58 protein-coding genes and 2 tRNA genes (2 of these 60 only partly in view) are annotated in these 54,820 nt (G+C 68.8%); 33 read left to right on the top strand and 27 right to left on the bottom strand.

Annotation, left to right across the window (positions count from 1 at the left end; translation table 11 throughout):
* A protein-coding gene (locus ACGFIF_RS23140) for a hypothetical protein (protein WP_393157152.1) crosses the window boundary here: on the top strand, positions 1-119 show its 3' portion. It extends 526 nt beyond the left edge of the window; 119 of the gene's 645 nt are visible here — the last part of the coding sequence; its start codon lies off the left edge, out of view; the stop codon is at positions 117-119.
* Here ACGFIF_RS23140 and ACGFIF_RS23135 read toward each other — a convergent pair.
* Genes ACGFIF_RS23135 through ACGFIF_RS23120 form a run of 4 tightly spaced genes read right to left on the bottom strand, consistent with a single transcriptional unit; the run spans position 75 to position 3,545 of the window.
* Positions 75-272 carry a hypothetical protein gene (locus ACGFIF_RS23135; RefSeq protein WP_393157150.1) on the bottom strand — a complete coding sequence of 66 codons (198 nt, stop codon included), beginning with the start codon at positions 270-272 and terminating at the stop codon, positions 75-77. The two genes, ACGFIF_RS23140 and ACGFIF_RS23135, sit on opposite strands and share 45 nt — an antisense overlap.
* Positions 273-281: 9 nt before the next feature.
* Complete coding sequence (locus tag ACGFIF_RS23130; RefSeq protein ID WP_393157149.1) at positions 282-2,192, bottom strand: potassium transporter Kup; 1,911 nt, start codon at positions 2,190-2,192, stop codon at positions 282-284.
* Positions 2,193-2,208: 16 nt separating this feature from the next.
* On the bottom strand, positions 2,209-3,060 hold the full coding sequence (locus tag ACGFIF_RS23125) for a 3-methyladenine DNA glycosylase (RefSeq protein WP_393157147.1): 852 nt from the start codon (positions 3,058-3,060) through the stop codon (positions 2,209-2,211).
* Positions 3,057-3,545, bottom strand: a complete 489-nt coding sequence (locus tag ACGFIF_RS23120; protein WP_393157146.1) for a GNAT family N-acetyltransferase — start codon at positions 3,543-3,545, stop codon at positions 3,057-3,059. Before ACGFIF_RS23120 ends, ACGFIF_RS23125 begins: the two co-directional genes overlap by 4 nt.
* A 41-nt stretch (positions 3,546-3,586) precedes the next feature.
* Here ACGFIF_RS23120 and ACGFIF_RS23115 point away from each other — a divergent pair, with 41 nt between their 5' ends.
* The 5 genes from ACGFIF_RS23115 (at position 3,587) to ACGFIF_RS23095 (ending at position 7,166) form a co-directional block, all read left to right on the top strand.
* Entirely contained in the window at positions 3,587-4,375 is a 789-nt protein-coding gene (locus ACGFIF_RS23115; protein WP_393157144.1) for a fumarylacetoacetate hydrolase family protein, read from the top strand.
* Positions 4,368-5,903, top strand: coding sequence for a glutamate--tRNA ligase (gltX, locus tag ACGFIF_RS23110; RefSeq protein WP_393157142.1), 1,536 nt, complete (start codon positions 4,368-4,370; stop codon positions 5,901-5,903). The genes ACGFIF_RS23115 and gltX overlap by 8 nt, the downstream gene beginning before the upstream one ends.
* Positions 5,903-6,823, top strand: coding sequence for a CPBP family intramembrane glutamic endopeptidase (locus ACGFIF_RS23105; RefSeq protein ID WP_393157141.1), 921 nt, complete (start codon positions 5,903-5,905; stop codon positions 6,821-6,823). The genes gltX and ACGFIF_RS23105 overlap by 1 nt, the downstream gene beginning before the upstream one ends.
* A gap of 117 nt (positions 6,824-6,940) precedes the next feature.
* Positions 6,941-7,012, top strand: a tRNA-Gln gene (locus tag ACGFIF_RS23100).
* Between the two features lie 78 nt (positions 7,013-7,090).
* Positions 7,091-7,166, top strand: a tRNA-Glu gene (locus tag ACGFIF_RS23095).
* A gap of 61 nt (positions 7,167-7,227) precedes the next feature.
* Here the strand turns inward: ACGFIF_RS23095 and ACGFIF_RS23090 are convergent.
* Both ACGFIF_RS23090 and ACGFIF_RS23085 read right to left on the bottom strand, forming a co-directional pair.
* Positions 7,228-9,771: an ABC transporter permease gene (locus ACGFIF_RS23090; RefSeq protein WP_393157139.1), complete on the bottom strand. Its 2,544-nt coding sequence runs from the start codon at positions 9,769-9,771 to the stop codon at positions 7,228-7,230.
* A 2-nt stretch (positions 9,772-9,773) separates the two neighbouring features.
* Complete coding sequence (locus tag ACGFIF_RS23085) at positions 9,774-10,526, bottom strand: ABC transporter ATP-binding protein (protein ID WP_393157138.1); 753 nt, start codon at positions 10,524-10,526, stop codon at positions 9,774-9,776.
* 218 nt (positions 10,527-10,744) lie between these two features.
* Between ACGFIF_RS23085 and ACGFIF_RS23080 the strand changes: the two genes are divergently transcribed.
* On the top strand, positions 10,745-12,034 hold the full coding sequence (locus ACGFIF_RS23080; RefSeq protein WP_393157137.1) for a histidine kinase: 1,290 nt from the start codon (positions 10,745-10,747) through the stop codon (positions 12,032-12,034).
* Between the two features lies 1 nt (position 12,035).
* Positions 12,036-14,051 carry a hypothetical protein gene (locus ACGFIF_RS23075; RefSeq protein ID WP_393157136.1) on the top strand — a complete coding sequence of 672 codons (2,016 nt, stop codon included), beginning with the start codon at positions 12,036-12,038 and terminating at the stop codon, positions 14,049-14,051.
* Here ACGFIF_RS23075 and ACGFIF_RS23070 read toward each other — a convergent pair.
* The 3 genes from ACGFIF_RS23070 to ACGFIF_RS23060 all read right to left on the bottom strand — a co-directional run bounded on the left by ACGFIF_RS23070 (position 14,011) and on the right by ACGFIF_RS23060 (position 15,741).
* Entirely contained in the window at positions 14,011-14,385 is a 375-nt protein-coding gene (locus ACGFIF_RS23070; RefSeq protein ID WP_393157134.1) for a response regulator transcription factor, read from the bottom strand. The genes ACGFIF_RS23075 and ACGFIF_RS23070 overlap by 41 nt on opposite strands.
* A 92-nt stretch (positions 14,386-14,477) precedes the next feature.
* Complete coding sequence (locus tag ACGFIF_RS23065; protein WP_393157133.1) at positions 14,478-15,158, bottom strand: response regulator; 681 nt, start codon at positions 15,156-15,158, stop codon at positions 14,478-14,480.
* 13 nt (positions 15,159-15,171) lie between these two features.
* A complete protein-coding gene (locus tag ACGFIF_RS23060) occupies positions 15,172-15,741 on the bottom strand; it encodes an HdeD family acid-resistance protein (RefSeq protein ID WP_393157131.1) in 570 nt (189 codons plus the stop codon).
* 12 nt (positions 15,742-15,753) lie between these two features.
* On the opposite strand from ACGFIF_RS23060, the gene ACGFIF_RS23055 reads away from it, so the two are divergent.
* On the top strand, positions 15,754-16,323 hold the full coding sequence (locus ACGFIF_RS23055) for a 2'-5' RNA ligase family protein (protein WP_393157130.1): 570 nt from the start codon (positions 15,754-15,756) through the stop codon (positions 16,321-16,323).
* A 36-nt stretch (positions 16,324-16,359) separates the two neighbouring features.
* Here the strand turns inward: ACGFIF_RS23055 and ACGFIF_RS23050 are convergent, their stop codons facing one another.
* Complete coding sequence (locus ACGFIF_RS23050; RefSeq protein ID WP_012922430.1) at positions 16,360-17,079, bottom strand: IclR family transcriptional regulator; 720 nt, start codon at positions 17,077-17,079, stop codon at positions 16,360-16,362.
* Between the two features lie 106 nt (positions 17,080-17,185).
* Between ACGFIF_RS23050 and leuC the strand changes: the two genes are divergently transcribed.
* The 5 genes from leuC to ACGFIF_RS23025 all read left to right on the top strand — a co-directional run bounded on the left by leuC (position 17,186) and on the right by ACGFIF_RS23025 (position 21,684).
* The gene (leuC, locus tag ACGFIF_RS23045; RefSeq protein WP_393157127.1) at positions 17,186-18,616 is read left to right on the top strand and encodes a 3-isopropylmalate dehydratase large subunit; all 1,431 of its coding nucleotides are present in this window, start codon (positions 17,186-17,188) and stop codon (positions 18,614-18,616) included.
* Positions 18,617-18,627: 11 nt separating this feature from the next.
* Positions 18,628-19,227, top strand: a complete 600-nt coding sequence (gene leuD, locus ACGFIF_RS23040) for a 3-isopropylmalate dehydratase small subunit (RefSeq protein WP_393157126.1) — start codon at positions 18,628-18,630, stop codon at positions 19,225-19,227.
* Between the two features lie 289 nt (positions 19,228-19,516).
* Positions 19,517-20,665 carry a magnesium/cobalt transporter CorA gene (corA, locus tag ACGFIF_RS23035; RefSeq protein ID WP_393157124.1) on the top strand — a complete coding sequence of 383 codons (1,149 nt, stop codon included), beginning with the start codon at positions 19,517-19,519 and terminating at the stop codon, positions 20,663-20,665.
* A gap of 60 nt (positions 20,666-20,725) precedes the next feature.
* Entirely contained in the window at positions 20,726-20,911 is a 186-nt protein-coding gene (locus tag ACGFIF_RS23030) for a hypothetical protein (protein WP_393157122.1), read from the top strand.
* A 200-nt stretch (positions 20,912-21,111) separates the two neighbouring features.
* Positions 21,112-21,684 carry an HU family DNA-binding protein gene (locus ACGFIF_RS23025; RefSeq protein ID WP_393157120.1) on the top strand — a complete coding sequence of 191 codons (573 nt, stop codon included), beginning with the start codon at positions 21,112-21,114 and terminating at the stop codon, positions 21,682-21,684.
* A 141-nt stretch (positions 21,685-21,825) separates the two neighbouring features.
* Here ACGFIF_RS23025 and ACGFIF_RS23020 read toward each other — a convergent pair whose 3' ends face one another.
* Together ACGFIF_RS23020 and cofC are read right to left on the bottom strand one after the other, a co-directional pair.
* Positions 21,826-22,032, bottom strand: coding sequence for a hypothetical protein (locus ACGFIF_RS23020; RefSeq protein ID WP_393157119.1), 207 nt, complete (start codon positions 22,030-22,032; stop codon positions 21,826-21,828).
* A 1-nt stretch (position 22,033) separates the two neighbouring features.
* Positions 22,034-22,705, bottom strand: a complete 672-nt coding sequence (gene cofC, locus ACGFIF_RS23015) for a 2-phospho-L-lactate guanylyltransferase (RefSeq protein ID WP_393157117.1) — start codon at positions 22,703-22,705, stop codon at positions 22,034-22,036.
* 16 nt (positions 22,706-22,721) lie between these two features.
* On the opposite strand from cofC, the gene ACGFIF_RS23010 reads away from it, so the two are divergent.
* Genes ACGFIF_RS23010 through ACGFIF_RS23000 form a run of 3 tightly spaced genes read left to right on the top strand, consistent with a single transcriptional unit; the run spans position 22,722 to position 25,434 of the window.
* Entirely contained in the window at positions 22,722-23,525 is an 804-nt protein-coding gene (locus ACGFIF_RS23010) for a lysophospholipid acyltransferase family protein (RefSeq protein WP_393157115.1), read from the top strand.
* The gene (locus tag ACGFIF_RS23005; protein WP_393157113.1) at positions 23,522-24,526 is read left to right on the top strand and encodes an NAD(P)H-dependent glycerol-3-phosphate dehydrogenase; all 1,005 of its coding nucleotides are present in this window, start codon (positions 23,522-23,524) and stop codon (positions 24,524-24,526) included. The genes ACGFIF_RS23010 and ACGFIF_RS23005 overlap by 4 nt, the downstream gene beginning before the upstream one ends.
* Positions 24,523-25,434, top strand: coding sequence for an aminoglycoside phosphotransferase family protein (locus ACGFIF_RS23000; protein ID WP_393157112.1), 912 nt, complete (start codon positions 24,523-24,525; stop codon positions 25,432-25,434). The genes ACGFIF_RS23005 and ACGFIF_RS23000 overlap by 4 nt, the downstream gene beginning before the upstream one ends.
* Here ACGFIF_RS23000 and ACGFIF_RS22995 read toward each other — a convergent pair.
* Complete coding sequence (locus tag ACGFIF_RS22995) at positions 25,410-26,537, bottom strand: ROK family protein (protein ID WP_393157110.1); 1,128 nt, start codon at positions 26,535-26,537, stop codon at positions 25,410-25,412. The genes ACGFIF_RS23000 and ACGFIF_RS22995 overlap by 25 nt on opposite strands.
* A gap of 195 nt (positions 26,538-26,732) precedes the next feature.
* Here ACGFIF_RS22995 and ACGFIF_RS22990 point away from each other — a divergent pair, with 195 nt between their 5' ends.
* Positions 26,733-27,827: a Gfo/Idh/MocA family protein gene (locus tag ACGFIF_RS22990; protein WP_393157108.1), complete on the top strand. Its 1,095-nt coding sequence runs from the start codon at positions 26,733-26,735 to the stop codon at positions 27,825-27,827.
* A gap of 11 nt (positions 27,828-27,838) precedes the next feature.
* Positions 27,839-28,846: a sugar phosphate isomerase/epimerase family protein gene (locus tag ACGFIF_RS22985; protein ID WP_393157106.1), complete on the top strand. Its 1,008-nt coding sequence runs from the start codon at positions 27,839-27,841 to the stop codon at positions 28,844-28,846.
* A 3-nt stretch (positions 28,847-28,849) separates the two neighbouring features.
* Here the strand turns inward: ACGFIF_RS22985 and ACGFIF_RS22980 are convergent, their stop codons facing one another.
* Positions 28,850-29,233, bottom strand: coding sequence for a pyridoxamine 5'-phosphate oxidase family protein (locus ACGFIF_RS22980; RefSeq protein ID WP_393157104.1), 384 nt, complete (start codon positions 29,231-29,233; stop codon positions 28,850-28,852).
* A 142-nt stretch (positions 29,234-29,375) separates the two neighbouring features.
* Positions 29,376-29,969, bottom strand: a complete 594-nt coding sequence (locus tag ACGFIF_RS22975) for a dihydrofolate reductase family protein (protein ID WP_393157102.1) — start codon at positions 29,967-29,969, stop codon at positions 29,376-29,378.
* Positions 29,970-30,059: 90 nt separating this feature from the next.
* Here ACGFIF_RS22975 and ACGFIF_RS22970 point away from each other — a divergent pair, with 90 nt between their 5' ends.
* Positions 30,060-30,512 (top strand): winged helix-turn-helix transcriptional regulator, encoded by a 453-nt coding sequence (locus ACGFIF_RS22970; protein ID WP_393157101.1) that lies wholly within the window; start codon positions 30,060-30,062, stop codon positions 30,510-30,512.
* Between the two features lie 43 nt (positions 30,513-30,555).
* Here ACGFIF_RS22970 and ACGFIF_RS22965 read toward each other — a convergent pair whose 3' ends face one another.
* Together ACGFIF_RS22965 and ACGFIF_RS22960 are read right to left on the bottom strand one after the other, a co-directional pair.
* Positions 30,556-31,935: an MFS transporter gene (locus ACGFIF_RS22965; RefSeq protein WP_393157099.1), complete on the bottom strand. Its 1,380-nt coding sequence runs from the start codon at positions 31,933-31,935 to the stop codon at positions 30,556-30,558.
* A gap of 103 nt (positions 31,936-32,038) precedes the next feature.
* Entirely contained in the window at positions 32,039-33,193 is a 1,155-nt protein-coding gene (locus ACGFIF_RS22960; RefSeq protein ID WP_393157097.1) for an MFS transporter, read from the bottom strand.
* Between the two features lie 52 nt (positions 33,194-33,245).
* Between ACGFIF_RS22960 and ACGFIF_RS22955 the strand changes: the two genes are divergently transcribed.
* Both ACGFIF_RS22955 and ACGFIF_RS22950 read left to right on the top strand, forming a co-directional pair.
* Positions 33,246-34,010: a DeoR/GlpR family DNA-binding transcription regulator gene (locus ACGFIF_RS22955; RefSeq protein ID WP_393157095.1), complete on the top strand. Its 765-nt coding sequence runs from the start codon at positions 33,246-33,248 to the stop codon at positions 34,008-34,010.
* Positions 34,007-35,173 carry an MFS transporter gene (locus ACGFIF_RS22950; protein WP_393157094.1) on the top strand — a complete coding sequence of 389 codons (1,167 nt, stop codon included), beginning with the start codon at positions 34,007-34,009 and terminating at the stop codon, positions 35,171-35,173. The genes ACGFIF_RS22955 and ACGFIF_RS22950 overlap by 4 nt, the downstream gene beginning before the upstream one ends.
* Here the strand turns inward: ACGFIF_RS22950 and ACGFIF_RS22945 are convergent.
* On the bottom strand, positions 35,157-36,269 hold the full coding sequence (locus ACGFIF_RS22945) for a trans-sulfuration enzyme family protein (RefSeq protein WP_393157092.1): 1,113 nt from the start codon (positions 36,267-36,269) through the stop codon (positions 35,157-35,159). The two genes, ACGFIF_RS22950 and ACGFIF_RS22945, sit on opposite strands and share 17 nt — an antisense overlap.
* A gap of 73 nt (positions 36,270-36,342) precedes the next feature.
* Positions 36,343-36,966, bottom strand: coding sequence for a TetR/AcrR family transcriptional regulator (locus tag ACGFIF_RS22940; protein ID WP_393157090.1), 624 nt, complete (start codon positions 36,964-36,966; stop codon positions 36,343-36,345).
* A 194-nt stretch (positions 36,967-37,160) separates the two neighbouring features.
* Between ACGFIF_RS22940 and ACGFIF_RS22935 the strand changes: the two genes are divergently transcribed.
* Complete coding sequence (locus tag ACGFIF_RS22935; protein WP_393157088.1) at positions 37,161-38,294, top strand: D-alanine--D-alanine ligase family protein; 1,134 nt, start codon at positions 37,161-37,163, stop codon at positions 38,292-38,294.
* Positions 38,295-38,534: 240 nt separating this feature from the next.
* Here the strand turns inward: ACGFIF_RS22935 and ACGFIF_RS22930 are convergent, their stop codons facing one another.
* From ACGFIF_RS22930 to ACGFIF_RS22915, 4 genes are all read right to left on the bottom strand, one after another.
* A complete protein-coding gene (locus ACGFIF_RS22930) occupies positions 38,535-39,749 on the bottom strand; it encodes an RNA polymerase sigma factor (RefSeq protein ID WP_393157087.1) in 1,215 nt (404 codons plus the stop codon).
* Positions 39,750-39,754: 5 nt separating this feature from the next.
* Positions 39,755-40,171: a YciI family protein gene (locus ACGFIF_RS22925; protein ID WP_393157085.1), complete on the bottom strand. Its 417-nt coding sequence runs from the start codon at positions 40,169-40,171 to the stop codon at positions 39,755-39,757.
* A gap of 121 nt (positions 40,172-40,292) precedes the next feature.
* Positions 40,293-40,748, bottom strand: a complete 456-nt coding sequence (locus tag ACGFIF_RS22920; RefSeq protein WP_393157083.1) for a DUF3515 domain-containing protein — start codon at positions 40,746-40,748, stop codon at positions 40,293-40,295.
* A 28-nt stretch (positions 40,749-40,776) separates the two neighbouring features.
* Positions 40,777-41,010, bottom strand: a complete 234-nt coding sequence (locus tag ACGFIF_RS22915; protein WP_040455366.1) for an Lrp/AsnC family transcriptional regulator — start codon at positions 41,008-41,010, stop codon at positions 40,777-40,779.
* Between the two features lie 141 nt (positions 41,011-41,151).
* Between ACGFIF_RS22915 and ACGFIF_RS22910 the strand changes: the two genes are divergently transcribed.
* Genes ACGFIF_RS22910 through ACGFIF_RS22900 form a run of 3 tightly spaced genes read left to right on the top strand, consistent with a single transcriptional unit; the run spans position 41,152 to position 43,533 of the window.
* Positions 41,152-42,114: a thiamine-phosphate kinase gene (locus tag ACGFIF_RS22910; protein WP_393157081.1), complete on the top strand. Its 963-nt coding sequence runs from the start codon at positions 41,152-41,154 to the stop codon at positions 42,112-42,114.
* A 1-nt stretch (position 42,115) separates the two neighbouring features.
* Positions 42,116-42,919 (top strand): bifunctional hydroxymethylpyrimidine kinase/phosphomethylpyrimidine kinase, encoded by an 804-nt coding sequence (gene thiD / locus ACGFIF_RS22905; RefSeq protein ID WP_393157080.1) that lies wholly within the window; start codon positions 42,116-42,118, stop codon positions 42,917-42,919.
* Positions 42,916-43,533 (top strand): DinB family protein, encoded by a 618-nt coding sequence (locus tag ACGFIF_RS22900; protein ID WP_393157078.1) that lies wholly within the window; start codon positions 42,916-42,918, stop codon positions 43,531-43,533. The genes thiD and ACGFIF_RS22900 overlap by 4 nt, the downstream gene beginning before the upstream one ends.
* Here ACGFIF_RS22900 and ACGFIF_RS22895 read toward each other — a convergent pair.
* On the bottom strand, positions 43,493-44,653 hold the full coding sequence (locus tag ACGFIF_RS22895; RefSeq protein ID WP_393157076.1) for an ROK family transcriptional regulator: 1,161 nt from the start codon (positions 44,651-44,653) through the stop codon (positions 43,493-43,495). The genes ACGFIF_RS22900 and ACGFIF_RS22895 overlap by 41 nt on opposite strands.
* 47 nt (positions 44,654-44,700) lie before the next feature.
* On the opposite strand from ACGFIF_RS22895, the gene ACGFIF_RS22890 reads away from it, so the two are divergent.
* Positions 44,701-45,357, top strand: a complete 657-nt coding sequence (locus tag ACGFIF_RS22890; RefSeq protein WP_393157075.1) for an HAD-IA family hydrolase — start codon at positions 44,701-44,703, stop codon at positions 45,355-45,357.
* Positions 45,354-46,562 (top strand): MFS transporter, encoded by a 1,209-nt coding sequence (locus ACGFIF_RS22885; protein ID WP_393157073.1) that lies wholly within the window; start codon positions 45,354-45,356, stop codon positions 46,560-46,562. Before ACGFIF_RS22890 ends, ACGFIF_RS22885 begins: the two co-directional genes overlap by 4 nt.
* Positions 46,563-46,588: 26 nt before the next feature.
* On the opposite strand, the gene ACGFIF_RS22880 is transcribed toward ACGFIF_RS22885, so the two are convergent.
* Positions 46,589-46,978, bottom strand: a complete 390-nt coding sequence (locus ACGFIF_RS22880) for a VOC family protein (protein WP_393157072.1) — start codon at positions 46,976-46,978, stop codon at positions 46,589-46,591.
* Positions 46,979-47,217: 239 nt separating this feature from the next.
* On the opposite strand from ACGFIF_RS22880, the gene ACGFIF_RS22875 reads away from it, so the two are divergent.
* The gene (locus tag ACGFIF_RS22875; protein ID WP_393157070.1) at positions 47,218-47,700 is read left to right on the top strand and encodes a GNAT family N-acetyltransferase; all 483 of its coding nucleotides are present in this window, start codon (positions 47,218-47,220) and stop codon (positions 47,698-47,700) included.
* A 45-nt stretch (positions 47,701-47,745) separates the two neighbouring features.
* On the opposite strand, the gene ACGFIF_RS22870 is transcribed toward ACGFIF_RS22875, so the two are convergent.
* Together ACGFIF_RS22870 and ACGFIF_RS22865 are read right to left on the bottom strand one after the other, a co-directional pair.
* A complete protein-coding gene (locus ACGFIF_RS22870; protein WP_393157069.1) occupies positions 47,746-49,341 on the bottom strand; it encodes a GxGYxYP domain-containing protein in 1,596 nt (531 codons plus the stop codon).
* A gap of 86 nt (positions 49,342-49,427) precedes the next feature.
* Positions 49,428-50,027 carry an HAD family hydrolase gene (locus tag ACGFIF_RS22865; protein WP_393157068.1) on the bottom strand — a complete coding sequence of 200 codons (600 nt, stop codon included), beginning with the start codon at positions 50,025-50,027 and terminating at the stop codon, positions 49,428-49,430.
* A 307-nt stretch (positions 50,028-50,334) separates the two neighbouring features.
* On the opposite strand from ACGFIF_RS22865, the gene ACGFIF_RS22860 reads away from it, so the two are divergent.
* The 4 genes in view from ACGFIF_RS22860 to ACGFIF_RS22845 are tightly spaced (at most 27 nt apart) and all read left to right on the top strand, a layout consistent with a single transcriptional unit that may run on beyond the window.
* Positions 50,335-51,621, top strand: a complete 1,287-nt coding sequence (locus ACGFIF_RS22860) for an ABC transporter substrate-binding protein (RefSeq protein WP_393157066.1) — start codon at positions 50,335-50,337, stop codon at positions 51,619-51,621.
* 1 nt (position 51,622) lies between these two features.
* A complete protein-coding gene (locus tag ACGFIF_RS22855) occupies positions 51,623-52,624 on the top strand; it encodes a carbohydrate ABC transporter permease (RefSeq protein WP_393157065.1) in 1,002 nt (333 codons plus the stop codon).
* Positions 52,614-53,441 carry a carbohydrate ABC transporter permease gene (locus ACGFIF_RS22850; protein WP_132212614.1) on the top strand — a complete coding sequence of 276 codons (828 nt, stop codon included), beginning with the start codon at positions 52,614-52,616 and terminating at the stop codon, positions 53,439-53,441. The genes ACGFIF_RS22855 and ACGFIF_RS22850 overlap by 11 nt, the downstream gene beginning before the upstream one ends.
* Before the next feature lie 27 nt (positions 53,442-53,468).
* Positions 53,469-54,820: the 5' portion of an aldo/keto reductase gene (locus ACGFIF_RS22845; protein WP_393157063.1), read on the top strand. Its footprint extends 631 nt past the window's final position; only the first 1,352 of its 1,983 coding nucleotides appear in the window; it begins with the start codon at positions 53,469-53,471; its stop codon lies off the right edge, out of view.

Here is a 54,820-nt window from a genome sequence, read left to right as displayed (position 1 = left end):
CGCAGGCCTTCGACGACCTGATGCTCAACGACCCGCGCTGGATCCTGTTGCTGGTGATGTTCGGCTTGCTGCTGCTAGCGGCGTTGCTGCGGCCCGCGGAACGCGACGTACAGCAGTGAGACGCCGGCGGCGGCGATGATCGGGCCGACGATGGCCCAGAAGCTGCTGCCGGTCATCGAACTGCCTTCGAGATAGCCGAGCCCCTGGAACGTGAAGATCGCCCCGGACACGGTGAGCAGCGCGCCGAGCGCGATCGCGACGATCTTCCCCATGCGAAGACCCTAGACGCTGATGTGCGATCCCATAATGACGACCCGGTCGCGCGGCAGGCCGAAGTACTCTGCCGCGTCGGCGGTGATACCCGAGGTGGCCACGAACAGGCGCTTGCGCCAGCGGGGCATATCCGGGGAGTCGCCGACCCGGAGCTCGATGGTGGACAGGAAGTACGACGTGTCGTCCAGGTCCACCGACAGCTCGGGACTCTGCTCGGCGGCCAGCCGCAGTGTCTCGGGGACGTTCGCGGTCTCCATGTATCCGTAGCGGGCGGTGACGTGGATGATGCCGTCGTCGACGTAGCCGAGATCGTCGACCACGATCCGGTTCTCCTCCTCGGCGTACGGCATCTGGAGCGTCTCGACCGAGAGGATCACCACCTGCTCGTGCAGGATGTGGTTGTGCTCGACGTTGGCGCGCATCGCCAGCGGGACGGTGGCGTCGCCCCGGTTGAGGAACACCGCCGTACCGGGGACCCGCCGGACCGGCCGCTCGTGCAACTCGTCGATGAAGACCCGCAGCGAGCCCTCCTTGGTCTCCCGCGTCCTGGTGACCAGTGCGCGTCCGCGCTGCCAGGTGGTGAGGACGGTGAACACCGTGATGCCGATCAGCAACGGCAGCCAGGCACCATGCGTGAGCTTGGTCAGGTTGGCGGCCAGGAAGAGCAGTTCCACGGTCAGGAAGACGGCGGCGCCGCCGATGACCACCCAGAGCGGCTTACCCCATTGGTGCCTGACGATGTAGAAGAACAGCAGCGTGGTGATGGTGACGGTCCCGGTGACCGCCATCCCGAACGCGTACGCGAGCGCCGCGGACGTCTGGAAAGCGAAGACGAGGGTGAGGACGGAGATCATCAGTGCCCAATTGACCCAGGGCACGTAGATCTGGCCGACGGTCTCCTCGGACGTGTGCTTGATCCGCAGCCGGGGCAGGTAGCCGAGCTGAACCGCCTGCCGGGCGACCGAGAACGCTCCAGTGATGACAGATTGGGACGCGATCACCGTCGCCGCCGTGGCCAGCAGCACCATCGGCAGCCGGCCCCAGTCCGGGACGAGCAGGAAGAACGGGCTGCTGAACGCGTTCGGGTCCTCGAGCACCAGAGCGCCCTGGCCGAGATAGCTGAGGATGCAGGCCGGGAAGACGAGGAACAGCCAGGCCCGGGTGATCGGAGACCGGCCGAAGTGACCGAGGTCGGCGTACAGGGCCTCGGCACCGGTGATCGCGAGGACGACGGCGGCGAGGGCGAAGAACGCGGTCGAGAAGTGACCGGTGAGGAAGCCGAGGGCGTACGTCGGCGACAGCGCCTTGAGGATCTCCGGATGCTTGGCGATCCCCGACACCCCACAGGCGCCGATCGCCAGGAACCACAGCACCATGACCGGTCCGAACGAGCGGCCGATCCGGGCCGTGCCCAGCCGCTGAGCGGCGAACAGGATGATGATGATCACCGCGGTGATCGGGACGATCAGATGCTCCAGCTCCGGTTGGACCACCTTGAGGCCCTCGACCGCGGACAGGACCGAGATGGCCGGGGTGATCATGCTGTCGCCGAAGAACAGCGAGGCACCGAAGATGCCGAGGGCCGCCAAGGTGTACTTGGCCCGTCTGCCGCCTGGCACGCTCCGGCCCCTGATCAGGGTGATCAGCGCGAAGATCCCGCCCTCGCCGTTGTTGTCGGCGCGCAGCACGAGCAGTACGTACTTGATCGTCACGATCAGCGTCACCGACCAGAAGATCAGCGAGATGATCCCGAACACGCTGTCCGTCGAGGCAGCCACCGGGTGCGGGTCCTCGGGATTGAAGACCGTCTGGATCGTGTAGATCGGGCTGGTGCCGATGTCGCCGAACACGACCCCGAGGGCCCCGACCATCAACGCCGCCTTGGCCGGGCTCCGGGTCCCCTGAGCATGGGTGGTCACGCTCGAATTCAACCACTCACTGGAGTAACTCCTCGCATAGTGCGACGAGTTGCAGCCGGAGTGGCCGGGCGCGGGTGGCGAAGGAGCGTTGGGCGGCGGCGTACTCCGCTTTGCCTGCCGGTGTTTCGATCAGCACAGGGGAGTAGCCCAGGCCGGACAGGTCGTACGGCGAGGCGCGCATGTCCAACGTGCGGATGTCGCGGGCCAGTTCGAAGCAGTCCAGCACCAGCGAGCTGGGAGTGAACGGCATCAGCTTGCAGGCCCACTTGTAGAGGTCCATGTTGGCGTGCAGGCAGCCGCCCTGTTCCAGCGCGGGCTGGGATTCACGGGTGGGCTGCAGAACGTTCAGCCCACGCGCCGGGGTGGTGAAGAAGCGGAAGGCATCGAAGTGCGAGCACGCGACCTTGTGCGACTCCACCACCGAATCGGTGCCCTCGGCACCTAGTCGCAACGGCCACTTCTGATGCCGTACGTCGTTCGTCCGGTAGGCCATCGCCCATTCGTGCAACCCGAAACAGCCGAACTGCGGCTGCCGATCCGCGGTCGCCGCCAGCAACCGGTGGATCCACTGAATGCTGTCGCGCCGGCGGACCGCTTCGGCCGGATCCAGGAAAGCCACTCCGTCGGCATACGTGTAGCCGCGGCGTCCGTCGTACTCGACAGCGTCCTGGAGGCGGATGCCGGGGCCGGGATGCCAGACGCGGAGCTGGTTGGGACGGGTGGGGTAGTAGGTGAAGAGGAAGTCCTCGACCGGGTGTGCTTCGCGCCGCTTCCGGCGGTCCAGGTGATCGGCGACCAGGGCGTCGGCACGCTCGGCATGGGACCGCTGCAGTGGTCCCCATTCGGTGGGCGAAAGTGTGACAGTCACAGGTCCAGGGCGAAGGCGTAGAGATCGACACCGGTGATGGGGGACCAGTCGCGTTCGGGCAGGCGGACGAAGCCGAGGCGCTCGTAGATGCGGTGCGCCGTCGTCATGTACGTCGCGCTACTCATCACCACGCGGCCCAGACCGAGCTCGCGGGAGCGCTCGATACAACGGACGGTCAGCGCCGTCCCGATCCCCAGGCCACGCGCACGGCTGGACACTCCGAGCATCCGGAACTCGCCCTCGTCGTCGAGACCGATCTCCCGATAGATCGAGCCGGGTGGGCAGTAAGTCACCGTCCCGAGCAGTTCGGCACCGTCGACCGCGACCCACACCTCTGCCTTGGCCGCCCGGTCCGCGGCGGCCCGCAGCGTCGACGCGTAGTCGGATCCCGCCGGCACGAACCCGTCGTACGCGTACGCCTCGACGGTCAGCTCGCCGACAGCGTCGTACTCGCCCGGAACGGCCAGGCGGATCTCAGAGGTCACCGGATAACTGTCTCATCCCACGCCGACGGTAGGCTCGGGCCGTGCGTATCGCCAGATTCTCCGTGGACGACGAACCGAAGTACGGCGTCGTCGAGACCGACGACCCCGAGGGACTCGTCGGTACCGTCTCCGTACTCGACTCGGACCCGCTCTACCGGCCGGTCCAGTTCACCGGGGAGAAGTTGCAACTGGCCGACGTCCGGCTGCTGGCGCCGGTGATCCCGCGCAGCAAGGTGGTCTGCGTCGGCCGCAACTACGCCGCGCACGCCGCGGAGCTGGGCAACGACGTCCCGGCCGAGCCGATGATCTTCCTGAAGCCGAACACCTCGGTGATCGGCCCGCGCGACGGCATCGTCTACCCCGAGCAGACCAACAACCTGCACTTCGAGGGCGAGCTGGCGATCGTGATCGGCCGGATCTGCCGCGACCTGCCCAAGGAGCGGGTCAACGAGGTGATCTTCGGCTACACGGTGGCCAACGACGTGACCGCGCGCGACCTGCAGAAGACCGACGGGCAGTGGGCCCGGGCCAAGGGGTACGACACGTTCTGCCCGCTCGGCCCGTGGATCACCACCGAGCTCGACGTGTCCGACCTGCGGGTCAGCACGGAGGTGAACGGCGAGCCGAAGCAGGACGGGCGGACCTCGCAGTTCATCTTCGGCATCGCGGAGGTGCTGGCCTACATCACCTCCTTCACCACGCTGCTGCCCGGCGACGTGGTGCTCACCGGCACCCCCGCGGGTGTCGGCCCGATGCTGCCCGGCGACGAGGTGTCGGTCAGCATCGAAGGAATCGGAACTCTGACGAACAAGGTGATCGTGCGTGACTGACAGGCCTGCCCCTACCGGCGATGATGTCCTCGGGGGCCTGGAACCAACCCAGGTGCGGCTGCGGTTCGCCCCCTCCCCGACGGGCCTCCTGCACGTCGGGAACATCCGTACAGCACTGTTCGCGTGGGCGTTCGCCCGGCACTTCGGCGGCAAGCTGGTCCTGCGGATCGAGGACACCGACACCGCCCGGAATACGCCGGAGGGCCTGCAGTTCACCCTCGAGTCGCTGCGCTGGCTGGGCATCGACTGGGACGAGGGCCCCGAGGTCGGCGGCAACCACGGCCCGTACCAGCAGTCCGAGCGGATGGACATCTATGCCGACGTGGTGGCGAAGCTGCTCGCCGCCGGCAAGGCGTACCACTGCTACTGCTCCCAGGAGGAGCTCGACCAGCGCCGCGAGGCAGCTCGCACCGCCGGCCAGCACAGCGGGTACGACGGCCACTGCCGCACCCTCACCGAGGACCAGGTCAAGGCGTACGTCGAGGAAGGCCGCCGGCCCGTGGTCCGGTTGCGGATGCCCGACCGCCCGATCGTGTTCGACGACCTGGTCCGTGGCGAGATCACCTTCCTGCCGGAGAACCTGGGCGACTACGTGCTGGTCCGTGCCAACGGTCACCCGCTCTACCCGTTGGTGAACCCGGTCGACGACGCGCTGATGGAGATCACCCACGTGCTGCGCGGCGAGGACCTGCTGCCGTCGACGCCGCGGCAGATCGCGCTCTACGAGGCACTCGCCGGGATCGGCGTCGGCAGCGGCCGAACCCCACGGTTCGGGCACCTGCCGTTCGTGATGGGCGAGGGCAACAAGAAGCTGTCCAAGCGCGACCCGAGCTCCAGCCTCGGTGAGTACATGGAGCGCGGCTTCCTGCCCGAGGGCCTGCTGAACTACCTGGCCCTGCTCGGCTGGTCGATCGCCGACGACCGCGACGTCTTCACCATGGCCGAGATGATCGAGGCCTTCGACATCCGCAAGGTGAACGCGAACGCGGCCCGGTTCGACCCGAAGAAGTGCGAGGCGATCAACGCGGCGCACATGCGGTTGCTGGACCCGGAGGAGTTCGGGCAGCGGATGATCCCGTTCCTGGCCCAGGCGGGCGTGCTGCCGGCCGAGCCGTCGGAGGACCAGCTCGCCGTGCTGCGGGCCGCCGTACCGCTGGTGCAGGAGCGGATGAACACGCTGTCGGAGTCGGTCGACATGCTGAGCTTCCTGTTCGTCGACGAGGACGCCTTCACACTCGACCCGGACGCGGCCGGCAAGGTGCTGACCGGCGACGCGGGTGCTGTCCTGGAGGCGTCGGTCAAGGCGCTGGGCGATGTCGACTGGACCACCGAGGCGATCGAGGCGGCGTTGCGTACGTCGCTCGTCGAAGGGCTCGGCCTGAAGCCGAAGAACGCGTTCGGCCCGGTCCGGGTGGCGATCTCCGGACGCCGGATCTCGCCGCCGCTGTTCGAGTCGCTGGAGCTGCTGGGCCGCGAGAAGTCGCTGCACCGGCTCGAGCAGGCCCGCGCGTCGCTACTGGCTGACTGATGTCGAAAGAGGTCAAAGAGGCGGGACCGCAGCTCTACCACCGGTTGCTGCGGAACCCGTCGACCCCGAGCGGGTACGTGGTCCTCGGGGCGTTCACGATCTTCGCCGGCTGGATCTTCACCAGCCTGGTGATCCTGACCGTCCAGCAGGGCATCCGGAAGGACCCCGAGGGGACCGTCTCCTGGTTCGGGCTGCTGGCGACGAACCTGTCGCTGATCGTGCTGATCCCGTTGAGCATGCTGGTCGCCCAGAAGCTCAACCGGCAGACGCCGGGGCTGTTGTCCTCGGTGGTCGGCAGGCTGCGGTGGCGGTCGCTGGGCTGGTTCGCGGTGGCCGCCGTACTGCTCGAGCTGCTGATGCTCGGCGTCATCCAGCTCGGCGGGGTCGAGTTGCTGGGCGACGGGAACGGCGGCATCGCACCGGATGCGGCCGCGGTGATCGCGGTCACGCTGCTCACGTCGACGTTCCAGGCGGCGGGGGAGGAGTACTTCTTCCGCGGCTACCTGTTGCAGGCGGTCGGCGCGCTGGTGCGGAGCTCCGTGGTGGCGGTGCTCGTCACCACGGTGCTGTTCACGATGGCGCACGGGATCTGGCCGTGGGAGAGCCCGGCGTTGTTCCTGGACCGGTTCGCGTTCGGGTTGGTGGCCGGCTTCCTCGTCGTACGCACCGGTGGTCTGGAGGCGTCGATCGCGGCGCACGCGGCGAACAACGTGGTGACGTTCGTGTTCGCGGCGTTGACCGACAGCGTGGGTGACAGTCTGGGCGCCGACGACGCGCCGTGGTCGTTGGTGGCGGTCGACGTGACCAAGTTCGTGGCATTCGGTCTGGTCGCGTTGTGGCTGGCGCGGCGGTTCAAGTTGGCGACCGTCTGCGACCTGCCGCTGACCCCTGCTCCGCTGCCCGGCAAGAGACTGGTGTGACGGGAGTGACAACCCGCCGGGGGGACCCCGTTTTGGTGTCCGGGCCCTTGCTCGGGTACTCTCTTCGAGCCAGGTTGTGAGGGCGGAGACAAACTCACAGCGGCAGTGAAATGCCTTTGGGGTATGGGGTAATTGGCAGCCCGTCTGATTCTGGTTCAGTTAGTCTAGGTTCGAGTCCTAGTACCCCAGCGGATTGGACCGCACCGATGGAAATCGGTAGAGTTCAACCTCGTTGCCCGGCCCGCAAGGACCGGATAACAACCCTCTGGCCCCGTTGTGTAGCGGCCTAGCACGCCGCCCTCTCAAGGCGGTAGCGCGGGTTCGAATCCCGTCGGGGCTACCAGAGAACACGAAGGCCCGGACCTCACGGTCCGGGCCTTCGTCTGTTCCCGCTCAACCAGTTCTCAGTCCGCCACCACCGCCTTCAGGACGTCGACCTTGGCGGCGGACCTGGCCGGTCCGACGGCCGCCAGAACACCGGCGACCGCGGCCAGTGCCACGTAGAGCGCCACCTGCAGGCCGGGGATCGAGATGGCCTTGATCCCCTCGTCCGCGAGTGCCTGCGACAGTGCGAGCCCCAAGCCGATGCCGAGGGCGGCGCCGGCCAGTGCACCGATCAGGGAGATGACCACAGACTCCCAGCGCACCATCGCCCGGACCTGAGCCCGTGTCATGCCGACTGCCCGCAGCAGACCCAACTCACGGGTCCGCTCGAACACCGACAGCACCAGGGTGTTGACGATGCCCAGCAGGGCGATGAGGACCGCGAGCAGCAACATCACCGTGACGAAGGTGAGCAACTGGTCGATGAAACCACTGGCCTCCTTCTCGAAGCCCTTGCGATCGAGCACCTTCGCGTCGGGGTGGTCGGCCAGGGCCGCCGTGATGGCCTGCTGGACGGTCGCCCGGTCGGCGCCGGGCACGAGCGTGACCAGGCCGGAGGTGATCAGCTGCGGACCGGCCGCGGCGGTCTGAGCGGCGATACTGATGACGAAGTCGTCGCTGATCCAGCCCTTGCTGTCGTAGATGCCGACGACCTTCATGGTGTGCTTCCCGGTCTCGGCGAACTCGGTCCCGATCGTGTCGCCGACCTTCCACCCGTTCGTCGTCGCGGCGGACTGCGCCACGACCACTCCGGTGGTGCCGAGATCTGACACGGAGCCGGCCGACAACCGCAGGTTCAGCCCTGCTGTCGCGGTGGCCGGGTCGACGGCGGAGTAGCTCGAGTCCGCACCGTTGAACCGGGCCTGCCCCCAGCTGGCGGCGGAGACCTTGTCGACCCCGGACACGCCCTGGACCGCCTTGATCGCCTCGGGGCTGTAGCCCGGTCCCTGCGCACTCGAGGGCGTGATGAACAAGGAGGCTTTGGTCGAGTCCCCGATGATGTCCCCGAACGAGGCCTTCAGCGACGAGGCGAACACGCCCATGCCGACGACCAGGGTCAGTCCGACCATCAGCGCGGCGGCCGTGGACGACGTCCGACGGGGATTGCGCATCGCGTTCTGCCGGGCCAACTCGCCGGGCAGTCCACGCAGTCGCAGCGGTACGCCGATCAGTGACGCCAGCGGACGGGCGGCGGCCGGCAGCAGCATCAGGACACCGACGATGACGGCCAGCAGGCTGGGGCCGAACAGCTTCATGCTCAGGTCGGCGTACAAGGTCATGAACAGTCCGGTCAGACCGATCACGGTCACGACTGCTCCGCTGATGACGCGCTTCTTCGTCGGGTTGCCGGCGCCTGGCACTGCCTCGCGCAGAGCCTCGACCGGCAGGACCTTCGTCGCCCGGTAGGCGGGGACGAGTGCGGCCACGACGGTGACCACAGTGCCGACCAGCAGCGAGACCACGATGGTGCGTGGCTCCACCTGCAGCGACGTACTGGGCAGGCTGAAACCGACCGCGTCCATCAGCAGGTTGAGGCCCTTGGCGACGAGGAGGCCGAGGCCGAGACCGACGGCCGAGGCGATGAAGCCGAGCATCAGCGCCTCGAGCACCAGGCTCCGGTTCACCTGGCGCCGGGTGGCGCCGATGGCCCGCAGCAGAGCGATCTCGCGGGACCGCTGGGTGATCGTCATGGTGAAGGTGTTCCAGATGATGAACGAGCCGACGAACAAGGCGATCCCGGCGAAGATCATGAACAGAATGGTGACGATCTTCAGGTCCGCGTTGACCGCGTCCGTGGACTCCTTCACCACGGTCGCACCGGTGACTGCCTCGGCGCCGTCCGGCAGGACCTCGTTGATCCGCTGTGCCAGGTCGGCCGGTGACACGCCGGGGGCGGCGCTCACGGTGATCGAGTCGAAGAGGCCAGGCGCTCCCAGCACCTTCTGTGCGGTGGCGGAGTCGAAGTACGCGCCCGTCGTACCGCCGAGGTTCTTCTCGCTGCCGAAGCCGACGGTGCCGACCACGGTGAACTCCTGGGTCGGACCGCGGAACAGCACCTTGATGGTGGAGCCGATCGCGATGTCGTGCTCCTCGGCGCTGGTGGCGTCGATCGCCACCTGGTGCGCACCCGATGGCGCCGTACCGGTGAGCAGCTTGACGTCACCGCGCAGGGCGGGATCGGCCGGCAGGCTGTAGCCCATGGTGGGAGCTCCACCGCTGGTCAGCACGGCGCGGCCGTTGTTGTCGGTCAGCAGCGCGTAGCCGCTCACCGAGCCCTCGGCGGTGCGGACCCCATCGGCCTCGCGGACCTGGGTGAGGACGGAGGCGGGGATGGGCGCCCGGCTGGTGCTGATGCCTTCGGACTGGCTGTAGGCGGCCTCGGCGCGGACGACCGCGTCGGTGCCGGCGGAGACCTTGCCGAACAACTGGCCGAAGGCCAGGTGCATGGTGTCGGTCAGGACGAGGGTGCCGGCCAGGAACGCGACCCCGAGTGCGATCGAGGCCACGGTCAGGGCGAGTCGCACCTTGTGTGCGAGCATGCCGCGCAGCGTTGCGGTGAACATGGTCAGGCTCCCAGATGCTTCATGAAGTCGAGAACGGCGTCGGCCGTCGGCTCGAACATCTCGTCGACGACGTGCCCGTCGGCCAGGAACAGCACCCGGTCGGCGTAGCTGGCGGCGGTCGGGTCGTGGGTGACCATGACGACCGTCTGGCCGAGTTCCTTGACGGCCTTGCGCAAGAAGCCGAGCAGTTCGGTTCCCGCCGCTGAGTCGAGGGCCCCGGTGGGCTCGTCCGCGAAGACGATCTGCGGGCGCGAGGCGAGCGCGCGGGCCGCGGCCACCCGCTGCTGCTGCCCACCGGACAGTTCGGTCGGGCGATGGGTCAGCCGGTCGGTGAGGCCCAGCTTGTCGACGATCGACCTGACCCAGACCTCGTCCGGCTTGCGGCCGGCGATGCGGATCGGAAGGACGATGTTCTCGGCGGCGCTCATCGTCGGCAGCAGGTTGAACGACTGGAAGATGAAGCCGATCTGGTCCCGGCGCAGCAGCGTGAGCGCCTTGTCGTTGAGCGAGGTGATCCGGGTGTCCCCGAGGAACACCTCGCCCGACGTCGGCCGGTCGAGGCCGGCGAGCATGTGCAGCAAGGTCGACTTGCCCGAGCCGGACGGCCCCATGATCGCGGTGAACCGGCCGGCCTCGAGGCTGACATGGACGTCCTTGAGTGCGGCGATGGTCGCGTCGCCGCTGCCGTAGAACTTGCTGACGCCCTCGGCCCGGGCCGCGGTCGTCGTCGGAGCGATGGTGGTGGTGGCAGACATGTGATTCTCCCTGTGCCTGATTGCGATGTGCCCTGGTTTCGACCCCCCGGTCGAGCGGCGTGATCCCAGCAAAGGCGTTCCGGCCGCCTGATCCCATCGGGCTGGGCGCACGACGCCGGGGCGCTGGCCGTGGGCAATCGGCGGACGATCGTGCGGCTGACCCCACCCCGGGGGTTCGGGCACTCCCATCCCGTTCGCGGCGGGCGCAGACTGCAGAGGTGAAGTCGTGGGGGCGACGGCGGAGCCGCCGTGAACAACTCGCTGCGCTGCTGGTGCTGGGCGGGCTCGTGGTGTTCGTGGTGCTGGTGTACGTCGTCATCGTGCTGGGCGGTGGTGCACTGATCGGCCACACCTCATCGCCGCATACGGGACTTTCCGTACTGGCGACCACGGTGGTGGCACTGTCCCTCGGGCGGGTGCAGTCACGGCTCGAGGTCGCCGTGTCGCGGCTGGTGCACCGCGGATCGCAGTCGCCGTACGAGGTCTTGAGCCGGTTCTCGCCCACGGTGACCGGCGGCCCGGCGACCGATGACCTGCCGGCCCGGATGGCCGAGGTCCTGGCCGCCGGTACGGGCGCGAAGGCAGCGCAGGTGTGGCTGATGGTCGACGGGCGGTTGAGGCTCGCCGCAACCTGGCCGACGAACGGCGCGACAGCCCGTGAGGTGCCCGGCCGGCGGCAGTTGCCGGTGCGCCAGGCCGGCGAACTGCTGGGCGTTCTGGTCGTGCAGGAACACGAGAACGTACCGCTGACACCAATCGAGGAACGGCTGTTCGCGGGGCTGGCCAACCAGGCCGGACTCGTCCTGCGCGCCGAGCGGTTGCGGGCCGAGCTGGTTCATCGGCTCGCCGAGCTGTCCAGGCTGGCAGCGGAACTGCGAAGCTCGAGGCAACGACTCGTTGACGCGCAGGACGCCGAGCGGAAGCGGCTCGAGCGCGACATCCACGACGGCGCTCAACAGCACCTGGTCGCGCTCGCGGTGAACCTGAGACTGGCCCACACCTTGGCCGGACGGTCACCCGAACGCGCCGATCGGCTGCTCGTGGAGCAGCGCCAGGCGGCTGCCGCGACCATCGAGACGATCACCAGCCTGTCGCGGGGCATTTACCCGAGTCTGCTGGTCGACGAAGGGCTTGCGGTCGCCCTGCGGTCGGCGGCCTCCCGGAGCCCGCTGCCGGCCGAACTGGTCGCGGCTGACATCGGCCGCTACCCGGCCGGCGTCGAGGCCGCGGCGTACTTCTGTGCGCTGGAGGCGATGCAGAACTCGGCCAAGCACTCGTCGGCGACGGCGATCCGGCTGGATCTGCGCGGTGGTCCCACCGTCCTGGAGGTGACCGTCCAGGACGACGGTGCCGGCTTCGATCTCGGGGCAGCGCATGCTGGCGAAGGTCTGGCCAACATGCGTGAGCGGGTCGAGTCGGCCGGCGGCACGCTGACCATCGAGACCACGCCCTCGCGCGGCACGCTTGTGGCCGCGAGGCTGCCGGGCGCACGCCGGTCGGTGGCCTGACATGCACGCGCGAGTGGCCTGGGTACTGACGGCGCTCACCGTGCTCATCGCCGGCGCCGACGTCTGGGTCACCTCGGCCTACCGCGGGCTGCTGTCCGAGGAAGCCGTCGCCATCCACGGTTTCCCGTTCGTCACCGCCGCGGTCGTGGGGTGCTCGGCGATGGGTGCGCTGATCGTGACACGGTGGGCGCGGCACCCGATCGGCTGGCTGCTCTGCCTGATCGGCTTCCTCTCCTCGATCTCGTTGCTGACCGAGGCTTACGGCGTGTGGGTGGCCACGGCCGACGGTCCGGGTTCCCGGAGCCTCGGCGGAATCGCGGGCTGGATCTCCGCCGTGCTGGGCGGATACCTCTCCTTGGCCGCGCTGGCCATCCTCTTCCTGGTCGCGCCGGACGGCCGGCTCCTGTCCCGCCGTTGGCGCGCCGCGGTCGCCGCGTCGTTGGTGGGGTACGCCGCCTACGTCGGAGGCCTGCTCACCCTCTCGCCGACCGAGTTCGACATCGACCGGCAGGACGCCGGGCCGATCGGCGCTCTGCTGCCCGTCGTGGGGTTGCCGTTCATCGCCGGTGCCCTGATCGCCGCGATGGTGTCGATGGTGCTCCGGCTGCGGCACAGCCGGGGAGTGCAGCGGCAGCAACTGCGACTGATCGCGCTGTCTGCGGCGTTCGTTGCCCTGAGCTTCATCCACCTGCTCGTCGTCCAACTGCTCAACGGCGGCCGGCAGACCTGGATCTCGAGCCTCCCGCTGTTCGTCTCCTACTTCTGTCTGCCGCTGCTGTTCGCCGTCGCGGTCCTGCGCTACCGGCTGTTCGATCTGGATCTGATCATCAACCGGGCCGTCGTACTTGCCCTGGGCACCATCTTTGCCGGGGTCGGCTACGTCGGTCTGGTCCTTGCGGTCGCCGCGCTGCTCAACACCCGGACCAGTGGATTCTGGTTGTCGCTGCTTGCCACCGTGCTGGTCGCGCTCGCCTTCCAGCCGCTCCGCCAACGGGTTGTCAGGTTCGCCAACCGGCTGGCTTACGGGGCCAGGGCGTTGCCCTACGAGGCGCTGTCCGACTTCAGCCGTCGCCTCACGGAACCGCCCTCACCCGACGCGTTGCTGCCCGCTGTCGCCGAAGCGGCCGGGCGCGCGGTGTCCGCGCAGTCGTCCACCGCGGTCCTGCAGGTTCCCGGCCAGGCGGGAATCTCCGACGTCTGGCCCGGCCCGGCCGACGGACCACCGGACTACCAGGTGCCTGTCCGGCAGGGTGGCGACACCCTTGGCAGCATCGGCGTCACGATGCCGAAGGGTCGCGGGCTCCGGCCCGCGGACGAGCGACTGCTGCAGGATCTGGCCGACCAGACCGCGCTGGCATTCCGCAACGCCGCGATGGAGGCCGAGCTGGCGGAGCACGTGGCCGCCCTCGACCACACCACCGAGGCGCTGGCGGAGTCCCGGCGAAGGATCATCGCGGCCGACGACGCCGCGCGCCGCCGCCTGGAGTCCGCGATCTCCCGCGACGTGCTGTCCCATCTGCAGCCGATGCCCGAGCGGTTGAGCCGTCTGAGCGTGGCGAGATCGGGGAGTGCGGCGGCGGACGAGCTCGAGCAGCTCGTCGACGAGACGAATGCGGCACTCGAGTCGTTGCGGGCACTGACCCGAGGGCTGTTCCCCACCCAGCTGGCCCGGGCCGGGCTGGCCCGCGCACTCCGGTCACACTTGGCGCGCGACGGTCAGGCGGCCGCTCTGCACGTCGAGCCGTCGGCCGACCGGCGGTTCCCCTCCAGGGTCGAGGCGGCCGTCTACTTCTGCTGTGTCGAGGCGGTGCGCGCCGGGTCCGTGACGACCCGGATCGACCTCCGGGTGGTGGCTGCGGAGCTCGTGGTGCAGATCCGTGGCCTCGCCGGCGATCAGATCGACGTACAGGCGCTTGTCGACCGGGTCGAGGCGGCGGGCGGGCGGCTGGAGCTCGATGTGGCCGGTCTGCTGTCGGTCAGCATTCCGGTTGATCCCGGCGAGCCCACGCAGCGGTGAGCAGGTCCGGACCGAACGCTGCCTTGGACAGGTACGACGCGGCTCCACACCCGGAGAGGTCGAACTCGTCCCGGTCATAGGTCGACAGCAGTACGACGACCGGCGGGTCGGCGTCCCTGGTGATCTGCCGGGTGGCCTCGATGCCGTCGATACCGGGCAGGTTGACGTCCATGAGCACGAGGCCCGGGCGCAGCCTGGTGACCGCGAGCAGCGCTGCCTCGCCGGACGACGTGGACGCGACGACGACGAAACCGTCGGTCTCCGACACGACCGCGGCGATCGCCCGCCGGAACGGCTCCTGGTCGTCCACGATCAGCACACGTACCTCGGCCACTTGCTCACCTCCTGACAGCCATCGTGGGGGACAAGCCAGCGAGGCGACATCGTGCTGTCCGCCCGGACTGGTGCGGCTGACCCCCACCGGCGTCAGCGGCCGGCCGGCCCACCGGTCGCTTCGAGGAAGGCGAGGACGGCCATGACGCGGCGGTTGACGTCGGACTCGTCGGCCAGGCCGAGTTTCTGGAACAGCGAGCTGATGTGTTTCTCGACGGCCCGGGTGCTCATGAACAGGGCTTTGGCCGTCGCCTCGTTGCTGCGGCCGGCGGCGAGTTCCTGGAGCACCTCGCGCTCCCGGTCGGTCAGGCCGGGCAAGGGTGACCGCGTTTCCTGCGCCTTTCGCGCCAGCAGACCCTCGACGACCCTGGAATCGAGGACGGAGCCGCCGCGCGCGACGTCGTACAGGGCGCGCAGCAGTTCGTCGCGCTGCGACACCCGCTCCTTCAGCAGGTAGCCGAGGCCGGCGACGCCCTCGGACAGCAGGTCGAACGCGTAGTCCTCCTCGACGTACTGCGACAGCACGACGACTCCGATCGACGGGTGGTCGGCCCGGATCCGCTTGGCGGCGTCGATGCCCTCGGTCGTGAACGTCGGGGGCATCCGGATGTCGGTCAGTACGGCGTCCGGCCGGTACCGGGCCACCGACTCCAGCAGTGCCGCCGGATCGGTGACCACGTCGACGAGCTCGACGTCCTCGGCCTCGGTGAGGAGCGCCGAGATGCCTTCACGCACGAGGAAGTTGTCATCCGCGAAGACAACACGCAACGCCACCGCAGGCCCGCCGTCAGGCCGGTCCGCTGGGGGCCGCGCTGCTGGTTTCACCGGCGGTGAGTTCGCGGCGCAGGGCGAGGCCGCCGAGGACGAAGACCGCACCCCACATCAGCGCGACGACGCCGAGGAACACCGCGATGCCGACAGCGGCCGCGCCGGGGTTGGCGACGAAGAGGATGCCCAGCAGGATCGACAGCGCGGCACTCAGCAGGAGCAGTCCGCGTGGTCGGGTCCGGTTGCTGCCGAAGGCTCCGACCACCTCGAAGAGACCGCGCACGATCAGCCAGATGCCGAGGATCCAGGTCAGCGCCTTCGCGGTCACTGCCGGGCTGAAGATCGCGAAGAACGCCGCGACGAGTGCGATCACCCCCATCAGCACCAGCCAGACCCGGCTGCCCTGCCCTTCCGGCTGGAACGCCTGAGCCAGCAGACCCACGCCGTCCATCAACGCCCAGAAACCCCAGAGCAACGCCAGCGCGACGGCGGTCTCGAGCGGCCAGACGATCGCCAGGATCCCGAAGACGATCCCGATCACCCCGCGGACGACGAGCATCTTCCACCCGGTCGTGAGCAACTCCCGCATACGGCACCTCCCATGCCCATCGTGATCTCGTCACGCCTCGCGCACAACGCCCCGACGTACTGTGCTGTCATGGCGCTGGCCGTCTGCCTGCTCTTCGACCGCCGCTCCGACCGGATCCTGCGGGCCTTGTGGGACCGGTTGGAGGATCTCGGCGTACCGACGCTGAAGTCGCACACGCACGGCCGGCACGTGCCGCACCTGTCTCTCGCGGTGCTGCGGGAGTGGGATCACGACAAGGTGATGAAAGCCGTTCAGCCGCTGATGGACGGCGGGCCTGTCGGGTTGTACTTCGATGCGCTCGGGACGTTCCGGCGTGGTCGGGCGTGGCTGGTGCCGGTGGTCGGCGTGGAGGTGCTGGAACGTCAGCAGCAAGTGGTGTCGGCGGTCACCGGAACGGGAGCCGATCTGCACCGGCACTACCAACCAGGGCGCTGGGTGCCACATTGCACCCTCGCACCTCGCGTGCCACTGGTCGCGTTGCCGATCCTGGCGGCCGCCGTGTACGACGTGCTGCCGCTCGAGACGACTGCTGACCATGCCGCGCTGATCGACAGCGGCACCGGTCAGGTGTGGCCTCTCTAGTACTTGGAGCGCGACTGTTACTCGGACGCGCGGCGGTTACTCGGAGGCGCGGCGGAGGGCTTCGGAGAGGCGTTCGGCGGCGGCCATGACGGCGGGGGCGTGCATGCGGCCGGGCTGGCGGGAGAGGCGTTCGATCGGGCCGGAGACGGAGACGGCGGCGATCACCTTGCCGCTGGGGGAGCGGACCGGGGCCGAGACGGACGCGACGCCCTGCTCGCGTTCGCCGACCGAGTGGGCCCAGCCGCGACGCCGTACGCCGGCCAGCGCGGCCGCGTTGAAGGTCGCGTTGTGGAGGCCGCGGTGCATCCGCTCCGGGTCCTCCCAGGCAAGCAGTATTTGGGCAGCCGACCCGGCCGCCATGGTCAGCTGGCTGCCGACCGGAACCGTGTCGCGCAGACCGGACGGGCGCTCGGCGGCCGCGACACAGACGCGGTACTCACCCTGCCGCCGGAACAGCTGCGCCGACTCACCCGTGATGTCGCGCAGTCGCGCCAGCACCGGGCCGGCGGTCGCCAGCAGCCGGTCCTCACCTGCCGCCGAGGCCAACTCGCTGAGTCGCGGACCGAGCACGAATCGTCCCTGCATGTCCCGGCCGACCAGCCGGTGGTGCTCGAGCGCCACCGCCAGCCGGTGCGCGGTCGGGCGGGCCAGCCCGGTGGCCGCGACCAGTCCGGCCAGGGTCGCCGGCCCGGACTCGAGCGCGGACAGAACGAGGGCTGCTTTGTCGAGAACGCCGACTCCGCTAGAGTTGTCCATGAGACGATATTGCCGTCTCGAATCGTGGAACGCAAGTCGCTTCGGTGACCCAATCGAGAGCACTGTGAGCGATAGCACCCAGCAAATACCTCAAAGGAGAAGTCTGATGGGTAGGACGTTGTCGGAAAAGGTCTGGGATGCGCACGTTGTGCGCCATGCCGACGGAGAGCCCGACCTCCTCTACATCGACCTCCACCTGGTGCACGAGGTGACCAGTCCGCAGGCCTTCGACGGACTCCGGCTGGCCGGCCGTCCGGTCCGGCGCCCGGACCTGACGATCGCCACCGAGGACCACAACGTCCCGACCTTCGACGTGGACAAACCGATCGCCGACCCGGTGTCGCGGACCCAGGTGGACACGCTGCGCCGCAACGCCGAGGAGTTCGGCATCCGGATCCACACCCTCGGCGACCCGGACCAGGGCGTCGTGCACGTGATCGGCCCGCAGCTCGGCCTGACCCAGCCCGGGATGACCGTGGTCTGCGGTGACAGCCACACCTCCACCCACGGCGCGTTCGGCGCGATTGCCTTCGGCATCGGTACCAGCGAGGTCGAGCACGTGCTGGCCACCCAGACGCTGATGCAAGCCCGGCCGAAGACGATGGCCGTCACGGTCGACGGCGTCCTGCCCGACGGGGTCTCGGCCAAGGACCTGGTGCTGGCGCTGATCGCGCAGGTCGGCACCGGCGGCGGCCAGGGCTACATCGTCGAGTACCGCGGCGAGGCGATCCGGGCGCTGAGCATGGAAGCCCGGATGACGATCTGCAACATGTCGATCGAGTGGGGCGCGAAGGCCGGCATGATCGCGCCGGACGAGACCACGTTCGCCTACCTGAAGGACAAGCCGCACGCGCCGCAGGGTGTCGACTGGGAGGCCGCGGTCGAGTACTGGAAGAGCCTGGCCACCGACGAGGACGCCACCTTCGACCGTGAGGTCGTACTGCGCGCCGAGGACATCGCCCCGTTCGTCACCTGGGGCACCAACCCGGGCCAGGGCATCCCGCTGTCGGAGAACGTGCCGTCGCCGGACGACTTCGACAACGAGAACGACAAGGTCGCGGCCGAGCGCGCGCTGGAGTACATGGGCCTGACCGCCGGTACGCCGATGCGCGAGATCCACGTGGACACGGTCTTCCTGGGCTCGTGCACCAACGGCCGGATCGAGGACCTGCGGGCCGCCGCCGGGGTGCTGGCCGGCCGGAAGGTTGCCGAGGGCACCAGGATGCTCGTGGTTCCCGGCTCCGGCCGGGTCCGGTTGCAGGCCGAGGCCGAGGGGCTGGACCGGATCTTCAAGGACGCCGGCGCCGAGTGGCGCGGCGCGGGCTGCTCGATGTGTCTGGGTATGAACCCGGACCAACTGGCCCCGGGGGAGCGCAGCGCCTCCACCTCCAACCGGAACTTCGAAGGCCGGCAGGGCAAGGGCGGCCGCACCCACCTGGTCTCGCCGCTGGTCGCCGCCGCGACCGCCGTCACCGGAACGCTCGCGGCCCCGGCGGACCTGCAGCCGCTGGACGTCGCCGTACCCGAGAACGTCTGAGGAGCAGAAGAATGGAAGCCTTCACCCAGCACATCGGTACGGCGGCCCCGCTGCGCCGCAGCAACGTCGACACCGACCAGATCATCCCGGCCGTCTACCTGAAGCGGGTCACCCGGACCGGGTTCGAGGACGGCCTGTTCGCCGCCTGGCGCAACGACCCCGAGTTCGTCCTCAACCAGCCTGACTACGCGGGCGTCTCGGTGCTCGTCGCCGGTCCCGACTTCGGCACCGGATCGTCGCGGGAGCACGCGGTCTGGGCGTTGCTCGACTACGGGTTCCGGGTCGTGGTGTCGTCGCGGTTCGGCGACATCTTCCGCGGCAACTCGGGCAAGGCCGGGCTGCTCGCGGCCCTGGTGACACAGGAGGTCGTGGAGCAGTTGTGGACCACGATCGAGGCCGACCCGGGCACCAAGGTCACGGTGGACCTGGAGAACAAGACGATCTCGGCCGGTGACGTGTCCGCGCCGTTCGACATCGACGACTACACCCGGTACCGGCTGCTGAACGGTCTCGACGACGTCGGCATCACCTTGTCGCACGAGGCCGACATCTCCGCCTACGAAGCGACCCGGCCGTCCTTCAAGCCGGCCACGCTGCCCGCCAAGGCCTGACCGAACCGCGAAGCTTTCGCCCATCCCCACCGCGGGGGTGGGCGAAACCTTTGTGTAACGGACAGAACATCGGAGGCGATAACTCTGGTGTTACCCTTGCGGGGTTGTCAGTACAAGGCTTGCGAGATCTGGGAGGTGAGGCGCTCATGAACAGCGATCCCTCCAGACATACCGATCTCGCTCGACCTTCGAGAGGCTGACGCTCCTTCTCTCTTGATGCGGCCCGGGTGCCGCGGGGTCGGGCAGACGTGTGCCCACATACACCCGCAACACCGCATCTGGAGGACTCATGTCCGACCTGCGCACGCGCACGCTCCGGGCGTTCAGCCGCACCCCGTCGAACCGCGCCGCCTCCCGCCGCGCCATCCAGCCGCCGGCCGAGCAGCCGGTCCGCGACACCACCCCGAAGCCCAACGGGCACAGTGTCGTCGACAGTGCGATCTACAGCGACGGCCGCCGGGTCGCGTCGCCGGAGTCGCTGGCCGACACCTATCGCGTCCTGCACAAGTCGCCGAAGAGCCTGGCCTGGATCGGCCTGTACCGGCCGGACCGGCGCGAACTCGCCTCATTGGCACAGGAGTTCGACCTGCACGAGCTGGCGATCGAGGACGCCATCCAGGCGCATCAGCGGCCGAAGCTCGAGCGGTACGGCGAGACGTTGTTCGTGGTCCTGAAGGCCGCCCGCTACCGGGACGCGACCGAGGAGGTCGAGTTCGGCGAGGTGCACGTGTTCGTCGGCCCGGACTTCGTGGTGACGGTCCGGCATGCCGAGGCGCCCAATCTGGCCGCGGTACGACGCCGGGTCGAGCGCGACCCCGAGTTGCTCAACCGCGGGACCGAGGCCGTGCTCTACGCGATCATGGACAAGGTCGTCGACGGGTACGCACCGGTGGTGGCCGGCCTGGAGAACGACATCGACGAGATCGAGACCGAGGTGTTCCGCGGCGACCCGAAGGTGTCGCGGCGCATCTACGAGCTGTCCCGTGAGGTGATCGAGTTCCAGCGCGCGACCCGGCCGCTGGTCGGCATGCTGGAGCAGTTGCGTGGCGGATTCGAGAAGTACGGGATCGACGAGGAACTGCAGCGCTCGTTGCGTGACGTCGCCGACCACGTCACCGAGGTGGTGGAGAAGGTCGGCGGGTTCCGCGAACTGCTGCGCGACATCCTGACCGTGAACGCGACGCTGGTCGCCCAGCAGCAGAACGAGGAGATGAAGAGCCTCGCGATCGCCAGCAGCGCGCAGAACGAAGAGGTCAAGAAGATCTCCGCGTGGGCGGCCATCCTGTTCGCACCGACCTTGATCGGCACCGTCTACGGGATGAACTTCGACCACATGCCCGAGCTGCACTGGCAGTACGGCTACCCGTTCGCGGTCGGCCTGATGGGGTTGGTGTGCGGCGGTCTGTACGTGATCTTCAAGCGGCTCAGCTGGCTCTGAATGCCCGGCGCCCAACGCGGGCACTAGTCTTCAGACACCTGAAGACCTTGGAGGCGGACCATGTGGTTGTTCCTGCGCCGGCGCCTGATCATGTGGGCCGTGCTGGCGATCGCCGTACCGTTGCTGGACTGGCTGCTCGGGAAGGTGGCGGCCGAGTTGCGTGCCAGGAAGGGCGACTCGGCCGTCACCAGGGGGCTCGACACGGCCCAATCGGGGCTGCGATTCGTGCGCGGCAAGCGTCGCTAGCCGGTCACGGATGGGCATCGGTTCGTTGCTCTGAAGGGGATTCGGGACGCCAGAAGGGCCGGATCGGGCCAAATTGTGGCACGAATCGCCCAAAACAAGGCCGAATTGCCGCGTTGGTGTTTGTGAACGGCGTGTTGAGTCCATAACGTTCCTGTGAGATCGAGCGCTGTGCTCGACGCCTACGTTCACGGAGGGAAGCAGTGAACAAGAGCCAGTTGGTCGAAGCGCTCGCAGTGCACTTCGACGGAAACCGCCGCCAGGCCCAGCACGCTTTGGAATCGGTGATCGACACCGTGGAGCGCGAGCTGACCAAGAAGGGTGGCAAGGTCGCCATCACCGGTTTCGGTGCCTTCGAGGCCATCGAGCGTGGCGCGCGCATCGTGCGCAACCCGCGGACCGGTGAGACCAAGCGTGCCAAGAAGACCGTGGTTCCGAAGTTCCGCGCGGGTGCGGAGCTGAAGGCCGTTGTCTCCGGTGCGAAGAAGCTGCCGAAGCTCGTCGTGCCGAAGCCGGCCGCGACCGCCACCAAGGCGGCCGCTCCGGCCAAGAAGGCCGCTCCGGCCAAGGCCGCGGCGACCAAGACCGTTGCCAAGAAGGCTCCGGCCAAGAAGGCCCCGGCCAAGACCGTTGCCAAGAAGGCACCGGCCAAGAAGGCCCCGGCCAAGACCGTTGCCAAGAAGGCACCGGTCAAGAAGGCGACCGTCGCCAAGAAGGCGCCGGCCAAGAAGGCCCCCGCCAAGAAGGCTCCGGCGAAGCGCGCAGCTTCTCGCTGACCTTCAGCACTGCAGCACCGCAACACCAGCGAAGGCCGGTCACCCCACTCCAGGGGCGACCGGCCTTCGCCGTGTCCTGCACAGTGCCGTGTCTTGCACAGTGCCGTGTCCTGAGTCCTGAGGGGTGCCTTCGGCAACCTTCTACAGCTCGGTGATGAAGTCCACCTTGGTCACCGCCAGCGTCGCCCCGGAGCCGGTGGTCTGCAGCCGGACCCGCTGGCCGACGCGCAGATGGCGGACCGGGGTGTCGGCGACGGCGTGCACGGTGAAGGGCAGTTCGACACCTCGGTCGGTCAGGACCGCACCGGAGAAGGTCTCGGTGTCGTAGCGGCTCACGGTTCCTTGCATATCAGCAGGCTAGACCCTCGGTCCCGGTGGCGGCACCGAGTACCAGTGACATCACGTCGGCCGTCGCCGGACCCACCCCGAGTTGTACGGCGTGGGCCAGATCGGCCGCCGTGTCGACGTCACGGCGTACCGACTCGATGCCGGAAAGCTCGATCGGGACCGCGCCGGAGGCCTGGTGGGCTAGTGCGGAACCCACGCCGAACCGTGGATCCAGCGCGACCCCGGGAGCCGCGGCGAGCAACGTCGTACCGGTCCCGGGCAGGTCGATCACGAACGACCGCGGCGCCACACAGGCAGCCAGTACGGCGGTCAGCTCGGCCGGCCGGAGCGCCGGGAGATCCGCGGAGAGGGCAACGACGCCGTGGTCCGGGAACTCGGCCGCGGCGACCGCGGCACCATGCAGCAAGGCTTCGTTGAGGCCCGCGCCCGGGAGGTCCGGCACCACCCGCGCACCCACCGCGGTGACGTCCGCGGCGACGACCGGGTCATCGGTGACGACCAGGACGGCGCGGACCAGGGGAGAGGCCAAGGCGGCCGCAGTAGTGTCGACAGCGAAGGACCGGGCCAGCTCCGGACGGTGCTGGGGGTAGGCCGCAGCGAGGCGGCTCTTCGCGATCGCCGTACGCTTCACCGGGATCGCCAGGGTCCAGGGAGCGACCTGTAGGTCTGCCATCAGGCAGGATTCTCCCATGACGGATGGCAGTGACGAGCACCAGGAGGCAGTAGTGAACGGCGGTCCGCGCGGTGACAGGCCAGACCCCCGGCCGCGCCGGGGCTTCTGGTTCGGCCTGGTGGTCGCGATCGTCAAACCGTTCATGCTCGTCTTCACCAAGCCGGAGTTCACCGGCCGGGAGAACATGCCGCGGTCCGGCGGCGTGGTGTTCGCGCCGAATCACATCTCCCATTTCGACCCGCTGGTGCTCGGGTTCTACATCTGGGAATGCCGGCGGATCCCGCGGTTCCTGGGCAAGGCGTCGGTGTTCAAGCTGCCGATCGCCGGCCGGATCATCAGCAGCGCCGGGCAGATCCCGGTGTACCGGGAGTCGACCCAGGCCGCGGACGCCTTCCGCGATGCCGTCGCCGCGGTCGAGCGGGGCGAATGTGTCGGCGTCTACCCCGAGGGCACCATCAGCCGCGACCCGGACCTGTGGCCGATGTCGGGCAAGACCGGGGTCGCCCGGATCGCCCTGCGGACCGGCTGCCCGGTGATCCCGATCGCCAACTGGGGTGCGCAGGAGGTGATCAGGTCGTACACCGGCAAGACGAGGATCAGGCTGCTGCCGCGCAAGACGATCAAGGTGCGGGCCGGGAAACCGGTCGACCTGAGCGCGTTCACGGACAAGCCGATCACGAACGAGCTGTTGCACGAGGCAACCGAGGTGATCATGCACGCGGTCGCCGAGACCCTCGGCGAGCTGCGCGGCGAGACCCCGCCCAAAGAACTCTTCGACCTCCGCAAGGCCCGATCAGACGACGGTGAGGAGAAAGCATGACAAAGGTTGCGGTGTTCGGGGCGGGATCCTGGGGTACGGCGTTTGCCACGGTGCTGGCGAATGCGGGGAACCAGGTGTCCATCTGGGGCCGGCGTGAATCGCTGTGCGAGGCGATCAACACCCGGCACGAGAACCCCGACTATCTGCCCGGGCTGCGGCTCCCGGACGCGATCACCGCGACCCACGATCCGGCGGCGGCCGCCGATGGCGCGGAAGCCGTCGTACTGGCGGTGCCGAGTCAGTCGCTGCGGGAGAACCTGACCGACTGGGCCGGTGTGCTGCCCAACGCCGTACCCCTGGTGAGCCTGATGAAGGGCGTCGAGGTCGGTACGACGAAGCGGATGAGCGAGGTGATCGCGGAGCTCACCGGCGCCGGCCCGGAGCGGATCGCGGTCGTGTCGGGTCCGAACCTGGCCCGCGAGATCGCCGAAGGACAGCCGGCCGCGTCGGTGGTCGCGTGTGCCGACGAGGGGACCGCGACCCGGTTGCAGAAGTTGTGCCACTCGCAGACGTTCCGCCCGTATACGAACAACGACGTGATCGGCTGCGAGCTCGGCGGCGCGACCAAGAACGTGATCGCCCTGGCCGTCGGGATGGCCGTCGGCCTCGGCTTCGGCGACAACGCCCGGGCGTCCGTGATCACGCGCGGCCTGGTCGAAACCGCCCGCCTCGGTACGGCGCTCGGCGCGCAGGAGCACACGTTCTCGGGCCTGGCCGGTCTGGGCGACCTGGTCGCGACCTGCTCGTCGCCGTTGTCGCGCAACCGGACCTTCGGCGAGAAACTCGGTCAGGGGATGACGGTGGCCGAGATCGCCGGCGCGACCCGGCAGGTCGCCGAAGGCGTCAAGTCCTGCGCGTCGATCAGCGAACTCGCGCACCACCACGACGTCGAGATGCCGATCGCCGAACACGTCACCAAGGTCGTGGCCGGTGAGATGACGCCGAAGGACATGCTCTTCAGCCTTGTCTCCCGCTCCGCCAAGTCGGAACGCTGGGGATGATCCCCGAAGCCTTCGCCCGGTCCACGATCGACCGCGAGGGTGAGGCGGGTGCGGCCTGGCTGGCCGAGCTGCCTGGCATTCTGGCCGATCTGCTGGAGCGCTGGGAGTGCGTCCGGGACGGCGAGGTGGTGCACGGACAGGTCGGCGTCATCGTCCCCGTGCTGGCTCCCGATCCCGCAGTGATCAAGCTGTCGTTCCCGCATCCGGGCAACGTGCACGAGCCGGACGCGTTCGCCGCATGGGGTGGGGATGGTGCCGTCTTGCTCTACGAACGCGACGACGAGCGGTTCGCCATGCTGCTGGAACGAGCGCACCACTCGACCCTGGGCGAGCTCGGTGACGGCGACGAGATCGCGGCGGTGTCGGGACAGCTCAGTCGCCGGCTGTCCATCCCGGCGCCTGCTCGGCTCCCGCGGCTGGCGGATCGGGCCGACGGCTGGGCCGAGGAGCTGCGGCAGGGCGTCGCGGACTTTCCCGGCGCAGTGCCCGCCGCTGCGGTGGACGCCGCGCTGGCCGTCGTCGACGAACTCGGCCGGGAACAGCCGGACCTCCTCATGCATGGCGACTTCCATGCCCGCAACATCCTCCGCGGCGAGCGCGAACCGTGGCTGGCTGTCGATCCCAAGGGGTACGTCGGAGATCCGGCCTACGACGGCGCGACGATGCTCAAGCCTCGTGCCCTGGCTCTGATCGAGTCCGAGGATCTGATGATGACGCTGCGCCACGAGGTGAACGTGTTCGCGGAGGCCGCGGAGCTGGATCCCGAGCGCGTCCGCAGGTGGGCCCACTTCCAGGCCGTGCAGGCCGCCTTCCACGGCAGGCGCCATGGGTTCGGCCGGGCCCGCGGTGGGCCGTATCTCGACCGGATCCTCGCGCTGGTGGATCAGTTGGCCGTCAGCTGGTGCTGAAGGACGAGGGTCGCGGCGCCGCGGAGGGCAGCGTCCTGGCCCGATCGTGACGTGACCACCCGAAGGTCGGTGGTGGCCAGGGGCAACGATCTGGCATAGATCGCTTCCCGGATCCCTGCCAACAGGCTGTCGCCGGCCTGGGAGAGTGAGCCGCCGACGACGATCACCGACGGGTTGAGCAGGCTGACACAGGCAGCCAGGACGGTGCCGATCTCCCGGCCCGCTTGGCGAACGGCTGCTGTCGCGATGGAGTTGCCGGCGCGGACCAGGTCGACGATGTCCCGACTGCCCTGGACTTCGAGCTGGGTGGCGATCGCCGCGGCCGACGCCACCGCCTCGAGACAGCCGATGTTGCCGCAGCGGCAGCGTTCCGTTCGGCCCGGGGCCTGGATGTGCCCGATGTCGCCGGCCGCGCCTTGGGCACCTCGGTGCAGCCGGCCACCGCTGATCACGCCCGCACCGATTCCGGTCGCGACCTTCACGAACAGCAGGTGCTCGACGTCGGCGTACTCGGTCGCGTGCTCGCCGAGGGCCATGATGTTCACGTCGTTGTCGACCAGCACCGGTCCGGTGAGTTCACGGCTGAGCCGTTCGACGACGTCGTACGAATCCCAGCCCGGCATGATTGGTGGATGGTTCGGACGTCCCGTGCTGTGCTCGACAGGGCCCGGCAGTCCGACGCCGGTGCCGGCCAAGTCGTTGACGGACCGACGCGCCTTCTTCAGCAAGGCACGCCCGGACCGCACGACCGCACCCAGAACAACCTCGGGTCCTTCGGCGATGTTCAGGGGCATCGTGGACCGGTCGAGGATGTCGCCGGTCAGGTTGGTGAGGGCGACGGACAGGTGGGTCGCGCCGACGTCCGCGGCCAGGATGAGCCGTGCGGCCGGGTTGAACCGGAACCGCGCCGGCGGCCGTCCGCCGGTCGACGCCGCCTCACCCGACGGTACGACGAGACCGGCCGCGACCAACTCCTCGATCCGGCCGGTCACCGTCGACCTCGCCAGTCCACTGAGGTCGATGAGTTCGGCCCGCGTTCGCGGCTGCCCGTCGAGGAGCAGGCGCAGTACCGCGCCACTTCCGGCCGTACCGAGATCACTCATGCTGAGCCTTTGGCCGGGCCTTCGGCGCCGGCGCGGTCATGGGGCTTTGACTCCCGCCCTTCCCTCGTCATTTCAGTCGCTTCGCTCCCTACATTCCTCAGTCCAGGGCGGGAGGCCCCATGACCGGACTTCCGTCGATGGGCCGCTGGACTTTTGCTTGACAGGGTTCAAAAGTGTCACATAGCGTCCTTCAGCGTGTCCACCAGTGCGCGCAAGCTCCGGGTCGGGATCGTCGGCGGCGGCTTCATGGGCCGTGTCCACGGCAGGTCCGCCCTGGTCGCGGGTGCCCAGGTCGTCGGCGCGGTCGGGTCGACGCCGGCCCGGGCCGAAGCCGCCGCCGAGGCGACCGGAGCCGAGCGCGGCTTCGCGGACCTCGACGAACTGCTTGCCGCCGACATCGATGTGGTCCATGTCTGTACGCCGAACAACACGCACCTCCCGGTGACGCTGCAGGCCCTGGAAGCCGGCAAACACGTCGTCTGCGAGAAGCCGCTCGCCACCGCAGTGCAGGACGCGGCCGGTTTGCACGCGGCCGCCATCGAGGCCGGGCGAGTCGGAACGGTGCCGTTCGTCTACCGCTACCACCCGATGGTCCGGGAGCTGCGGACCCGGATCGCCGAGGGCGAAGCCGGTGTGATCACGAGCCTGCACGGGTCGTACCTGCAGGACTGGCTGGCCGGCGAGGACGATCAGAACTGGCGCGTGGACGACGAGGCCGGCGGACCGTCCCGGACGTTCGCCGACATCGGGTCCCACTGGTGCGACCTCACCGAGTTCGTCACCGGCGACCGGATCCAGGCCATCAGCGCACAGTTGCGGACCGTTCGTTCGGAACGCGGCGGGGTCGCGGTCCGGACCGAGGATCTGGCGACCGCGCAGTTCCGGACCGAGGCCGGGGTGGTCGGCACGATCGTGGTCAGCCAGGTCGCGGCCGGCCGGAAGAACCGCCTCTATCTCGAGGTCTCCGGGACCGAGTCGAGTTTCGGCTTCGACCAGGAGGACCCGGAGCGGTTGTGGGTCGGCCGCCGGACCGCTTCGCAGCTGCTGACCCGGGATCCCGAGACCCTCAGCCCGCCCGCGGCGCGGGTGAACCGGCTGCCGGCCGGGCATGCGCAGGGGTACCAGGACGCCTTCGACAGTTTCGTCGCCGACAGCTATGCCGCCGTCCTGGGTGACCGCCCGGACGGCCTGCCCGATTTCGCCGCCGGTGCGCGGTCCGCCCGGCTGGTCGACGCCGTACTGCGGTCGGCCGCCGCGGACAGCGCCTGGATCACCGTCGAGAATTCTTAGGAGCCAGTCAGATGCCACGTCCGATCACGTTGTTCACGGGCCAGTGGGCCGACCTGCCGTTCGAGGAGGTCTGCCAGTTCGCGTCAGAGTCGGGGTACGACGGCGTCGAGATCGCCTGCTCGGGTGACCACTTCGACGTCCAGCAGGCGGTCGAGGACGACACCTACGTCCAGGGCCGGCACGACATCCTGGCGAAGTACAACCTGAAGGTCTTCGCGATCTCCAACCACCTGGTCGGTCAGGCGGTCTGCGACGACCCGATCGACTTCCGGCACCAGGCGATCGTGCCGGCCCGGGTGTGGGGCGACGGGGATCCCGAAGGTGTGCGGCAGCGGGCCGCCGAGGACCTGAAGAACACCGCGCGGGCCGCGGCCAAGCTCGGCGTGAACACGGTGATCGGCTTCACCGGTTCGTCGATCTGGCAGTACGTCGCGATGTTCCCGCCGGTCCCGGCCGAGCGGATCGCGGCCGGCTACCAGGACTTCGCGGACCGGTGGAACCCGATCCTCGACGTGTTCGACGAGGTCGGCGTCCGGTTCGCGCACGAGGTGCACCCGTCGGAGATCGCCTACGACTACTGGACCACCCAGCTCACCCTGGAGGCGATCGGTCACCGTGAGGCGTTCGGGCTGAACTGGGACCCGAGCCACATGGTCTGGCAGGACATCGACCCGGTCGCGTTCCTGTGGGACTTCAAGGACCGGATCTACCACGTCGACTGCAAGGACACCCGGATGCGGACCGGCGGCGGCCGCAACGGCCGGCTCGGCTCGCACCTGCCCTGGGGTGACCCGCGGCGCGGCTGGGACTTTTACTCGACCGGCCACGGCGACGTGAAGTGGGAGGACTGCTTCCGCGTCCTCAACTCCATCGGGTACGACGGCCCGATCTCGGTCGAGTGGGAGGACGCCGGGATGGAACGCAAGGTCGGCGCCGCCGAGGCCGTCAACGTCATCCGCGCCCTGGCCTTCGACAAGCCCGCGGCGGCCTTCGACGCAGCCTTCGCCACGGACAAGTAGCGCTCACCCCATCCCGACCTGCTGACGCTCGGCCTCGACCAGGCCGATGACACGCTCCTCCTCGCGCGGGTAGGGCTGGCCGATGTACTTCATCGCGATCTGGTCGACGATCTCCCAGGCGGCTGCGCCTTCGAGCCACTCGACCACCCGGCCGCGCAGGATGATCGGCTCGAGGACGTTGTCCGCCGACGTCATCGAGAGCGCAACCCGCGGGTCCCGCCGCAGGTTGCGAGCCTTCTGGGAATCGGGCCCGGTGAGGAACGCGATGTGGTCGCCCACAGTGGTGACCCACAGGGGAGTGGCGTGCGGACCTCCGTCGGGCAGCACGCTGGCGAGGTGGGCGACGACGTTGCTCTCGACGACACGGCGTACGTCGGGATTCAGCATGGCGATCAGCTCCTAGCGAGGGTTGGTGGCGAGCCATCCGACGAAGTCGGCGACTGCGGTGGTGGCGTCGAAGCGCGGGGTGAAGCCGGTGTCGGCGGTCAGGCGGGTGACGTCGAGGTACGGATCCAGCCGGTGACGAGGATCATCGCTGCACCTCGTAGTGGAGGTGGGTGACACCCGGGGCGGCGACGACGTCGACGATGCGCAGCCGGATGTGCTCGGGCAACTCCTGGAAGAACCGTCGGCCGGCGCCGAGCAGGATCGGGACCTGATGGAGGACGATCTCGTCGACGAGCCCCGCCTTCAGGGCCTCGGTGACCACACCGCCGCCCATCAGCCCGACGTACTTGTCGCCGGCCGCTTCCTTGGCTGCCGCGACGGCGTCCGAGATCCCGGTGCTGATCAGGGTCTGACGACTGCCGAGGTCTGGCACCGGGCGGTGGCTGACGACGAAGAGCGGCGCGGTCGGGTGCGGGGCGCCGTCGCCGAAGCCGTCGGAGTCGTCGTAGGTGTTGCGGCCGGCCAGTGATGCGCCGACCCGGCCGGCGAGGGCGTCGAACAGCCGGGCGCTGGGCTCGCTGAGTTTGAAGCCGTCGAACACCTGGCTCGGTACGTCGCCGTCGAAGTACCAGTCGAAGAGCATCCCGCCGTCGCCGAGCCCGCGGCCGGGGCCGGGGTCGCGACCGGTGATGAACCCGTCGACCGAGACCGACAGTGCGGCGATGACCTTGCTCATCGGAGTGATCCTTTCTGGGTTCCTTCAGGAGACTCCATGACCGTAGCAGTTGAAGTTCCGTAAGGGAACCCCAACTGCTAGGCTGATGTCATGCAACGCACCAACTTCGGTGAGCTGGTCTGCTCGATCGCGCGCACTCTCGACGTGATCGGGGAGCCGTGGTCGCCCCTCATCCTGCGCGACGTGTGGGTCGGGATGCGCCGGTTCGACGAGCTGCAGGCCGATCTCAAGATCTCGCGCAAGGTGCTGACCGAGCGGCTCCATCACCTCGTCGACCACGGGGTGCTCGAACGCCGTCCATACGACAATCGCCCGCGGTATGAGTACCACCTGACGGAGAAGGGCGCCGAGCTCGTCGACCTGCTCATGGTGATGAAGGGCTGGGGTGACAAGTGGATGGCGGGTGAGGCCGGACCGCCGGTGCTCTACCGCCACCACGCCTGCGGCGAGATCTCCGACGTCGACCTCCGCTGCTCCCATTGCGAAAAGCCCATGCACGCCTACGACGTAGGCCTCCTTCCAGGCCCTGGCGCCATGCGGTAGGGGCGATGGGCGAACCCGGTGGGGTGCTCGACCGCTTGCTCGACTAGATCGTCGCCAGCTCGGCGGTCGGCCGGCAGGCGCTGACTGCTGTGGCGCGCGGGCGCAGGCCGAACCAGACAAGGATCGCGCTGACGAGCGTCAGGGCGACATCCACCGACAGCGCGAGGTGCATGCCGGTCAGGTGCATCGCCTGCGTGGCGACGATCGCGGCGAGGACCGGGGTACCGACGGTGCCCGCCACCTCCTGAGTCATCGAGGTCAGTCCGGTCGCCAGGCCCTGATCGCCGTCGGGCACCCCGGACGTGCCGGTCACCGTATACGCCACGATGGCAGCCACGTGTCCGTAGAACCCGATGAACAGAGCCGGGATCAGGATCACGAGGGCGATGAGCCGGTCGGTGCCGAGGAACACCAGCGGGAGCGTCGCAAGACCCTGCACGGCCATGCTCACGGTCAGAACCTTGCGGTAGCCGAAGCGCCCGGTGATGCGCCCGGCAACCACTCCCGCGGCCACCGACGCCAGGCCTGGGATGCCGAACACGAGACCGGTCGCCAGCGGGGACAGGCCAAGGGTCTGCTGCAGGTACAGGGTGGTCAGAAAGATCATCGCCGGCTCCATGCTGCACACCACGAGCCCCGCGTAGTTGCCCCACGCCACCGAGGGCTGCCGCACGATGTGCACCGGGACGAGCGGCGCGGACGAACGCCGCTCGATCAGCCAGAACGCGACCAGCAGCAGCACGCCAACGACTGCAGTAGACATGCTCCGCTCGATCACGGCGTAGATCACGGCCAACAGGCCGCCGGTCACCGTCACTGCGCCGGGTACGTCGAGCTTCGTCCGCGCGGCCCCGGTGCTTTCGCGGATCACGAACGGCGTGAGCACCAGAACAGTCACGACGACCGGCACGTTGATGAAGAACGCCGCCCGCCATCCGAGCAGGCTGACCAGCGCACCACCGACCAGTGCGCCGACAGCGAAGCCGGCAGACAGCAACGCACCTCGCAGCCCCAGCACACGCGCACGCACCGAGCCATCGACGAAGGTCGTGGTCAGCAACGCCAGCGACGTGGGCAACGCCATCGCGGTCGCCAGGCCCTGCAGCACCCGAGCGGTCAACAGCAGTTCGGCGTTGACCGCGAACCCGCCGAGTAACGACGCCCCGGCCAGCAGGAGCATCCCAGCCAGGAACAGCCTCCGGCGGCCGAAGTAGTCCGCCAGCCGGCCGAACAGCAGCGCGAACCCAGCAGCGGGCAGTGCGAACGCCGATGTGATCCACGGCAGCCCGTCCGGCCCCAGCCCGACGCCTGCGCCCGCCTGTGGCAGCGCGACGTTCAGGATCGAGAAGTCGACCGACAGCATGAACCCGGCACCGAGCAGCACCAGCAGGATCACGCGTTGACGCGCACTGAACCGTGACATGAGGTCTCTCCCACTCAATAGCAACTGATTGGTTGCTACTTTATGGCAACCGATAGGTTGCGTCAAACCTCGTGCCGGGTCGACGTCCTGGGGTGGAGGGTTCTCAGCTGACGCGCGAGCGGCTGCGAGTACGCAGTACCGGGGCGAAGACGGCTAGGCCGGTGGCGAGCACGGTGACCACCAGGAAGGAGATCGTCAGGCTGCTCGCCTGTGCGATCCCGCCGATGATCGAAGGGGCCACCAGGCCGGACGCGTAGGTGATGGTCGCCACGCCGGCGATCGCGTGGCTCGCGTTGTTCCCGGTGCGCCCGGCCGCGGCGAACGCGAGCGGTACGACGACCGCGATCCCGACCCCGAGCAGCCCGAACCCGGCCATCGCGACGATCGGATGCCAGGCGACGACGACCAGGACCCCGCCCAGTGTCGCGATCACGCCGCTCCACCGAACTGTCCGTACGGCGCCGAAGCGGTCGATCACCGCATCGCCGGTGAGTCGCGCGATCGCCATCGTCAGCGTGAAGCCCGTCGTCGCCGCGGCTGCCACACCCGCCGAACTGTTGAGGACGTCGAGCAGATACACCGCCGACCAGTCCAGGCTGGCACCCTCGGCGAACACCGCGCAGAATCCGACCGCACCGATCAGCAGCGCCGACCGCGGCGGCAACGCGAACCGCGCCGGCGGCTCCTCGTCGTCCTCGGGGTGGATGTTCAGCACGAAATGACACACCACCAGGCCGATCACCGTCAGTACGACGGCCGCCAGCGCATGGTGGATCTGGGCACTCAACTCGGCATGCGCGGCAACGGTCCCGACTGCGGACCCGATCAGCGCACCGACACTCCACATGCCGTGCAGGCCGGACATGATCGACTTGTCCAGCCGGTGCTCGACCTCGACGCCGAGCGCGTTCATCGCGACGTCGGCCATCCCCGCCGTGCCGCCGTACACGAACAAGGCCGCGCACAACGTGAGCAGGTTGGGGGAGAGTGACGGCAGGATCAGTGCCATCGTCCAGAGCGCGAGCAGGCCGCGGAGTGCGTTGCGGGTGCCGAGGGTGTGAGTGACGCGGGCCGCGAGCGGCATCATCAGCGCCGCACCGAGCGCCGGGAACGCGAGTGCCAGCCCGAGTTGGCCGGCCGAGACCCCGGAGTGTTCCTGGATCCAGGGCACCCGGGTGGCGAACGATCCGGTCACCGCGCCGTGCACACAGAAGACCGCGGCGACGGCGTACCTGGCCCGGCGAACCTCGTTAGCCACAGGCAAACACTCTCTTTGTTTGATCGAACATCCGGATGGTAGATTTCTGCGCATGAGGAGCGCAGAACGGCACCAAGTGATCGTAGAACGACTGCGCAGGCTGGACCGAGTCTCGGTCCAGGAACTGGTCGAGGCCACCGAGGCATCGGACATGACGGTCCGTCGCGATCTCGACTTCCTGGCTGCCCAGGGCGTGCTCAAGCGCGTCCATGGCGGTGCCGTGTCCTCGATGCCGTCCGGTGTCGAGCCGCCGTACTCGCTGCGGGCCCAGGCGGCACTGGCCGCCAAGCGCGCCATCGCCGCGGCTGCCGTCGAGCACATCCACGACGGCGAGACCATCGTCCTCGACAGCGGTACGACGGCGCTCGAGGTGGCCAAGCTCCTCCACGACCGCGCGGTCACCGTCATGCCGCTCTCGCTGCACATCGCGCAGGAGTTGGCCGAGGCGCCGCGGATCCGGCTGCTGATGCCGGGGGGAGAGGCGCGCAAGGGCGAGTTGGCCTTGGTCGGTCCGCTGACCATCGCCTCGCTGCGGGCGCTGCGCTTCGACCTGGCCGTGATCAGCCCGTGTGCCTTCAGCCTCGACGCCGGGCTGACCGCGTTCGACCTGGGTGATGCCGAGGTCAAGCAGGAGGCGCTCGCCGTCGCCGCCCGGTCGATGGTGCTTGCCGACGGCGCCAAATGGGACCGCGCCGCGCTCGCCTACGTGTGTCCGGCCGACCGCCCCGACCTCATCATCACCGACCCGACCGCCCCGGAGGACCAGCGGACCATGCTCACCCAGCGCGGAGTACTCCTCGAGGTGGCGACCTCTTGACCGCCACTGATCTGCCGTTGCAGACCGCACCGCCCCGAGCCGCCCGTGTCGCCACCTGGACCTACTTCGGTCTCAACGGATTCGCCGTCGGCATGTGGGTCGTCCACATCCCCAACATCGAGCACGCCACCAAGATCACCCACAGCACCCTCGGCCTGCTGCTGCTCGCCCTGGGTGGCGCCGCCTTCCTCGGTATGCAGGTCGCCGGCCCGCTCGTCGACCGAATCGGCCAACGCCGTCTGGTCCCGGCCGCCGGCGTTCTCCTCGGCCTCGCCCTGATCTGGCCCGGTCTCGCGCACAACTGGTGGACGCTCGGCTTGGCCTTGATGGCGCTCGGCTTCGCCAACGGCTCGATCGACGTCGGCATGAACGCCCAGGCCGTCGTGGTCGAACGCGGCTACCCCCGCCCGATCATGGCCGCGTTCCACGCGATGTGGTCGATCGGCGGTGCGTTCGCCGCGCTGATCGGGGCCGCCACGCTGCGCGCCGACGTACCGACCGAGGTGACGCTCGGCCTGGCCGGTGTCCTGTGCGTCGTCGTGTCGCTGGGGGTGAGCCGATTCTTGATCGAGGCAACGACCGAGGAGCACGACGAGCAGGAGGATCGCGCCAAGCCGCCCGCCAAGCTGGTCTGGGCGCTCGGCGGCCTCGCCTTCGGCCTGATGCTTGCCGAAGGTGTCGCCAACGACTGGGCGGCCCTGCACTTCCGCGACATCCTCGGCACATCGGTCAGTACGGCGGCCTACGCGTACGGCGCCTTCGCCGTGGCGATGACCGTCGGGCGCTTCCTCACCGACCGGGTGGCGGCAGTCGTCGGCCCGGCCGCGATCGTCCGCTACGGCGCCGCGATGGCCGCGGTCGGTCTGACGATCGTGATCGTCGTACCGTGGGTGCCGGTCGCCCTGTTCGGCTGGGCGTTGTTCGGTCTCGGCCTGGCCGGCGGCGTACCGCAGCTCTTCACCGCGGCCGGCAACCTCGACCCGCGCGCTGCCGGCGCGCTGATGGCGCGTGTGGTCGGACTCGGGTACGTCGGTCTGCTGGCCGGCCCGGCGTTGATCGGCGGACTCGCGCATTGGATGCCGCTGAACATCGCGTTCATCCTGCCGGTCGTGCTGTGTGTGCTGACGTTCTTCGGCGGGCCGGTGCTCAAATCCCGGTCTTGAGCGCCTGCTCGAGATCGGCCCACAGGTCGTCGGGATGCTCGATCCCGACGGCCAGCCGGATCAGATCCTCGGGGATGGTCGGCACCTCGATCGGCCAGCGGCGACGGCGTTCCAGCATCGACTCGACCCCACCGAGGCTGGTCGCGTGCACCCAGAGCGCCGTACTCTCGCAGACTCGCTGAGCCCCCTCGGCGTCACCACCGAGCTCGAACGACAGGATCGCGCCGAAACCTGACATCTGCGCCTTGGCCCGGGCATGACCTGGATCGTCCGGCAGTCCCGGGTAGCGCACGCGGCTGACCCGCGGGTGCTGGAGCAGCCGCTCGGCGAGGAACGCCGCGTTGGACTGCGCTCGCTCGAGGCGGAGTGCGAGGGTGCGCAGACCTCTCAGCGCCAGCCAGGCCTCCATCGGGCCGGGGATCGCGCCGAGGCTGCGGCGGCGGAGGTCGAGCGCGGTCCACAGGTCGTCGTCGGCGGTGACGATCGCGCCGAGAACGACATCGGAGTGACCCGCGATGAACTTCGTTGCCGAGTGCATCACGATGTCGGCACCGAGCCTGATCGGCTGCTGCAGCAGCGGTGTCGCGAACGTGTTGTCGACGACAACGGTCGCACCCGCCTGCCGTCCGGCCGCGGAGATCGCGGGGAGGTCGGCGACCTCCATCGCGGGGTTGGTCGGCGACTCGATCCACAGCAGGTCCGCGCCCACGACCGCTTTGCTGACCTCCGCGGTGTCGGCGATGTTCACCCGCTCGACCGTCAACCGGCCGGTCGTCGCCTGCTGGTCGAGGAGCGCGAGTACGCCGGAATACGCGTGCTGAGGCGCGACGACCCGGCCCCCGACGGGGACGAGATCGGCGATCGCGGCCGCCGCCGCCATCCCGGACGCGAACGTCAGGCCACGCCCACCCTCGAGCTCCCCGAGCGTGTCCTCCAGCGCAGTCCACGCATCGTTCCCGAAGCGCCCGTACCCACGATCGCCACCCGCGACGTAGGTCGAGCTGAAGACGGGTGACTCGCCGACCGGCGCGTTCGGTACGCGCTCGGGCCGGCCTGCGTGGACGACGACGGTGGATGGATCGAGAGGGGACGTCATGAGGTGAATTCTCCCGGCTGCGGATCGTGGCAGGGCGGGCGGGGCGGGGGACGGGGGAGCGGGCGCGGCGTGGCTAGCGCCCGGCGTCAGCCGCGGCGTCGACGGTGGGGAGTGGGATGCCGCCGCCGCGGAGCAGCGTCATGGCGCGGCGGGCGAGTTCCTTCACCTCGGTGTCGTCCGGGTTCTCGACCCAGATCCGGACCACAGTCTCGATGATGTTCATCGCGATCCCGGCGGCCAGGGCAGCGGTGAACTCGACGTCCTGCGGGTCGTTGCCGGCCGGCCGTCGTACCAGCTCGTCGGTCAGTTCGTTGCGGAACCGCCAGATCATCTCGTTGAGGTGGGCGCTCACCGACGCCGTCTGCGCGGCCAGGTCGAACACCGCGCGAACCCGGTCCGGGTTGCTCTCCAGTTGGTCCAGCACCCGCTCGATCACCGACTGCAGACCGTCCGGCAGCTCCACCTCGGGCTGCTCGCGGAACCACGCGACCGCACCCAGCAGGCAGTCCTCGACGAACTCCAGGACGAGCGTCTCCTTGGTCGGGAAGTAGCGGTACAGCGTGCTCGGGCCGACCTCCGCGGCCGCGGCGATCTGCTCCACCGTGGTCCGGCCGAAGCCGTGGTCGGTGAACAGCTCGAACGCCTTGTCCGCGATCAGCCGGCGGGTCCGCTCCCGCTTCAGTTCGCGCAGTCCCATCTCCACCTCCGCGGGCAGAGTACCGGTTCGGGGACTCGCCGTGGTCGATTCTTCCGCCGGACGGTGATGGCGCTGCCGGTCACCTGGGAGTGACGGTGTGATCACAGTGTGGTGACGGCTACTGACTGCGATCTGAAGAGCTCTTAACCGAACCCCGATCGGAACCTGATCCCGGGGCCGCTACAGTCGAGCCGGTGAGTGAGTACTCGAGGGAAGAACAACGCAAGCCCCGTGTCGCCGTCGTGTTCGGCGGCCGGTCGAGCGAACACGCCATCTCGTGTGTGACCGCGGCCAACGTGCTGCAGGCGATCGACCGGGACAAGTACGACGTGGTCCCGATCGGCATCAGCACCAGCGGCCACTGGGTGCTGGAGAGCGGCGACCCGGAGCGGCTGTCGATCACCGACGGGAAGCTCCCGGAGGTCGACGTGACCGCGCTGCCGGTGCTGTTCGGCGCGAACCGCGAACTCGTGGTGAGCGAACCGGGCCAGGTACCGAGCACGCTCGGCGAGGTGGATGTGGTCTTCCCGCTGCTGCACGGCCCGTGGGGTGAGGACGGCACCATCCAGGGCCTGCTCGAGATGTCCGACATCCGCTACGTCGGTTCCGGCGTGCTGGCCAGCGCGGTCGGCATGGACAAGCACTACATGAAGGTCGTCTTCGCCGCGGCCGGCCTCGAGGTCACCCCGTACGTCGTCATCCGCGACCGCGACTGGACCCGCGACCCCGCCGCCTGCCGCGAGGCGGTCGACGCGCTCGGCTACCCGGTCTTCGTGAAGCCGTGCCGGGGCGGGTCGAGCCTCGGCATCAGCAAGGTCAACAACCTGGCCGAACTCGACGACGCGATCGCCGAGGCGCGCGCCCACGACCCGAAGGTGATCGTCGAGGCGTCCGCGAAGAGCCCGCGCGAGATCGAGGTCGGCGTCCTCGGCGGCCTGAACGGGGCTCCGGCCGAGGTCAGCGTCTGCGGTGAGATCGCGGTGTCCGGCGGTGGGCACGACTTCTACGACTTCGAGACCAAGTACCTGCCCGAAGGTGAGGAGTACACCGCCCTCTCGGTCCCCGCCGACCTCCCCGAGGAGATCGCGGCCGACATCCGCGCCAAGGCGCTGACCGCCTTCGACGCGATCGAGGGCGAAGGCCTGGCCCGCGTCGACTTCTTCCTCGACGCCGACGGCCGGGTCATCATCAACGAGATCAACACCATGCCCGGCTTCACGCCGACCAGCATGTTCCCCCGCCTCTGGGCCGCCACCGGCGTCGACTACCCCGCCCTGGTCGACCGCCTCCTCACCCTGGCCACCACCCGCCCCACCGGCCTCCGCTAACCCCACCCGGCCCTGCCCCTAACGCAATGGGGGGCAGGGCTGCTGGTGATCGCTGCCTCCAGCGGGACAGACGGTGGTCACCTGACGATGCTCACGGTCTCAGGCCTCGGCCCGCGGAGCGCCAACCCACCCCCGCGGAGCGCCAACCCGGCCCCGCGGAGCGCCAACGCAGCCCCGCGGAGCGCCAACGCAGCTCGGCACGGACCGTGCGCTGACCGCGTCGGTGTCCGAGTACCCAACTCACAGGCGCCTCGCCCGTTCATACAGGTAGCGCTGCTGCGGCAGGCTGGTTGTGCGGCCGGCCGCCTCCTCGTACGCCGCTCGCGCGCCCACCGCATCCCCGGACATCTCCAGCAGATGCGCCCGCACCGCCGACAACCGATGGTCCGACGCGATCCGCTCGTCGCCCTCGATCGTGGCCAGCAACTTCAGCCCATCGTCCGCCCCGCGCGCCATCGCCACCGCGACCACCTGGTTCAGCGCGACCATCGGGTTGTCGACCAACTGCAGCAGCACCTCGTACAACGCGACGATCTGCGCCCAATCGGTCTCCTCCGCTGACGGAGCCTCGTCGTGCACAGCCGCGATCGCCGCCTGCAACTGATAAGGCCCCACCGGCCCCCGCGGCAGCGCCGCCGTGATCAGCCCAACGCCCTCGTCGATCAGCTCCCGGATCCACAACGACCGATCCTGCTCCGCCATCGGAACCAGCTCACCCAGCGGCCCGGTCCGAGCCGGCCGCCGCGCATCGGTCAGCAGCATCAACGCCAGCAACCCGGCCACCTCACTGTCGTCAGGCAGCAGCCGATGCAGCATCCGCGCCAGCCGAATCCCTTCCGCCGCCAACTCCACCCGCTGCAGGCTCGGCCCCGTCGTACTCGCGTAGCCCTCGTTGAAGATCAGGTACACGACCTTCAGCACCGCGCCCAGCCGCTCGTCCCGATCCGCCGGCAGCACGAACCGAGCCCCGCTGTCCTTCACACTCGCCTTGGCGCGGCTGATCCGCCGGGTCATCGTCGCCTCCGGCACCAGGAACGCCCGCGCGATCTCCGCCGTCGTCAGACCGCCGACCGCCCGCAGCGTCAACGCGATCTGCGACGCGGGCGACAGCGACGGATGGCAACACAGGAACAGCAGGATCAGCGTGTCGTCGGTGTCCGCGCCCCGCTCACCCGGCTCCGGATCGGGCAACGTCGCCCACTGTGCCACCCGGTCCTCGCGCCGCTGACGGGCCTGTTCACGACGAAGCAGATCCGTCAGCCGGCGCGAAGCGACCGTGATCAACCACCCTCGCGGATTGTCCGGAACACCCTCCACCGGCCACTGCAGCGACGCGGCGAGCAAGGCCTCCTGCACCGCGTCCTCCGCGGTGTCGAAGTGCCCGAACCGCCGCACGAGTGCCCCGAGCACCTGCGGGGTCAGCTCGCGCAGCAGATCGTGGAGAGCGGTGGACATGACGATCAGTCCGCGATCTCGCCGCGGCCCTCGATGATCGGCCGGATGTCGGCGTACGCGGTCGCGCGGACGGACTCGGGTGCCGGCGTGTCACCGAGCCGGGCCGCGATCTCGGTGGCCCGGTCGAACGACTCGCACTCGACGATCCAGTACCCGGCCAGCACCTCCTGGGTCTCGGCGTACGGCCCGTCCGTCACCACCGCGGCGCCGTCCTTCGAACCCAGTCGCCTGGTCAGCACCGGTGCCGCGAGCCCACGGGTCTCGACCAGCTCACCGGATTCGATCAGGTCGTTGTTGAACTTCTCCATGAACGCGCCCATCGCGGCGAAGTCCTCGGCGGTCCAGGCCGGCTTGCCGGTGTCCTTGCCCGCCATCCCGTCGTAGTCCTGCTGCGACGCGTAGGTGAGGATCATGTACTTCATCGGAATCTCCCGTCGTCCCGGGCACCAGCGTCGGTGCCTCTCGCCTGCTACGTCGCCCCCGCCGGACCGAACCGGACACCGCCGACGAACAAACTTCGGTTTCGACTGGAGTATGCCGTTGTCAGGTACAAGGAGTGATGAGTTTGTTGAACCTGTGGACAGCATCCGACACATCGGTCAGCGCGTTCGCCTCGGGCGCGTACTTGGCCGGAACTGCGACCTCGAAATAGACCTGGCGGCCGATGGTGGTGAAGATGAACCCGTTCTCGACCTCCTTGGCGAACCAGCCCACGCCGTTCACCTCGAAGCACTGTGACTGCGCCTCGGCCATCCCGGCCGGCGGCGCGACCCCACAGGTGACCTCGATCGGCGGATCGCCGTACGCGGCGGTGAGCGGACTGACCGGATCGGTCTCGCGCCGGTCGGCGTCCAGCACCTTCTCGGGCAGCGCCTTCACCAGCGGCTCACAGGCCGCCGCGACCTCGGGCGCGGGCGACGGTACGGCGACGGGCGCAGGGCCCGGGCTGCACCCGGCCAGCAGGATCAGGCCGAGTGCAGCGAAGAGAACTTTGGGCATGCGAAAGGAGGACGGGGCCCCGGGGCGGTCAGATGTGGACGACGGGGCAGGTCAGCGTGCGGGTGATACCGGGCACGTTCTGGACCTTGGCAACCACCAGTTTGCCCAGCTCGTCGACGTTGCGGGCTTCCGCGCGGACGATCACGTCGTACGGACCGGTGACGTCCTCGGCCAGGGTGACGCCCTGGACCTCGGCGATCTGTGCCGCGACATCGGCTGCTTTGCCGACCTCGGTCTGGATCAGGATGTAGGCCTGGACCACCACGTCGTTCTCCACTCAGTCGTCCTCAGCGGGCTCCGGCGATGCCGACGCAGGGGTACTGCGAGGCGACCGGGCGTACTCTTCGTTGCCCGGTCACGGTACCGCCTAGACTCCGGTTGGCGATATGGGAGGTCTGCTGACGTGACAGAGACGTTGGGGAGCACGGGTGAGTTCGGCCTGATCGCGGCCGTCACCAAAGGGCTGTCCACAGGTGAGGACGTCCTGGTCGGACCCGGTGACGACGCGGCCGTGGTGGCGGTGCCGGACGGCCGGATGGTGATCACGACCGACCTGCTGGTGGAGGGCCGCCACTTCCGGCAGGACTGGTCGTCGGCCTACGACGTCGGCCGCAAGGCCGCCGCCCAGAACCTGGCCGACATCATGGCCATGGGTGCCCGGCCGACGTCGCTCGTGGTCGGGTTCGGCGCGCCGGCCGACCTGCCGACCGCGTGGGCGCTGGAGCTGAACCAGGGTCTGGTGGACGAGGCCGAGCTGGTCGAGGTCAGCATCGTCGGCGGCGACACGGTGCAGTCGGACAAGATCATCGTGTCGGTGACCGCATTCGGCACGCTGGACGGTCGTCCGCCGGTGCTGCGGTCCGGTGCGCGCCCCGGCGACGAGGTCGCCTACATCGGGCGGCTCGGCTGGGCCGAAGCGGGGTGGGCCGTGCTGGCGCGCGGATTCCGCTCGCCGCGAGCCGTGGTCGAGGCGCACCGCCGCCCGCAGCCGCCGTACGCCGAGGGGCCTCGGGCCGCGCTGGCCGGCGCGTCGTCGCTGTGTGACGTGAGCGACGGGCTGCTGTCCGACCTGGGGCACATCGCCGTCGCGAGTCAGGTTGCCATCGACGTGCACACGCAGGCGTTGACCGTGCCCGAGCCGTTGCAGGCCGTGGCCGCCGCGACCGGTGTGGACGGGCTCAAGTTCGTCCTGACCGGCGGCGAGGATCATGCGCTGGTCGGGACCTTCGAGCCGGCCGACGTCCCCGAGGGCTGGACCGTCATCGGCTCGGTTGCTGAGGGCAACGAGGAACGGCCGGCCGGAACCGTGACGGTGGACGGAGCGGCGTACGCTGCCGACTCCGGCCACGCCCATTTCAGGAGTTGAGATGTTGCCCAGAGTGCTGACGATCGCCGGATCCGACTCCGGCGGCGGGGCCGGGATCCAGGCGGATCTGAAGTCGATGCTGGCCAACGGCGTGCACGGGATGAGCGTGCTGACCGCGATCACCGCGCAGAACAGTCTCGGCGTCCAGGGAGCGTGGGAGCTGCCGGAGGAGCAGGTCCGGGCACAGTTCCACAGTGTGGTGGACGACATCGGTGTCGACGCGGTGAAGACCGGGATGCTGGCGTCCTCGTCCATGGTCCGGGTGGTCGCCTCCCTGCTGCGGACGCTCCCGCCATCTGTGCCGGTCGTGGTCGACCCGGTGTCGGTCTCGAAGCACGGCGACGCGCTGCTTGCAGCCGATGCGATGGACGCCGTACGGACGGAGATCGTGCCGCTGGCAACTGTCCTGACGCCGAACCTCACCGAGCTCGGCCCGGTGGCCGGCATGGACCTGGAGACGGTGGAGGACCGAGAGCTCGCGGCGAAGCTGCTACTGGACGCCGGAGCCTCCTGGGTCCTCGTGAAGGGCGGCCACGACCCGGGTACGGCGTCGGTCGACATCCTGCACGGTCACGGGGTACGACGGGCCTACAGCGCGGTACGGGCGGACAACAGGCACACGCACGGCACCGGATGCACGCTGGCCAGCGCGATCGCGTCGTACCTGGCGCGCGGGTACGACGTACCTGGTGCGGTGGGAGCGGCCAAGGAGTACGTGACCGGGGCGATCGGGGCCGGGTTCGCGCTCGGTGGTGGAATCGGTCCGGTCGATCACGCTTGGCGATTTCGAGGGAGTAGCAGTTGAGCAAGCAGCAGCCGCCGGTTGACGGGTACTGCGAGCAGTGTGGGTTCAACTACGACACAGGTGACCTGCAGGGCACGGTGACCACGCTGATCCGGCAGTCGGCGGACTGCAGTATGTCGCTCACGAGAGCCGCGGCCGGGCCCGATCCGGACGTCGTACGGCTCCGGCCGGAGCCTGAGGTGTGGTCGGCGATCGAGTACGCCTGCCACGTGCGCGACGTACTGGAGGTCCAGCGGCAGCGGATCGCTCAGTGCCTGGCGGAGGACCGGCCGGTGTACGCGCCGATGGACCGGACGGGGCGGGTGAAGCAGGCCAAGTACGAGGACCAGGACCCGATGGAGGTCGCGGCCGCGCTGATGCGGTTCGCGCGCGAGTTCGGTGCGGCCGCTCGAGTGCTGACGCCGCCGCAGTTGGGCCGGCTGGGTCTCTACAACTACCCGGTGCGTGCGCCGCGCACACTGGGCTGGGTGATTCGCCACACCGCCCACGAGATCCAGCACCACCGCCACGACATCACCACGATCCTGGCGCGGGTGGAGCCGCCGATCGTCCCCAAGCCGCCGGCTGCGGAGGTCAGCGTCGATCAGCCCACTGAGCAATCGACGGCTCAGTAGTGAGGTAGTCGAGCGCCAGTGCGGCGGCGCCACGCAACGGACCGTCGGGCTGGTGCGTGGCGGGGAGTACCGGCGGGGGAGAGGTCCGGTGGAAGGTCATCAGGCCGGCTAGGTAGGCCTGCTCGAAGGTGGACTCGGCAGCGGCGCGGAGTGGGATGGCCAGCCCACCCAGCGTCACGACATCTGGGTCGTGTGCGTTGACGAGTCCGGCGATGCCGCTGGCGAGCGCGGTGACCACTCTGGCCACCGCACGGCCCGCCGCGCGGTCAGTGCGCTTCAGCACGTCCTCTGTGTAGCCGTACGGGTCGTCCGGCGTCGGCTCCTTGAGATGCCGTGCCAGCGCGCGTCCGTCGATGTCGAGGTCCCAGCACCCACTGGCCCCGCACGGACACTCCCGTCCACGCTCCCCGAACGGTATGTGCCCGTACTCCCCAGCGGCCCCGGACGCCCCCTGCGCCGGTACGCCGTCGATCAGCAGCGTGCCGCCGATACCCACCTCGACGATGAGGTGCAGCGCGGTACCAGCACCAGCGGCTGCACCAGTGCGGGCCTCAGCCACACCACTCAGCGTTGCATCGTTGCCGGCAAGCAGGGTGATGCCTGTGCCCGCGGTGATGGCCTCCAGGTCCAGCTCAGCCCATTCCAGCGTCGGTGCCTGCATCAGACGGTTGTCGCGAATGGTGCCCGGCACTGCCAGGCTCACTACTCGCAGGCGTTCGCCGTACTGTTCCCGCACCTGCTTCACGGCCCCCTGCAGGTTGCTGAGCACCACCTGCGGCCGGCGACTCCGGTGGCGTCTGGACTGCTGCGCCAGGAACGACCCGTCCAGCGCGACCACAGCACTCCGCCAACTGCTCTGCCGCAGGTCCAGCGCGAGCACCACAGGACCCTGTGGATGTGGCCGTAGAACGGTTGTGGGCCGCCCACGTCCCTGACTGGGTGCAGGCACCTCAGTGAGCAGCTGTAGGTCGCGCAGCCGCGCGGTGACCTCAGTCGCCGAGCTGGTGCTCAGCCGCAGCTCCCGGGCCACCGCAGCGCGCGTGATCCCGGGCCGGCGGCGCACCTGCGCGAGTACGTCGGCAGCCGTCTGCCACTGTCCGCGGCGAACTGCTGTTGTCATGAGATGGTTCTACCTTATGCTCGGAGAACGAGTTTAATGGAGGGGTGATGGGGATCCGGGACATCCGCGCCGTGCTGTTCGACATGGACGGCACGCTGGTGGACTCCGACGCCGCGGTCGAGCGCGCGTGGACGGTCTGGGCAGGGGAGTACGGCGTACCGGTGGCCGACGTCCTCGCCATCGCCCACGGCAGCCCGGCCGAGTCCACCGTCGACCGCATGCGCCCGGACCTGCCGGCGGAGGAGCGGGCGGCAGCCGCGGCCCGGCAGCTGGAGCTCCAGTACGACGACCTGTCCGATGTGGTGGCCACGCCTGGTGCTCATGAGGTGCTCAGCGTGCTCGGTGCCCTCGGGCTGCCGTGGGCGGTCGTGACGAGTGCGGACAACCGGCTGGCCAAGGTCCGGCTGGCTGCGGCCGGCATCGAGCCACGGGTCCTGGTGACCGTCGAGGACATCTCTCGCGGCAAACCGGACCCCGAGGGGTATCGCCATGCCGCTGACCTTCTCGGCGTACCACCTGCTCATTGCCTGGTCGTGGAAGATGCCGAAGTGGGCCTGGCGGCCGGCCGCGCCGCCGGAGCCGTTACTGCCGGTCTGAAAGACCTGTCTGCTGACATCCAACTGACCGATCTCCATCAGCTCGCTGACCTGCTGGCAGCCGCCCGGACGGAGGACAGTGGGCCTACCGACCTGACGGCCGGATGACCGGCCGGACGGACGAGATCCGGATCGGTGTCGGCCTCTCGTCAATGGGCTACCTCCTCGCGGGGCTCGGGGCCTGTGTCGCGGTGCTCGCGCGGGACCTGGACGAGTCCACCAGCCGACTCGCGCTGCTGTCGTCCGGGTTCGCAGTCGGGTTGGTCGTCATCGCGGTGGTCGGCCCGATGCTGCTGCGGACGTGGCCGCTCCCGACGGTGCTCCGCCTCGGCTCTCTCGTGTGTGCGGTCGGCGCGGTGCTGCTCGCGCTCGCACCTGCGTACGGCGTGGCAGTCGCCGGCGGACTGTGTATCGGACTGGGTGGGGCGCTGCTCGTGCTCGTCGCTCCGCTCATCCTGCACGGTCCAACGGCTGCTGCCCGGTTGAGTCGCGTCAACGCCGTTGCCAGTGCCACTGGGATCATGGCGCCGATCGCTATCGGTGCAGTCGACTCGCTCGGCCCGACTGGCCGGCTCGCGCTGCTGGCCGCCGTACCGCCGCTTGTCGCTCTTGCCGTTGTGAAGGGCAGGAGGCCTCGTCCGCGCGTTGACCCGGCGGGTGAGCCGGAGCTCCCGACCTCATCGCCGTACGCTCGGCGCGGGCCCGACCCTGTGGGCGCGTCGACCAGGTCTGTCGCCGTGGCAGTCGGCCTGGGCTGGCTGCGGGTGGTGCTGGCCGTCGGGGTGGAGTTCTGCTTCGTGGTGTGGGCGGTCGCGCGGCTGCTGGCCACGGGGTTGCCGGTGGCAACGGCCGCACTTCTGGGCAGCGCGTTCCCGATCGGCATGGCGGTCGGCCGTGCGATCGGCCCCATCCATTGGCGCGGCTGGTCGCCAGTCATCCCAGCCGGCCTGCTGGCCGTCATCGGCACCCTTCTGGTCAGCCTCTTCGACACACCCGCTGCCGTCACCATCGGCCTCGTCGTCGCCGGCACCGGCGTCGCGCCCCTCTACCCCGTCACCTTGGCCGCTCTGGTCGCCACGCCGGGCCTGAACCCGACCCGCCTGTCCGCACTCGGCGCATTGGCCTCCGGCACAGCGATCCTGCTGACCCCCGCCGCCCTGGCGGCCCTGGCCCGAGTCGCGGACCTCCGCACTGCCTACCTCATCACGCTCCCGCTCATCGCCGCCCTCATCGCCCTCACCCTCACCCGCCAAAGCGCGCCCAACGTTCGCGACAGCAGACCTGCCGAGGCCCTCACCCGCCCCACCATGTAGATCTGGCGGCGGTGTGCTGCCTCCGATCAGGGGCGGCGGGCCGCGAGGACGCAGAACTCGTTCCCCTCCGGGTCGATGAGTACGACCCAGCTCTCATCGCCTGTTTGACCGACGTCGGCGTGTCGAGCACCTAGGTCGAGCAGGCGACGGACCTCTTCGTCTTGCTCCCTGTCGGTGGGGTTGAGCTCGATGTGGAGCCTGTTCTTGACGATCTTGCCCTCGGGCACCTGCGCGAAGGTCAACGTCGGTGGCACCGGCCCAACCTGCTTCTTGGCGTCAGGCACCAGCGGGGAGCCGATGGTGACAACTCCGTCCTCCTCGCCTTGCACCTCGTAGTCGAGGACCGAGCACCAGAACCGGGCGAGACCGCTGGGATCGGCACAGTCGATCGCAAGCTCGGTGAACTTACTGGTCACGTCAGGACCTCCCAGTCAAGTAGCGAGTCCGCCACAGGCCACACGCTAATCGCAGCGCCAGGTCGTCGCGCAACGCGGGTTGGGGCACATCCGTGCTGTGGAGGCGAGTAGATTGCTCGCATGGAGTGCTTCGCTGCCGGGCGTACTCGCCGCTGAGGCCGGGCCCGCCGCTACGTCGCGATCTGCGAGCGCGGGTCAGGCATCTGCCCGATTCCCTTCAGCGCGAGAGGCACAACTTCATGCTCATTCGTTCGTACGTCCAAGCTGACCTTGCCCGGCTCACCGAGCTGACCATCGAGACGTTCCGGCCGTTCTACGAGGATTCCTTCCGCCCGCTCGTGGGCGAGACCATCTTCGCCAACCAGCACGGCAACTGGCGTGACGACTACCGCAAGCAGGTCGCCGAGCTCCACGACCCCGCACAGCACAAGTACGTCGCGGTGGCCGACGCCGACGGCGATATCACCGGTTACGTCGCCTGGAGCATCGACCCGGTACGCCGGAACGGCAGCATCACCATCCTGGCCGTCGCGGCAGACCACCGCCGGGACAATGTCGGCACCGCGCTCTGTGAGCACGCCTTCGGTGCGATGCGACAGGAGGGCGCGGAAGTAGTCGAGATCGGCACTGGCGGAGATGACTTCCATGCGCCCGCCCGTGCCCTGTACGAAAGCCTCGGCTGCGTCCAACTCCCAGTAGCCGTGTACTACCGCAAGCTCTGACCCACGTCCGTCTGGGCGCGACCGGCGCCCAGACGGACCGGCCGCCTAGGGCTTGGCGTATTTGCCGACCATCTTGACGAGGGTGTCGGGCGGGATGACCTTCACGTGCGGGGCGAGGCCGTTGACGACCGTCATGACGTTGTCGACGGACTTGCTCCAGGCATGCCAGAGGACGACCGAGTAGCCGGCCGTCGAACGCGGGTTGCGGACGGCACTGTTGAGCTCAGCGGTGACGGACGCCTCGTCGGCACCGTCGAGACCGTCCCACAGCATGGTGCGGGCGGAGATGACCGGCTTGCCCTCCGACCAGACGACCTTGCCCTTGTGGGAGTCGTAGCGGGAGTACTCGAGGTAGATGAGGCCGTCGATCTGGGGACGCTTCAGGTACGACGACCACAGGCGCTTGTCCTGGAACGAGTCGAAATCGATGATCTGGACAGCCGACAGGTCGGCGCGCTCCATCGACTTCGCCAGCGAAGCGGTGTGCCGCTCGAGGGCCGCCGCGGGGTACCTGCTGGGGTACATGTAGCCGCCGCCGGACGGGCCGACGACCCAGCGATCCTTCACCGACTGGTCGTAGTACCAGCGCATCACCGAAGGCGCGAGATCGATCAGCGACGGTGAGATGCCCCACCCGAGATCGACCGTGCTGCGGTGCGGACTGCCGAACCACCGTTGATCGGTTGGGAAGTCGCCGAGCATCCATTGGATGTTGTCGCCGTCGGTGATCAGGAACGTGACGTAGTGGGCATTCGGATCCGGTTCGAGGGCCCTCCCCCCACCCCCTCCGCGCTGGCTCAAGCGGTCTTCGGTCACGCCGGACAGGACGGATAGGTTGCGGGCATGGTCGGCCGGGATCGCCTTGACGCCGGCGTCGGAGTTCGGGCCGATGAACTTGTCCTCGCCGTTGGCGGCATCGCCCCAGCCGATCACCGTCGCGTCGTCGTCGAGCGCTTCGACCACCTCGGCGCGGAACGCCGAGTTGCCGTCGAAGAAGGCGAGCGTCCCCGCCATCGTGACGTAGTCCCGCAGTCGTTCCGGCCAGTCTCCTCTCTGCTCGATCGCGACGTCGTGCCGCAACCGCGACCAGTAGTTGTCCATCACCCAGCGGTCGTCCTTGTCCCGGACGTCCAGGACCTTGCGCAATCCGTGCCGGATCGCGAGTGCCTCCAAGCTCTCCTCGACAGCCACGGCACCCGTCAGACCGGCGAGGGTGGTCGCCACGTTGACCGACGGGGTGCCCGTTCGAAAGAGAACATATCCGGCCACGCGGGAGCGGCTGACGGTTTTCCACAGGTCCCCGGGGCGTGCCTGGACGCCGTACCGGGAGACGAGGTCGTCGAGCCAGATCTGGTAGCCGAGCGAGGGGATGTTCAGGTACAGCGTCTCGTTGCCGCGACGGGCGAGCAGGCCTTGCAGCGTGGTCGCGAGCGTGCGCTCGGCCGCGCTCAGCGAGTCCTCGGCCAGGACGCTCAGCAGTCGCGGCCGCTGACCCTTCGGGTACGCCGACCCCGCGGCAGTCAAGCCGGATGCCGACGATGCGGCAGCGGGGAGTGCGAGGGACGGGGCGAGCGAACTCAGGCCCAGCCCGGCGGTCAGGCCGAGGGCATGGCGGCGGGTAAGACGTCGTCGATCGGACATGCGGTGCCTCCAGGAGCGGCTGGTGACTGTCCTACGTTGTCATCTGCCCGGCGACGATGCCACAACAACCCTCGCGCCACAAGAGGTCAGGTCAGTCCGTAGCGGCCAAGCAGGTCGGCGAGCGAGTCGACACCGGACGAGAGGTCGTACACCTCCGCATGCAGGCCGACGCTCAAAGCAGCCGCCACATTGCTTTCGTTGTCGTCGATGAAGAGCACCGAGGAGGCGGGCACCTCGATCGAGCCGAGGATGGCCCGGAAGTACGCCGGATCAGGCTTGGCCAGCCCGAGATCGCACGAGTAGAAGGTCTGGTCGAACCACTCGCCGTACCCGCGCTCCTGCATGATCGCGCGCCGGTAGGCCTGCTGGTTGGTGGCGAGGTGGCAGGCGATGCCGCGCGCGCGCAACCGCGCGATGAGTTCGACCACCGCCGGCTCGGCGGCGAACTGGGTCCACGGCTCCAACGCGTCCGCCAAGGACACTTCCGACCCCCATCGGCGCAGTACCTCGGCGACCGCGTCCCGGAAGTCGCCCTTGCCGACCAGGGCCGGCCGCTCGGCTGCCATCAGGTCGGCGACGAAGGCCTCGCCGTCGCCGGCGGGGACGAACGACGACAGCCGGGACGACCAGTCGATGGTCGAGCGCTGGATGACGCCGTCGGCGTCGAAGAGTACGGCGGAGATCATGCGGCCATCCTGTCAGCCGCCCGGAGCCGGGCACGAAGCCGGGAGCCAAGCCCGCCCGGAGCCGGGAACGAAGCCGGTGGCCAAGCCGCCAGGAGCTGGGAGCCAAGCCGGGAGCAAGGCCGAACGAAGCCGGGACCGAAAGCTGGGAACTGTGTGACAACCGGCGGGTCGAGGTGTGGCCGGGACCGGCCGCTGGGAACCATGGCCCCTTGACCGGTTCAGTCGGTATGCGCTTACCTAGTCGGTGCCTGAACAATTTTGGACAACTTCCGGCGGAAATGAACACAGAAAGCGCCAGGTGAGGCGTATGACAGTGAGCAGAAGGAAGTTTCTCGCGCTCGGCGCGGGCGCCGCAGCGGCGGCCGCGACCGGCCTCACCGGCTGCGGCTCCCGAAGTTCTCTCGGTGGATCCGACGAGCTCAGCATGTGGACGTGGGTCGGCTCGGTGAACGACGACCTGATCGGCCAGGCGGAGAAGGCGATCCCGGCGTACGACGATATGAAGCTGGCGATGACCCGGATCGGCACCAACTACAAGACCAAGGTGCTGACCTCGCTGGCCGGCAAGTCACTGGTCCCGGACATCGTCGCCATCAACGACGACGTGGCGACGTACTTCCCGAACGCCGACCAGTTCTACGATCTCAACGAGCTCGGCGCCAAGGACCGCGAGTCCGAGTTCCTGCCCTGGAAGTGGAAGCTCGGGATCACCGCCGACGACAAGATGATGGCGTACCCGATGGACACCGGCCCGACCGCGCTGTTCTACCGCACCGACATGCTCCAGAAGGCCGGGATCGACACCGATCCTGCCGCAGTGGCCGAGCTGGCTCCGACCTGGGACGCCTACATCGAGCTCGGCAAGAAGCTGAAGGCGGCCGTCCCCGGCTCGGCCATCACGGACAACATCACCGGCGTCTACCTCTACGCGCTGGCGCAGCAGCCGAAGCGCTACATGACCGAGGACGGCCAGTACATCGGCGACCAGGACCACATCCGCGAACAGTTCGACCTTGCGATCCGGGTGGTCAAGGAAGGGCTGTCCGCCAACGCGCAGCAGGACACGACCGACGCCGACGCCGTCGTCACCAACGGCAAGCTGGTCGCCTACAACGCGGCCGTCTGGTGGGCCCAGCTCGGGCCGAAGAACGCGGCGCCGAAGACCAAGGGACTCTGGCGGGTGACGGCAGCTCCTGGTGGGGCCGGCAACCGTGGCGGGTCCTTCCTGGCGATCACGAAGTACTGCAAGAACCCCGAGGCCGCCTTCGCGTTCATCAGCTGGCTGGAGTCGGCGAAGAACCAGGCCCAGGCGTTCCTCGACCCGGTGCTGTTCCCCTCCACACCGGCCAGCTACACCGACGAGCGGATGACGGCGCCGGACCCGTTCTTCGGCGGTCAGAAGATCGTCGACGTCTTCGGCGCGTCGGCCAAGAAGTACCCCGGGGCCTACTTCAGCCCGTACGACTCGATCATCGGCTCACCGATCGCCGCCGAGCTCGTCAACGTCGAGACCGCCGGCAAGTCGCCCGGCCAGGCCTGGGCCGACGCGCAGCGGCAGATCGAACGCGAACTCACCCGAGTGGGGGCGATCTGACATGGCAGTGACCAGTAAGACACTCCCGACCACGGTCCGCACGACCAAGGCCCCGGACCCGTCGAAGCCGACGGGCAAGTACCGGCAGGCGCTGCCGCAGTACGCCGCGATCTCGCCCTTCTTCATCCTGTTCGCCGTCTTCGGCGCCTTCCCGGTGCTGTTCTCGATCTGGATCTCGTTCCACTCCTGGGACGGCATCGGGCAGATGAAATGGGTCGGGCTGGAGCAGTACAGCTACCTGCTCGCCGACCCGAAGTTCTGGCAGTCGATCGGGAACACGCTCATCATCTGGGTGCTGTCGACCGTGCCGATGCTGCTGCTCGCGCTGGTGATCGCCAACGCGCTGCACAACGCCACCCGGTTCCGCAGCTTCTACCGGATCGCGTACTTCATCCCGAACGTCACCTCGGTGGTCGCCATCACGATGGTGTTCGGCTCGATCTTCAGCAACAACTTCGGCCTGCTGAACGCGTTCCTGCAGTCGGTCGGGCTCACCCAGATCGAATGGCTCACCCAGCCGTGGGGCATCAAGGTCGCCATCGCCTCGATCGTCACCTGGCGCTGGGTCGGCTACAACGCGATCATCTTCCTGGCCGGCCTGCAGGCGATCTCGAACGACGTCTACGAGGCGGCCAAGGTGGACGGCGCGTCGCCGCGGCAGACGTTCTGGCGGATCACCGTCCCGCTGCTGCGCCCGGTCATCCTGTTCACCGCGGTCACCTCGACCATCGGCGGCCTGCAGATCTTCACCGAGTCCCAGGTGCTGGTCGGCGACACCGGCGGCCCGGGCGGATCGGGCATGACGATCGTGTCCTACCTGTACGAGAGCGCGTTCCTGGACAACCAGTTCGGGTACGGCGCCGCGATCGGCTGGGCGCTGTTCATCCTGATCGTGCTGTTCAGCATCATCAACTGGAGGCTGATCGGTGGTAGCGGCGAACGAATCAGCCGCCGCGCCGCCCGCCGGGCCCAGAACGGAGAGGAGCAGGCCGATGCGCGCTGAACGAACCCGCAACGTGATCAGCCACGTCGTGCTGATGTTCGGCGTGGTGCTGTCGATCTTCCCGTTCTACTGGATGGTGGTGATGGCCTCCAACACCACCCCGGACATCTTCAGCTACCCGCCGAAACTCGTGATCGGCTCGCACCTGTTCGAGAACATGGGCAAGGTGCTCGACAACATCGACTTCTTCGGCTCGATGCTGATCACCCTGATCGTCTCGGTCGCGGTCACCGTGCTGGTGCTGTTCTTCGACTCGCTGGCCGCCTTCGCGTTCGCCAAGTACGAGTTCCCCGGCCGCGACTGGCTCTTCGGGTTGCTGCTGGCAACGTTCATGATCCCGGCCCAGCTGTCCCTGGTGCCGCAGTTCGTGACCCTGGCCGAGTTCGGCTGGATCGGGTCGCTGAAGGCACTCATCATCCCCGGCGCGGCGAACGCGTTCGGCATCTTCTGGATGCGCCAGTACGCCCGCGGCGCCATCCCCGACGAGCTCATCTCCGCGGCCAAGGTGGACGGGGCCGGCTTCTTCCGCCAGTACCTCACCGTCGGCATCCCGGTGCTCAGGCCCGGCCTGGCGTTCCTGGGTATCTTCACCTTCATCAACGTCTGGAACGATTACCTCTGGCCGTTGATCGTGATGACGGACCCGAACAAGCTGCCGCTTCAGGTCGCCCTGCAACAACTGAACGGCATCTACGGCACCGACTACTCGATGGTGATGGCCGGCGCCCTGATGAGTGTCATCCCGCTGATCGGCGTCTTCATCATCGGTGGACGCCACTTCATCGCCGACATCGCCGCCGGCGCCATGAAGTTCTGACCCATCCCAACCACAACGGGACAAACCTTGACTGACAGCAAGCTCCGCTGGGGAATCATCGGCACCGGGAACATCGCCTCCCGGTTCGCCAGCCAGGTGCCGACGTCGGCGGTCAACACCGTCGTCGCCGTCGGCAGCCGATCGATCGACTCCGCCAATGCCTTCGCCGACAAGTGGGACATCGCCAACCGGCACGGCTCGTACGACGACCTGCTCGCCGACGAGACCGTGGACGCGGTGTACATCGCCACCCCGCACCCGATGCACGTCGAGTGGGCGATCAAGACCGCCGAAGCCGGCAAACACGTGCTCTGCGAGAAGCCACTGGCGATCAACAAGGCCTGGGCCGAGGTGATGATCGAGGCCGCGGTCGCCAATGACGTCTTCCTGATGGAGGCGTACATGTACCGCTGCCTGCCGCAGACCAAGCTGATCGCCCAGCTGGTCCGCGACGGCGAGCTCGGCACCGTCCACCAGATCCAGGCCACCTTCGCCTTCGCCTCGTCGTACCGGCCGGAGAGCCGGATCTTCGCCGACGACCTGGCCGGCGGCGGCATCCTCGACGTCGGCGGCTACCCGGTGTCGATGGCCCGGCTGATCGCCGGGGCCGCGACCGGGCAGCCGTTCGCCGACCCGGCCGCGGTGACCGCGGTCGGGCACGTCGGCGAGACCGGCGCCGACGAATGGTCGGTCGCGACGCTGTTCTTCGACGGTGCCGTGACCGCCCAGGTCAGCACCGGCGTCCGGCTCCGCGACGACAACCAGGTCCGCATCTACGGCAGCGAGGGGTACCTCGTCGTCGAGGACCCGTGGTTCGGCGGCGACGGCAAGCCGACCCACGTCACCCTGCACAAGGTGGGGGAGGAGCCGCGGGACATCTCCGCGGAGCCGGCCCTCATCTACGCCGCCGAGGCCGACGCGGTCGCGGCCGCGATCGAGCGGCGGCAGGCACCCGAGATGAGCTGGGCCGACACGCTGGGCAACCTGACCGTCCTGGACGCCTGGCGCAAGGCGATCGGCCAGCAGTACGCCAGTGAGCGGGACGACGCCGTCATTCCGACCGCGACCGGGCGGCCGCTGGCACGCAAACCAGACGCACCGATGAAGTACGGCCGCGTCCCAGGGCTGGACAAGGACGTGTCCCGGCTCGTGATGGGCGTGGACAACCAGGAGACGCTGACCCACGCGGCGGCGATCTTCGACGACTTCGTCGAGCGCGGCGGTACGACGTTCGACACCGCCTACATCTACGGCGGCGGGCGGGGCGAGAAGCTCCTCGGCCAGTGGATCACGTCGCGCGGCAACCGCGACGAGGTCGTTGTCATCGGCAAGGGCGCGCACACCCCGCACTGCGACCCCGAATCGATCACCCGGCAGCT

Origin of the sequence: Kribbella sp. NPDC049174 (assembly GCF_043197365.1) — a bacterium.
Classification (GTDB): Bacteria; Actinomycetota; Actinomycetes; order Propionibacteriales; family Kribbellaceae; genus Kribbella.
This window is presented reverse-complemented; position numbering and strand designations above follow the sequence as displayed.

Coding starts and splice junctions, on each gene's coding strand:
- ACGFIF_RS23135 (WP_393157150.1), bottom strand. CDS start 272: ATGGGGAAGATCGTCGCGATCGCGCTCGGCGCGCTGCTCACCGTGTCC.
- ACGFIF_RS23105 (WP_393157141.1), top strand. CDS start 5,903: ATGTCGAAAGAGGTCAAAGAGGCGGGACCGCAGCTCTACCACCGGTTG.
- ACGFIF_RS23090 (WP_393157139.1), bottom strand. CDS start 9,771: ATGTTCACCGCAACGCTGCGCGGCATGCTCGCACACAAGGTGCGACTC.
- ACGFIF_RS23085 (WP_393157138.1), bottom strand. CDS start 10,526: ATGTCTGCCACCACCACCATCGCTCCGACGACGACCGCGGCCCGGGCC.
- ACGFIF_RS23075 (WP_393157136.1), top strand. CDS start 12,036: ATGCACGCGCGAGTGGCCTGGGTACTGACGGCGCTCACCGTGCTCATC.
- ACGFIF_RS23060 (WP_393157131.1), bottom strand. CDS start 15,741: ATGCGGGAGTTGCTCACGACCGGGTGGAAGATGCTCGTCGTCCGCGGG.
- ACGFIF_RS23055 (WP_393157130.1), top strand. CDS start 15,754: ATGCCCATCGTGATCTCGTCACGCCTCGCGCACAACGCCCCGACGTAC.
- ACGFIF_RS23050 (WP_012922430.1), bottom strand. CDS start 17,079: ATGGACAACTCTAGCGGAGTCGGCGTTCTCGACAAAGCAGCCCTCGTT.
- leuC (WP_393157127.1), top strand. CDS start 17,186: ATGGGTAGGACGTTGTCGGAAAAGGTCTGGGATGCGCACGTTGTGCGC.
- leuD (WP_393157126.1), top strand. CDS start 18,628: ATGGAAGCCTTCACCCAGCACATCGGTACGGCGGCCCCGCTGCGCCGC.
- corA (WP_393157124.1), top strand. CDS start 19,517: ATGTCCGACCTGCGCACGCGCACGCTCCGGGCGTTCAGCCGCACCCCG.
- ACGFIF_RS23030 (WP_393157122.1), top strand. CDS start 20,726: ATGTGGTTGTTCCTGCGCCGGCGCCTGATCATGTGGGCCGTGCTGGCG.
- ACGFIF_RS23020 (WP_393157119.1), bottom strand. CDS start 22,032: ATGCAAGGAACCGTGAGCCGCTACGACACCGAGACCTTCTCCGGTGCG.
- cofC (WP_393157117.1), bottom strand. CDS start 22,705: ATGGCAGACCTACAGGTCGCTCCCTGGACCCTGGCGATCCCGGTGAAG.
- ACGFIF_RS23010 (WP_393157115.1), top strand. CDS start 22,722: ATGACGGATGGCAGTGACGAGCACCAGGAGGCAGTAGTGAACGGCGGT.
- ACGFIF_RS23005 (WP_393157113.1), top strand. CDS start 23,522: ATGACAAAGGTTGCGGTGTTCGGGGCGGGATCCTGGGGTACGGCGTTT.
- ACGFIF_RS23000 (WP_393157112.1), top strand. CDS start 24,523: ATGATCCCCGAAGCCTTCGCCCGGTCCACGATCGACCGCGAGGGTGAG.
- ACGFIF_RS22995 (WP_393157110.1), bottom strand. CDS start 26,537: ATGAGTGATCTCGGTACGGCCGGAAGTGGCGCGGTACTGCGCCTGCTC.
- ACGFIF_RS22985 (WP_393157106.1), top strand. CDS start 27,839: ATGCCACGTCCGATCACGTTGTTCACGGGCCAGTGGGCCGACCTGCCG.
- ACGFIF_RS22980 (WP_393157104.1), bottom strand. CDS start 29,233: ATGCTGAATCCCGACGTACGCCGTGTCGTCGAGAGCAACGTCGTCGCC.
- ACGFIF_RS22975 (WP_393157102.1), bottom strand. CDS start 29,969: ATGAGCAAGGTCATCGCCGCACTGTCGGTCTCGGTCGACGGGTTCATC.
- ACGFIF_RS22970 (WP_393157101.1), top strand. CDS start 30,060: ATGCAACGCACCAACTTCGGTGAGCTGGTCTGCTCGATCGCGCGCACT.
- ACGFIF_RS22965 (WP_393157099.1), bottom strand. CDS start 31,935: ATGTCACGGTTCAGTGCGCGTCAACGCGTGATCCTGCTGGTGCTGCTC.
- ACGFIF_RS22955 (WP_393157095.1), top strand. CDS start 33,246: ATGAGGAGCGCAGAACGGCACCAAGTGATCGTAGAACGACTGCGCAGG.
- ACGFIF_RS22945 (WP_393157092.1), bottom strand. CDS start 36,269: ATGACGTCCCCTCTCGATCCATCCACCGTCGTCGTCCACGCAGGCCGG.
- ACGFIF_RS22940 (WP_393157090.1), bottom strand. CDS start 36,966: ATGGGACTGCGCGAACTGAAGCGGGAGCGGACCCGCCGGCTGATCGCG.
- ACGFIF_RS22930 (WP_393157087.1), bottom strand. CDS start 39,749: ATGTCCACCGCTCTCCACGATCTGCTGCGCGAGCTGACCCCGCAGGTG.
- ACGFIF_RS22925 (WP_393157085.1), bottom strand. CDS start 40,171: ATGAAGTACATGATCCTCACCTACGCGTCGCAGCAGGACTACGACGGG.
- ACGFIF_RS22920 (WP_393157083.1), bottom strand. CDS start 40,748: ATGCCCAAAGTTCTCTTCGCTGCACTCGGCCTGATCCTGCTGGCCGGG.
- thiD (WP_393157080.1), top strand. CDS start 42,116: ATGTTGCCCAGAGTGCTGACGATCGCCGGATCCGACTCCGGCGGCGGG.
- ACGFIF_RS22895 (WP_393157076.1), bottom strand. CDS start 44,653: ATGACAACAGCAGTTCGCCGCGGACAGTGGCAGACGGCTGCCGACGTA.
- ACGFIF_RS22890 (WP_393157075.1), top strand. CDS start 44,701: ATGGGGATCCGGGACATCCGCGCCGTGCTGTTCGACATGGACGGCACG.
- ACGFIF_RS22885 (WP_393157073.1), top strand. CDS start 45,354: ATGACCGGCCGGACGGACGAGATCCGGATCGGTGTCGGCCTCTCGTCA.
- ACGFIF_RS22875 (WP_393157070.1), top strand. CDS start 47,218: ATGCTCATTCGTTCGTACGTCCAAGCTGACCTTGCCCGGCTCACCGAG.
- ACGFIF_RS22870 (WP_393157069.1), bottom strand. CDS start 49,341: ATGTCCGATCGACGACGTCTTACCCGCCGCCATGCCCTCGGCCTGACC.
- ACGFIF_RS22865 (WP_393157068.1), bottom strand. CDS start 50,027: ATGATCTCCGCCGTACTCTTCGACGCCGACGGCGTCATCCAGCGCTCG.
- ACGFIF_RS22860 (WP_393157066.1), top strand. CDS start 50,335: ATGACAGTGAGCAGAAGGAAGTTTCTCGCGCTCGGCGCGGGCGCCGCA.
- ACGFIF_RS22855 (WP_393157065.1), top strand. CDS start 51,623: ATGGCAGTGACCAGTAAGACACTCCCGACCACGGTCCGCACGACCAAG.
- ACGFIF_RS22850 (WP_132212614.1), top strand. CDS start 52,614: ATGCGCGCTGAACGAACCCGCAACGTGATCAGCCACGTCGTGCTGATG.